Below are 43,177 nucleotides of genomic sequence, written 5' to 3'. Positions count from 1 at the left end.
TATGCACTTTATCAACAGTAATTAACGAGCGCAAGCAGTTAGTTATATGCTATTTACCGATTGGCTATAAACTATCCAACTCTATCAGCACGATTGCAAATCGATATTCGTTCTATGCTACTCACGGTTTACTTAGCGTGCAGTCACTTTTACCTACATTTATTTCTCGGTGAGAGTATTTGACGAAATACGGTCTGAATATGACGAAAGTGATGTGTTGCGGGGAAACGGTCGTGATTGTGCTGCAGATAGGGTAGATAAAATAAGTTATGACATATTGAATCAACACATAGCCGCGCGGCTAATCAAACACAATTAGCCGCGCTCATATTATTGATTATACAGCCTACGGCCTTCCCGCATGACTTGGATTAACTCTGGTGCGCTCATCTTCTTGTTCAAGCGGTTTTTATACTCTAAATCGTAAATACGGTATTTTCCAAAGCGGTCAAGCACAGTGATTTCCGATTTTTGATAAATCGCAAAACGTCTGCTGTCACCAATATACACCCAGGTTTCGCTGTTGGGCTCAAGCAAGCTGCGTCCAGAGCTGTAATCAGTACTTGGGTTGGTGCAACCTAATACTTGGCTGAGCAAAGTGGGGGCAATACCGTAATGGCTGGTGCGATAATTAATTTTGTTTCCGTGCCCATCTGGCCAATGAATAATCAGCGGCACTTTAACATTACCTGGCGATAAATCGTTACGGGCATCGCTGGTGTTGCTGGTAAAGACTTGACCATAGGTGCCGGTGATCAAGACGATAGTGTCATCACTGACGTTATCAAGCAAAATGGCGAGTTGCTGGTCGATAAAATTAAGCGATTGACGGTATTGATTAAACAACACTTTTTGCGCTGGCTTTAATTCCATGTGTGGTTTGATGGTTTGTACACCTAAAAAGCCAATTGGCGTGTCATAATCTTCTGGGGCAGTTAGGTTAACCAGTGCAAACCAGGGCTGTGTTTGGCTCGATTGCCAAGCATTAACGGCATTGATGGTATTGATATCAGCATCTGCACTGCCATTGTACCCTGCACTGGTGTGAATTTGCATGCCTTTAAACATGGCAATATTGTTGATGTCGTCATAAATTTGGGGGGCAAAAAATGCTTGTTGATAACCTTGTTTACTGAGTTCATTGGTCAACAACGGTGAGGTGCTGGCAAATTCTTTGCGATCGCTATAATTGCCTTGTAATCCGTACATTAAGGTAAACATGCTGGTGTCAAAGTCAGTGCCGCCGCTAAAATGGTTACTAAAGCGCTGATTTTTATTTCGGTACTGAGTTAAATAAGGCATGGTAACGCTGTCGACCATGTCTGTACGTAAGCTGTCTATGGTGATGAATAAAATGTTGGGTTGGCTATCCGCGCTGCATTGCAGTGGATAGATTGGATAGCTTAATTTACGTGATGTTGACGAGCGAGCCTCTGCCGGTTGCATACTGCTGTCAATACCGTGATTTTCCATAAATGAGCGTGCTGTCGCGGGATAAGACACTGGATAAGCGTCGTCGAAACGGGTGACTTCAGTCATGTTGGTGGCGTCGGCCCAAATATGGAATAAGTGGCTGCTGACAAAACAGACGCCAACAAATAGCACAACACGATTTCCCCATTGTTTTTTCTGAATTTTGTCGATGCGTTTCCACAAAAAGTTAGCCACTGTTAGTTCTACAAGTACGATAGCGATAGGGGTGACAATGTATGAGGAACTGTGCAGTAATGCGTTGAGATCTTGCCAGGCTAAATCGAACGCAAAAGGACTTAAGTGAATGCCATAGTCATCATAAATGATGGTGTCATAAAGCAAGGTATAAAGCCCGAGTGACGCAATAAAGGCGGCAAAGCCTCGCAAAATTTTAGAGTAGGGTAGGAGTAAAGTAATCGGGAAAATGAATATTAGGTAACCAATAAAGGCTAAAAAAGTAAAATGTCCTATGGTGCTGATGGTCAAGTAGGCCCAGCCGATAACCGTTTCAGGGTATCCCACACTGCCAATATATCGAGCGCCAATTAGCATCGCCAATATGCCATTAAAAAAGGCAAACCAGTGACCCCAATTAACTAAGCGTGACACCTTGTCACGTGTCATTTGCTGCTTTTTGCGCTCGATCATGTTTACTTGTATTCCTACGTTATTATCACAAACTAATTCAGTGTAACTGATTGTTAGTGTGGTGATAAATTTTATTTAGTCGATTACTTAATCGACTGTGTTAACGCTTTGGCAAATTGCTCTGCAACTTGTTGACGAGACTCATTAGGGACTTTTTTGTCAAGCAGATGGGTCACGCAGTTACCTAATACCATTAGGCTTAAATCGGTAGGAGCTTGGTGCTTAGCTAATACAGCAAGCAGCTCGCTGATAAGTGCTTCAACTTGGGTGTTAGTGTATTTAGATTGAATTGCCATAGTCAGAAAACTTCAATAAAGAATGAATTAGCTGCACATAATAACGGATTTAGCCGTTAATCGCCTCAAGTTTTATTCGAGCTATGTGAGGAATATAGCAAACCCTTGTTCGATTTATACGGCGGGTCTGATATCATTCTTTTCAACATTATTTTCAGCGACACAATAGGTTAACAAGGCTTATGGCGATTAGTATTGAGCAAGCAATTATTCACGAAATTTCTCAAGACGGTCAGGGACAAATGCGCTGTCGCCTACGTCCGCAACCGTTATTGAATACCAACGCTGTTGAAACCATGCTAGAAGAGTTACACCAGACTTACTCAGGCAAAGCGGGTAAAGGTTTTGGCTTTTTTGGTACTCACGGTGATGATGGCGAAGCCAATGATGAATTTGCAAATGCGTTAACGAGTTATCGCAGTGGCGATTTAGGTTTTGTGGAGTTTAGTGGCCAAGCCAGCCAGTTATTACAGCAAGAGTTAGCTAAATATGACTTTAGCCAGGGTGGCTTTTTGTTGATGTCTTGCTATACCAGTATGACGAGCGACTATTTGTTTGTGGCATTATTAAGTGCTAAGTCATCGATGACGGTATTAGATGATATGGAGTTGTCACAAAACAATCATTTAGATTTAAGCAATATTCAACTCGCTGCGCGTATTGATTTAACTGAGTGGCAAGCGGATAAAAGCTCTCGTAAGTATATTTCGTTTATTCGTGGACGTGCGGGCCGTAAAGTTGCTGATTTCTTTTTAGATTTTATGGGCTGTGTTGAAGGCGTTAACATTAAAGCTCAAAACAAAACGTTAATTCATGCCGTTGAAGATTTTGTTGCTGGCAGCGAATTGACTAAAGATGAACGTCAAGAGTGTCGTAATAAAGTGTTTGAATATTGTGCCGAGCGCGCAGATTCAGGTGACGTGATTGAGGTTAAAGATTTAGCCGATGAATTAGCTGATTCTGGCATGGATTCATTTTATGACTTTGCCTGTGGTGGCAGCTATGAGCTTGATGAAGAGTTTCCAGCGGATAAAGCCAGTTTGCGCAGCTTAAAGAAATTTTCAGGTACTGGTGGCGGTGTGACCTTAAGTTTTGATGGCGGCCATTTAGGTGAGCGCGTTATTTACGACCCAGTGTCAGATACCATTTTAATTAAAGGTGTGCCGGCCAATTTAAAAGATCAGCTAGATCGACGTTTAAAAGGCGAGTAATAATCGATTGGCGGTTGTTTTATGCTCAATTTAGCGTCCTCATAAGGGCGCTTTTTTATATTGAAGATTCGTTTTTTTACGCTAACTGGTATGATTATTCATTGCAGATCAGTTTTTTGCTTTTCATTACGTTTTAGTTGAGTAAACTAGCGCCAAATTTTGCACATTTTATGTTGTTAAGTTGAGTTGACTTAACACACTTTGGGGGAGCGATGATCACAGCATACGCCTATCAAAATAGACAACTTGTGACCACTGAATTAAAAGTGGGTGACAATGTGCCAGAATCGACTTTGTGGTTAGATTTATTAAAACCTGATGATAAAGAGCGAGATTGGTTGAGTTCGTTTTCTGCTGAAGAAGTGCCAGACGAAGAAGATATTAAAGAAATTGAAGCTTCAGCTCGTTTTTATCAAAACCAAGATGGTTTACACATTAACTCGTTATTTCCCCAGCGAGTGAGCTCAGATGTTCGTGCGGTAAACGTGTCATTTAACCTACGTAAAGCATTTTTACTGACCATTCGTGAGGAAGATGTTGGTTTGATCCGGTTGTTACGTAACTATTTACGTTTAGGCCGTTTAGACATCACCACGCCGCAGGGCTTGTTGCTAGAGCTGTTTAATTTAAAAGTGGATTATCTATCTGACTTAATCGAAGACGTGTATAGCGTGTTAGAAAATGTCGGTGAGCAGGTATTTAACGACGAAGAGCTCGATGATGTGTTTAAGCTTATAACACTTCAAGAAGACTCTAACGGTAAAATTCGTTTAAGTTTGCTCGATACCCAACGCTCGTTACGATACATGCAACGTTATTATCGTGAAAGTTTGTCGGATGAAAATTTAAAAGATATTCGTGAGATGTTGTCTGACATTGAATCTTTGATGCCTCATAGCCAATTTATTTTCGATAAGTTACAGTTTTTACTTGATGCGGCGATGGGTTTTAGTGGTTTACAACAAAACAAGATTATTAAGATCTTTTCAGTATCTGCGGTGGTATTTTTACCACCGACCTTAATCGCCAGTAGCTATGGGATGAACTTTCATATTATGCCAGAGCTTGACTGGCGATTGGGTTATCCTATGGCGGTGGGGCTCATGTTAGCCAGTGCTGCCGGAACCTACTTTTTCTTTAAACGTAAAGGTTGGTTGTAAAGCCTCATTTACCGTTCAGGTTTAACAAAAAGCCAGCTATTTAAATAGCTGGCTTTTTGTTATTACTTTTGTCCAACATCAACCCGGTTAATTAGCGCCTATACCGAAGCTGATTTTATCTCTTGGACTAAGATAAGCATGAATCTTTTTAGGTAATGCCGCAGCGGGTAAGCTACGAACTATGCTCATATTATGATTTTGTAAGCTGACAATGGGGGCTTGGTCTTTAGGCACGAGTTGATCGTAAACAATCACGTTAGGGTAGAGTAATTGCTGTAAATTGACAGACATGACCATAGCAAATTGACCACTAGACAATTCGATAATGCTCCCAGGTGGGTAAATACCTAACATTTTAATCAGCTTACTTACGTATTCGTTATTGAGTTTGTTATTGTAATTTTTGTATAGCATTCCCAGAGCGACACTCGGTGGCTTGGCTTTAACTTGGTTGGTGCCATTACACAATATGTCGTACTCGTTCACTACTGCAATTAATTGCGACATTTTGTCAAGTTTGTCAGCCTTAAGCCCTTGTGGGAATCCACTGCCATCTAAAAATTCATGATGATTGGCAATTAATGGTTTGGCTGCTTCTGGGAAGCTGTCGGCTAATTTTAGGAAGTTAATACTCATCAATGGGTGTTGTTTGATAAAGTTTTCTTCTGGCGCAGATAATGGCACACGTTTATTGAGGATCGTGCTTGGCACTTTGAGTTTACCAATGTCGTGAAATAATGCACCGATACCAATGGTTTCAACTTCTTCGCGGCTCCAACCAAGCTCCTTAGCCATTAGCATGCAAAGCATCGCCACATTCAGTGAATGATGATAAATATGCTCTTCATTTTTCGCATCGCTCATTAAATGCAAGGCAAGGTTGTCACTATTTAGTAGCATATTGGTGAGGTTGCTGATGAGATCTTTTGCTTCACTCACTGCATTGAGTGGCCGGCTACTGACTTTAGACACCATAGAGCGCATCATGGAGACTGAGCGGTCAAATTGTTGTTCGGTTTTCTTTAAGTCGCGTTTGAGTTTTTGTTGCTCGTTTATTTTTGCTGACTTGTCGCTGAGCATTTGCTCTTTAAGGGCATTTAGTTCTTCTTCGGTGGGAACTTGTTCTGGTTTATCTGAGGTAACGGGCTCTATATCGCTTTTTTCGGGGTCAATAAATACATCTTTGAGGCCTAACCCTTTGATGAGCTCAATTTGAGCGGTATTTTTGATTTTAAAGCTGCTAAACAAAAATGGATGATCTTTCCAAGAAATGGGAAGGCGAATGAAGGTACCGACTTCAAGTTGTTCGACAGTGACTTTTTGGTTTTTTTTCATATTTTAATGGATTGTTAACCTACAGAACAACAAACGGTGTGCAGCTTTAGCCTTTACAGATGCTTTGCTGGCATGGCAGCATAATACTATAAACTCACATGGAATAGTTATCTTAACGATGGATTTTATTGAAGTGTATCCCAATGCTATAAGCGATGATCTGTGCGACCGCTTGATTGCTGCATTTAATGCGCACCCAAATGTAGGCCCTGGCCAAACTGGTTTTGGAGTTGATAATGATAAAAAACGCAGCCGAGATTTAATGTTAGATGCTTTTGCTGATTTAGCGGAATTAAAAAATGAGCTTTTGGCGGCGACGTTTTCACAGGTAACGGATTATTTTACTCGATATTCATTGGCATTAATGGGGGCTGTGTCAGTACAAGTCACCGACGAGCAGGGCAAAGCGCAAACCTTAACCCCAGATAATTTCGAGTTGTTGGGTAAACCGCGTGCGTCGACATTGACGAAATATTTATACCGCAGTGGTACGATAAATATTCAACATTACCAACAAGGAGTTGGCGGTTATCCACATTGGCACTCTGAACAGTTTCCGCAAAATGGCCATAATGAAGCCTTGCATCGTGTCGTGTTATATATGTTTTACCTTAATGATGTACATGAAGGCGGTGAAACAGAGTTTTACTATCAACAACGTAAAATCAGGCCTAAAAAAGGTACCATGGTGATTGCACCTGCAGGGTTTACTCATAGCCATCGGGGTAATGTGCCAATTAGTAATGATAAATATATTGCAACTTCATGGGCGATGTTTAATCGTGCTGAACAGTTATACGCGCCACTTCGCTAGCTTTTATGGTGAGACGCCGGAAGCTGAATGACAAATGCCGCTCCTCCGAGTGAGCTGGTGTTTATTGCCATGGTGCCGCCGTAGCTACTGATAAGTTCGTGGCAAACGGCCAGCCCAATGCCTTGTCCAGGTGATTGGGTGTCTGCTCGTATACCGCGTTGAATGATTTTTTGTTTGATATCGTCAGCTATCCCGGGGCCATCGTCTTCTACACAGATTTGTATTTGATTATCATTGACGCGTTGTACTTTGACACTAATCTGATTTATACAAAAACGACACGCATTTTCGAGTAGATTTCCAAATAGCTCCATGACATCGCCTTTACTGAGCGGTAATTCGATATCGTCGGTAATATTAATCAATATGTTGATGTTTTTGTGCTGGTATATTTTTTCGAGCATTTGAGTCAACGACTTTACAATGGGTAAAGGTTGAGTTTGCTGTAAGTGCAACCCTTGTTGACCTAACATGGCGCGTTTGAGCTGATATTTTACTAAATGGTCCATATCATTAATTTGCTCTAGGATTTTTGTGTTTTGTTGCTGCGGATTTATGTTTGGGTCGTCAATGATTGCGATGCTTGCAGCGAGTCGAGTTTTAAGGCTGTGAGCAAGATCGTTCATCGCATTTTGATAACGAGTTTGCCGCGCATCAGATTGGTTAAGTAATTGGTTTAGCGCTTTAGTGATTCCTTGTAATTCAACGGGGTAATCTTGAGATAGACTGTTTTTTTGTCCTCGCTGTAATAACGTTAACTCTTGTTGTAATTGTGCTAGCGGTCGCATTCCCCAGTAAGCTGCACTGATCAGTAACAACAATGCAATCAGCAACACAATTGCCAGCCTAAAATAAGTAAGCCGGTTAAATTGGCTCAGTTCAGCTTTTAGGGCACTGGCGTCTTGTAAAATGAGCAAGTGGTACATGTCGGCTTCAACATCAATACTCAGCAGATAGGCTAGATAGCTTTGGTTGCCAAAGCTGAGATAAAACGGCGGTAAGTCATCTTTAATCGATTGGTATTGTTCGCATATTTTGTTCAAATTAAGGCTCATTGCGTAGTCAGAGCGCCAGAGGCTTTCGTAATGACTATTGCAGGTTGCCATGATGTATTGAGTATCTACATCATCACCTTCTCGAGCCTGGGTGATTGGAATTAAATTATTTTCTCGAAATTCTGCGGCAATGATCGGTAGTTTAGCAATTAATGCGCTGGTGGTTTGACTGTAACGGTTTTGTGCATGCAACAAGTTAATTAACCATGCAAGACCAAAGCCTACAAGGGTAATGATGCACAAGGAGGTGACAAACATCCGAGTGAGTAAGCGTTTTTGAGGTCGTACTGTTAGTCGCATGGGTGGTTAAATTTATATCCTTGGCCGCGAATAGTGGTGATGGGATCATTCATTCCGCCATGATTGAGTTTTTTACGTAGACGGCTAATCATGACTTCTATGGTATTAGGATCACCTTCTTTGTCGGCATAAATCACATCGAGCAAACGTTGCTTGGCGACGACTTCATGACAGTGGCGCATGAGGTATTCTAAAATTTGATATTCAAATGCGGTTATTTCTAACGGTATTTGCTGCAGACTGACTTGCTTAGCGGCCAGATCGACTTGTAGTGGTCCACTGGTGATTAATGAGCGAACAAACCCGCCGCTGCGACGTACTATGGCATCGAGCCTTGCGATTAGTTCTTCTTTTTGAAATGGCTTAACGAGGTAATCATCTGCGCCAGCGTTGAGGCCTTCAACTTTATCTTGCCAAGTTAACCGTGCAGTCAAAATCAGTAATGGTGTTTTTATCTCAGCTTGGCGTAAAGATTTGATTAAGCTGATGCCGTCTAGGTCGGGTAAACCAATATCGATTATGGCCACATCAATTGGGTAATTTGTGGCCTGATAAAACCCTTCTTTTGCCGTTGTGGCTACTTGTACCTGATTGCCATCCTCGGAGAGTTGCACCTGTAAATGATGTGACAATATAGGGTCGTCTTCAATAACAAGTATACGCATGATTTATCCTTAACTGAGCAGAAGCGCTCGGTACTAACTTATCTATTATTGAGATTAAATGCTAACCGTAATGATGTTGTGCAGGCTAGTTTTTGTTTCTCTGTGCGTTATTGTCTCGAGAAGGGCTGCAGATTGAATCATTCATAAGCTTTGGTTTTGGGTAACCGGTTTCAATAAATATCCTGCAGTATTCCCGGTTTGCCCTAGGTTAAGTTGTGGCGCGTAAGTTAGAATAGTTCAATTAACAGAAAACTTAAGGATTAAGATGAAACTAACCGGATTGTTATTAGCAGGCGTTTTAAGTTTGTTTTCAACCGTTGCACTCAGCGAAACATTCACCTTTACCGCTATTCCTGATGAAGATGAGAGCCAATTACGTACCCGTTTTGATAAGGTTGCGGTGTACTTATCTGAGCAATTGGATGTAGAGGTTAAGTATGTGCCTGTTAAGTCTTATTCTGCAGCGGTTACGGCGTTTCGTAATAATCAGGTGCAACTTGCTTGGTTTGGTGGTTTATCTGGAGTACAAGCTCGTCGTTTAGTGCCTGGGTCTGAGGCTATTGCACAAGGTTTTGAAGATCAATTTTTCAAAAGCTATATTATTGCGCATCATTCAACTGAATTAGCTGCCAGTGATCGTTTTCCGGTATTGAAAGGTTACACCTTTACATTTGGCTCTAAAGATTCAACGTCTGGGCGCTTAATGCCACAGTATTTTATTGAAGATAATTTAGGAAAGCCGGTTGAGGAAACCTTTAAACGTATTGGTTTTTCTGGTGATCACAGCCGTACAATTAGTCAGGTTGAAGCGGGTGTGTATCAAGTGGGTGCGGTAAATTATAAAGTGTGGGACACTGCGGTCGAAAAAGGTGAAGTCGACACCACAAAAGTGAGCGTGATTTGGCAAAGCCCGACTTACCCAGATTACCAGTGGACTGTACACTCTGGTGTCGACACTGTTTATGGGACTGGCTTTAAAGAGAAGTTAACACGTGCGTTGCTTAACATGAAAGACAAAAACTTACTGGATAGTTTTCCTCGTGAATCGTTTGTACCCGCGCAAAACAGTGACTATGACCCGATTGAACGTGTGGCAAAAGCCATTGGAATGTTAGATTAATGCTTGCGGTTGTTGATACCGATTTAGGCTATGGGCAACACATTGTGTTGCCCAAGGTAAATGTCACTCTTCATGAACGTGAACATGTTGCCATTTTAGGTCCGTCAGGGGTGGGGAAAACCACCTTGTTGCATTATCTGTATCAACAACTGGCAAAACAAAGCTGCTTGTGTTCACAAGCGCAAGGCTTAGTCGACAATCTGTCTATTTTTCATAATGTGTTTATCGGTGGATTAGCACGTCAGTCTCGTTGGTATAATATGGCTAATTTGTTGTTGCCGTTTACACAGCCACAGCAACAAATTAATGCTATTTGCCAACAACTTGAATTAACGATTCCTTTGCAAAAAAAAGTCAGTGAGCTATCAGGTGGACAACGTCAACGTGTTGCATTGGCTCGAGCCTTGTTTCAACAACAACCGATATTTATGGGCGATGAACCGTTTTCGGCGTTAGATCCGCTTATGGGTGTCAGGTTACTCAATGTTGTTAAGCAATCACATCAAAGCGTTATTTGTGTGTTGCATGATGCCGATTTAGCATTGGCACATTTTGATCGCATTATTGTGATTAGTGCAGGCAAAGTGACGCTTGATGCTAAAGCTAATCAACTTACTTTGGCGCATTTGTCTCAGCATTATGTTGTGGCAGATGAAGTACCTCGTAGTGCGTATTAACCCTGACAAGATGGCACAGGCTTTTGCGATACGTGTTTTTCTTTTTATTGGCCATTGGCAAAAGCTCACTTTAGGGTTATTTGCGCTAGTGCTTATGTGCTGGTATTTTGCCGACACAGAAGTGATTGCATTAGAACCTTGGGCAGAGCTTGGGCGGATGTTTACGGGGTTTATTACGCCTGATTTTAATGCCACTGAATATTTACTCGATGCCTTATGGCAAACCATCAGTTTTGCATTATTAGGTATTTGTCTGGGATTATTGCTCGGATTTCCATTAACACTGGTCTATCAACACCCCTGGGTTGCTGCAATGTGTGCCTTTATTCGGGCAATTCATGAAATTTTTTGGGCACTGATTTTTTTACAAATTTTTGGGTTATCTCCGCTCACCGGTATTTTAGCAATTGGCCTGCCATATGCAGCAACGTTTGCTCGCGTATTTGCCGACATTTTACAACAATCACCTATTCATACGTTATTAGGTTTACCACATGGCACCGATAAGTTATCAGCGCTGTTATATGGGCGTTGGATGCATGTTTATCCGCAAATCGTGGCTTATATTCGATATCGATTTGAGTGTGCGCTTCGAAGTAGTGCGGTGCTTGGATTTATCGGTATGCCAACGTTAGGTTTTTATTTAGAGTCCGCGTTTCGCCAAGGTCATTATCAACAGGGTGGGGCGCTATTGATTTTGTTTATCACGTTGATAGGCACTATCCGTTTTTGGGCGAAGCCTGTGATGTTATGGGTTTACTTACCGTTAGCGGTGTATTTTTTGCCTGATTTACCGGTGTTGCAACCGCAACTGATTTGGCGTTTTGTCTCTATTGATATTTTACCACCAATGTTACAGGGTCAGTCTCTGGCAACATGGTTTGCTGTTGACACCATTAAAGACGTGTTTGAATGGGCGTTAGAATTAATAAGCGAGCAAGTGTTGCCAGGCATTGTAGCCACGCTTGTACTAGCCTGTTGTGCGTTAGGCTTAACCCATGTCTTCACCTTATTAATGCTACCGCTGAACACTCGATTAATGATGCCTAAATGGGTCACAATATTGATGCGAGCGGTGAATTTAATCTTACGTTCTTTACCTGAGTACCTGCTTGCTTTCGTATTTATGCTTTTACTTGGTCCTTCAATGCTGCCAGCGATAATTGCGCTGGCATTGCATAATAGTGGCTTAATGGTGTTTTTAATGGTTCGTCAGTCTGATGAGGTAGCCGTGCCATTAACCTATCGCCGACGCATAGATGATTATTGCTTTACCGTATTGCCAACAATTTATCCGAACTTTATGGCGCTGCTGTTTTATCGCTTCGAGGTTATCATTCGTGAGACTGCCATTTTAGGTATGCTAGGTGTGATGACATTAGGGTTTTATGTAGACAGCAATTTTGCTGAAATTCGTTTCAGTGGTGCACTGTTGTTATTACTCTTTACTGCAGGACTCAATGTGTTAGTTGATTATTTGGCCCGCAAGTTGATTCAAGTGCCTCGAAACCGTTTGCAGGCGTGTTAGTTATTTTATGACTACATATTGCTGATAATATTACTGGCAATCGTGACGGCGACAGTTATAAAAATGATCCCAACGAGTAAATCAATGATGCTATTTGCAGCTAATAATTTTTGTTGAATACGCGGTTTAGATAAGACTAATGCTAACAAGCCAAACCAGACAAAAGATAAGCTAAACAGTAATACTGCCGCCGCTATTTTTGTGCTATTACCAACTTGCGGAGTAATGAGTACTGTGAATAAGGTGATAAAAAAGATTAAAGCTTTGGGATTGAGTAAGTTGGTATATAACCCTATTTTAAACCCTTTAAAAGATGACATTTTCGCTACATTGTCACACTGCGTCGTGACAACCTGAGCGGGTTGACGCTTTAACTTTATGGTATTAATCGCTGACATTAACGCGCCAAAGCCCATCCAAGCCAAATAACCACTACCAATAAGTTGAACCACAACATAAGCCAAAGGCGATTGTTGGATCATCACGCTAATCCCCATTAACGATAACAGGGTGTGCACGAGTATGGCAACGGCAATACCTAGCGCACAATACATTGCGGTTAAGCGTGTTTGCTGCGCGGCCATTTTGACCACAATCGCAAAGTCCGGTCCAGGGCTCATTAAGGCAACTAAATGAATAACCGCTAAACTGGCTAATAATGTGATGTCCATATTCACTCTGCTCTGATATTGATTGTATTTTATGGATTAAGCTAATGATAATGAAACCGTTATACCATTTTCGTCAATAAGTAATGACTCAGAGAAAGGTTAAAAGGGCTTCTGAGTGGTCACTTATTAATGTGGATTGGTATAATACAAAATAAGATAATGAAAAAGCGCTATATTAGCGCTTTTTCATATTTGAGCTTATTAGGCCTGCTTATTTACTATTGAGTACTTGCTCTTCAAAGCTTTTTGCTGCTTTACCTGCTTGAGAATTATTAAAGGTATCTTGATTAAACTCACCTTCAGATTTAGCAATAATCACTGTACCCACAGCGTCGCCTGTCACGTTAACCGCGGTGCGGATCATATCGAGCATTCTGTCTACACCAATAATTAATGCAATGCCTTCAACCGGTAAACCCACTTGGTTAAGCACCATGGCCAGCATAATTAATCCCACTCCAGGGACACCGGCTGTACCAATTGAGGCTAGAGTCGCGGTCACAACCACTGTCGCATAATCCATAATGCTTAATTCAATGCCAAAGACTTGGGCAATAAATACTGTGGCGACACCTTGCATAATGGCGGTACCATCCATGTTAAGCGTGGCGCCAAGTGGCAATGTAAATGAAGCGATTTTGTTGTCTACACCCATACGGTGTTCACAGGTTTCAATGGTCACAGGTAAAGTCGCATTAGAGCTTGCCGTACTAAAAGCAAACAGTTGTACGTCGCGAATTTTACGTAAGAACATTAATGGACTCAGGCCTGAGAACAGTTTTAATAGTGTTGGATATACCACTAAACCTTGAATCAGTAACACGGCAACAACGAGGAAGAAGTATTTAACCACACTGCCAAAGGTTTCAAGACCTAGGGTTAAACTTAACTTTGCCATTAACGCAAACACACCATAAGGCGCGAGCTGCATGATAAGTGTGACTACGCGCATGATCACTTCGTTAAGATCATTGAAAAATGAGGCGACTCGGGTGCCGCGTTCGCCAATGTGCGAAATCGCAAAACCAAAAATAACTGCAAATAGGATGATCTGCAGCATATTGCCTTCACTCATTGCTTGCATCGGGTTTGTCGGTACGATATTAATGAGTACTTCAGACAGGCTAGGTGCATCTTTTACTGAATATTCAAGCGCATTGCCAGCAAGACTTGCATTGCCTGGATGAACGATTACTGCGGCTAAAATGGCGACGGTAAGTGCAATCGCGGTAGTAAAAAGATAGAACGAAATGGTTTTTCCTCCTAGGCGTCCCAGTTTTGATGGGTCACTGAGAGAACTAGTGCCACAGACAAGTGAGATAAATACCAAAGGCACGACGAGCATTTTTAAACTGGAAATAAAGATGGTACCGATGACATGTAAGAATCCATCTGTGATGTATTCTTGGATAAACTGGCTGTCTGGGAGCATGTTTCTTAACATAAGGCCAAAAACAATGCCTAATCCCATACCAATTAAAATTTTGCTCGTGAGTCCGAGCTTGCGTTGTTTACTCACGGAGTAGTCCTTATCATCATATTATTTTAAATTTTGTTGAATGGGCTAAAGACTAGCAGGAATCAATCTTTTAGGAAATGGCAGAAAGTGAAAGTTTTAACGGATAAATAACACAGAAAACAATAGAGTTATGCTAAAGTTACAAGATATTTGCGTATTGTTAATCTATAAGTAACTATAATAACCATTTAGTTTAAACTTAATGCAACAGGGAGCCTGACAATGAGGTCAGCATATAAAGTATGTTTTGCACTTTTATGTTCGTTTTTTCTCTTCGCTTGTGGCGGTGGGGGAAGTATTACAGATGATGACTCGGGAGATAGTACAGATACAACGACAACAATAACCTTAACTATCGACAACACTCAAATCTCCGTTGCCGAGCCTGCAATTCTTACCGCAACCGTTAAAGATTCCAATGGTGATGCGGTCAGTACCCTTGTTACCTTTGCGCTTAATAACGATTCTTACGGTACATTCACGCCAAGTACCGGTGAGGTAGTAACAAATGCTAATGGTGTTGCGACGATTCGGTTAGATACGGCTGAAATTAATTCCGGTGCTACCGTTACTGCAACAACTTCTGATGGCGATTCTGCGACTGTTTATGTGACCATGGCCGGTGATGGCGGCGCTGCAGATGGCGGTGCTCAAGTGTCATTGGTGTTAACTGACGCTTCGGGTAATAGCATTGATTCAATCAGCACTTTATCCCCAGGTAAATTAACAGCGACTGTGTCTGGTATCAGCAAAACCTCAATTGTAACGTTTGCCAGTTCAATTGGTGATTTACCAGTGACCACTGCAGTGACTGACTCTTCAGGTAAAGCAACGGTTGATATATACGCAGGCAGCACGCTCGGTGCTGGTGAGGCCACAGCAACGTTATCCACCAATGAAACCGGCTCAACCATTGTTGTCGTGGGTGCGACAAACGTGGTGATGGGCAGCGGCGATCCTTTTGAAGAAGGCGTGGCATCGATTAGTGTTACTGACTTATCTGCTGGCGGTACAACAACCATTTCTGTATTGATTCAAGATGATGAAGGCAACCCTTACACAGAACCCGTCGATGTTAACTTCTCATCAACCTGTGCAAATAAAAGCCCAGCTCAAGCGGTGATAAGTTCTCCTGTTTCTTCAAGCAATGGCGTCGCAACAACAACTTATCGTGCTGAAGGTTGTGTGGGTGAAGACCAAATTAATGTTACAGCGAGTGCTGGTGGCATTAGTTTGTCTGCAGTAGGTACGCTGAATGTATTGCAATCTGATGTGGGCAGCATTGTGTTTGTATCCGCCACACCTGAAAATATTAGTATTTTGGGTACTGGCGGTACTGAATCATCGGTTGTTCAATTTAAAGTATTAGATAAAAACAACAACGTGGTTGCTAACCAAAATGTGTTGTTTTCGTTAAATACTAGTGTGGGTGGTGTGGCTATTGATCCTATCGAAGCGACAACAGATAGCGATGGTTTAGTCCAGACAGTGGTAAATACAGGTACAGTTGCAACGTCTTTGCGTGTTACTGCAACGGTTGATAATGATTCGGTGCCAGCGATTTCGAGCCAATCAAGTCAACTTATTGTATCAACAGGTATTCCTGACCAAGACAGCTTTTCTGTTTCGGCAGAAACACTCAATCCTGAAGGCTGGGATCTTGACGGTACTGAAGTGACGATTACCGCACGTATGGCTGATGCCTTTAACAACCCAGTCCCAGATGGAACGACAGTGTCTTTTACCACTGAAGGTGGTTCTATTGAAGATGCCTGTCAAACGCTTGATGGTGCTTGTTCTGTTACGTGGACCAGCCAATTACCGCGACCTGAAGGGCAGACTATTTTAAATGCTGCAGGACAAATGATACGTAATCCTGATGCTACCTTAGGTTATGACTCGACATTAGATCTTTACGGCAACATTTACGGTCAAAAATACGGTGGCCGTGCGACGATTACAGCGACTGCTATTGGTGAAGAGTCATTTCCTGACTTAAATGGTAATGGCCGTTTTGATGCTTCTGAAGCAGCAGAGTTTACCTCTGGCACAGATGTGACTGGGCAATCGTTTGATTTAAATGATGCGTATAATGATTATAACGAAGATGGTTTCTTTAACCCGCAACAAACCGGTGGACAGACTGGTGGTTCATTAGAAGAGTTAGTTGATTTTAATGCTAACGGCGTGTTTGACCTCAAAGACGGTAAATACAACGGTGTGCTGTGTTCAGACCCTGTGCATAGCGCTTGTGCTGATGGTGTCACTGAATCTAAATCATTGTTCGTCCGTCGTAGTGTTACCTTAGTGATGTCTGGCAGTACAGCGTTTGCAACTGCTCCAGCCGATATTATTGTTGTGGATAGTACGGGGACTCACTCGGGCGAAAGCAGCATGACGATTGTGGGTAAAGGTTCTGCAACAGCAACATTTACCATCTCTGATTTACACAATCAGCAAATGCCTGCCGGTTCAATCGTCAGGTTTACCACTTCAGCGGGTTCAGTTGTGAGCACCAGTGAATACACATGGCCTAGCTCTAATTACAATGGTGGACGCCAATTTACCGCGACTATTAAAGGTGAAGATGAGCCTAACTCGGGTGTATTCATTGTTGAAGTTGAATCGCCTAATGGCCTGGCAACTCAGGTGGTATCAATTGGTGTAACGATCCTCTAATGGATAAGCTCGTAATATAAAGAAAGGCGCATTATTGACTCTTTACTCCAAAGGGCGCCTTTTTGTTTTTAGATTAGATTCACCATAAATAAAAAAGCCAGTGATGAAAGTCACTGGCTTTTTTGTTGATGTTTTTAAGAGATTATTTTTGGAACTGATATACGCTGCCAAGCTTTAAGATTTGTGTTAACTCATCTAAGGCGGTGCGCGATTCAATAATCAATTGTGGGTCAGCCAGATCGCTTACCGTGAGTTGGTCGCGGTAATGTTTATCTACCCAGATATTTAAGCGAGTAAATAGGGCGTTATTCATCAAGGTGTTTTGGTTTACGGCGGCGACTTCTTGCTCGTTCATTGCTACCCGTAAACGTAAACAGGCAGGGCCACCACCATTTTGCATACTTTGTTTTACATCGTAGTAGCGCACTTGCTTAATCGGTGTGCCGAGTGTGACCAATTCATTTAAGTAAGCAAATACCGCTGGGTTTTCTTGGCAATTGGTGGGCGCAATAATGGCCATCTCACCAGACGGCAAAGTAATAATTTGTGTATTAAACAAATAGCTACGTACCGCATCATCAATTGATACCTGACTGGTGGCAACTTTAACAAAATGCATCTCTGCGTTCATTTTACGACGGATTTCATCAAATTTTGCATCGGCATTTAAAAACGCTTGTTCATGGTAAAACAATACGTTTTGATTACCGACAGAAATCACGTCATTATGAAATACACCTTGATCGATCACATCAGGATTTTGCTGTATAAAGACACAACTTTCATCTTCAAGTTGATGTAAACGAGCCACTGCTTGTGATGCTTCTAATGTTTGGCGTGCCGGATACTTTTTCGGTTTTACTGCATTTGGATTTGTTGCTTCTTGACCATAGACAAATAATTCAACCCCAGCGTGACCATATTCGCTGCATAATCGCGTATGGTTTGCTGCGCCTTCATCACCAAAGCTTGTGTGTTCAGGAAGGTGTTGATGATGTTTAAAGTGGCGACTATTGTTAAATGTTGCTTGTAAAATATGACCTGTAGTGATGGGTTCGATACTGCGGTGCAACTTATCGACTAAATTGGCCGGAGTAAAATGTACTTTTCCGTCACGGGTGTCGGCACTGGGTGAAACAGTGGCTGCATTTGCGGTCCACATACTTGATGCGCTGCAACAAGCATTAAGCAATGCAGGAGCTTGTTGAGCCGCTTTTTGTAAAACTTCAGCATCTGACCCTGAAAAACCAATTCGACGTAATGTGTATAGGTCAGGGCGCTCCTGAGGTGCTAATACGCCTTGTACCATACCTAAATCTGCTAATGACTTGGCTTTTTGCAAACCTTGTTTAGCTGCTGCTTTAGGGTTTGAGGTGAGCGTCGCATTATTCAACGAGGCGACATTACCAAACGATAGTCCAGCATAGTTATGGGTTGGTCCAACCAAGCCATCAAAGTTTGCTTCAAAATGCTTCATTCGTGATCCTTGAGAAATTTTGTGAATAATTATTATTGTAGTTACACTTTTTTGTGTTACTTATAAAAAAGGAAACGTGATTACTCATGTCAGTTAACGCTAATTTAACCTCAGTATACTGAAGCTATAGGGGTTAACAAGGTGTGCTAAATTCACATAAACACGCTTAAATGACTAAAAATGCACTGAAGATGCTCCGAAGTATCATTAAGTGAAAAATTACGTTTAAAAAACGCATATTATTTTTTACATTTTTTATTATTGTTTAAAAAATGACTTAATAACCTATATAAAAGAGGGATTAACTTGAAACTATTGTCTCAACCCTCTATATATGGAACCAATTTTCTATATTCTGAGACTTTTTGGCGCAAATAAAACTATGGGTAAATCGCTAGTTATTGTCGAATCGCCGGCCAAAGCCAAGACAATTAATAAATATCTTGGTAAAGATTTCATCGTGAAGTCGAGCGTAGGTCACATCCGTGACTTACCCACTTCGTCAACTTCTGACGGCACAACCGCGACTAAAACCGCTGCTGAAGTCAGAAAAATGTCACCTGAAGAAAAAGCGAAGTACAAGCTAATCAGAGACAAACAAGCACTTGTGGCGCGTATGGGCGTCAACCCAGATAAAGGCTGGGCTGCTAAGTACCAAATTTTACCGGGTAAAGAGAAAGTCGTTAAAGAGCTCAAAACCTTAGCTGAGTCAGCTGACCAAATCTATCTCGCAACGGATTTGGACCGTGAAGGGGAAGCCATTGCCTGGCATTTACAGGAAATCATTGGTGGCGACGCTTCGCGGTATCAACGTGTGGTATTTAACGAAATCACCAAAACCGCAATTCAAGATGCTTTTAGCAAACCGTCGGTTCTCGATACCAATATGGTTAATGCTCAACAAGCGCGACGCTTTTTAGACCGCGTCGTTGGCTTTATGGTGTCACCATTATTATGGAAAAAGGTTGCCCGTGGGTTATCTGCCGGTCGTGTGCAATCGGTTGCTGTACGCTTAGTTGTTGAGCGTGAAAGTGAAATTAAAGCCTTTGTACCTGTAGAATTTTGGGATATCCATGCCGATTTAAATACTAATCAGGCTCAAAATTTAAAAATGCAGGTGATGAAATATCAATCTGCTGCATTTGAACCGATAAATGAAGCCCAAGCCCAAGTGGCTGTCGATGCTTTACGTAATGAAACCTTTGTCGTTTCAGCGCGTGAAGATAAAGCCACTTCTAGCAAACCTTCAGCGCCTTTCATTACTTCTACGCTGCAACAGGCGGCGAGCACTCGTTTAGGTTTTGGCGTGAAGAAAACCATGATGATGGCGCAACGTTTGTATGAAGCTGGGCATATTACTTATATGCGTACAGACTCAACAAACTTAAGCCAAGAGGCGGTCGAAAATGTCCGTGAGATGATTGGATCTGAATTTGGCGCTAAATACTTGCCTGCCGATCCTATTCGTTATGGTAGCAAAGAGGGTGCGCAAGAGGCGCATGAAGCGATTAGACCGTCAAATGTTGGAGTGCAGTCTGCATCATTGACCGATATGGAGCGTGACGCTCAGCGCCTGTATGAGCTGATTTGGCGTCAGTTTGTTGCCTGTCAAATGACACCGGCACAATACGATGCGACTCGATTAACGGTTACTGCTGGCGATTATGAATTAAAAGCCAGTGGCCGTACGTTACGTTTTGATGGTTGGACCCGCGTTCAGCCACCAATGGGTAAGAAAAACGATGAAGATAACACCTTGCCGGTGGTTGAAAAGGGTGACAAGCTCACACTTGATAAACTATTGCCAAAGCAACACTTTACCAAACCGCCCGCACGTTACAGCGAAGCATCATTAGTTAAAGAGCTTGAAAAGCGTGGAATTGGGCGTCCATCAACTTACGCTACAATTATCTCGACCATTCAAGACCGTGGTTATGTGAAAGTGGATAACCGTCGCTTCTTTGCTGAAAAAATGGGCGAGATTGTTAGCGAACGTTTAGTTGATAGCTTTAAAGATTTAATGAGTTATGACTTTACCGCCAGTATGGAGCAAACATTAGATGATGTTGCTCAAGGCAAGTTGGATTGGAAAAAAGTCCTCGACGGTTTTTACGGAGACTTTACCAAACAACTTTTATTGGCTGAGTTAGATCCTAGTGAAGGCGGTATGCGCCCGAATGAGATGGTACTAACAGAAGACATTAAATGCCCAACATGTGGCCGTCCAATGGGGATCCGTACAGGCTCTACAGGGGTTTTCTTAGGGTGTTCTGGTTATGCATTACCGCCTAAAGAGCGTTGTAAAACCACGCTTAATTTAACCCCTGGTGAAGAAGCTGTTAGCGATAACGAAGATGCAGAAACCGATGCATTACGCGCTAAACATCGTTGTGGCAAGTGTGGTACAGCTATGGACAGTTACCTTATTGACGAATCACGTAAACTGCATGTGTGTGGTAATAACCCATCATGTGACGGTTACGAAGTGGAAGCGGGCCAGTTTAAGATTAAAGGCTATGAAGGCCCCATTATTGAGTGTGATCGTTGTGGCAATGACATGGAACTTAAAAATGGCCGTTTTGGTAAGTATTTTGGTTGCACTAATACTGAGTGTAAGAATACTCGTAAACTGCTTAAAAACGGTGAAGCTGCGCCACCAAAAGAAGATCCGATTTACCTGCCAGAATTAAAATGTACTAAATCAGATGCCCATTTTGTTTTAAGAGATGGTGCCGCGGGTATATTTTTAGCGGCAAGCACCTTTCCTAAATCACGTGAAACACGCGCGCCTTTAGTAGAAGAGTTGGTTAAGTATCGCGAACTGTTATGGCCTAAGTATGCCTATCTTGCTGATGCTCCTGTTGAAGATGATGACGGCAACAAAGCCGCTGTTAAATTTAGCCGTAAAACTAAAGAGCAATACGTTGCGACAGAAGTTGACGGCAAAGCGACAGGTTGGTCTTCTAAGTTTGTTAACGGCAAATGGGTGAGTGAAACGACCAAGAAAAAAACGAAGAAGTAATTTTTACTTCAATCAAAATAGCGTTACCTTCGGGTAGCGCTTTTTTATGGCAGCTATTTAATCAATTTACTCACAACGAATGATCGGAATATGGCGCCAATCGGTGGTGTACTGAGGCGTTAAAAAATCGCGATGCATCGCCCATTTTTGTTGTGTTCCTTGTGCACCTAAAAATAGGGTGTCGTTGCCATAGCGGTGATTGATGTTATCGAGTACCTGCATCAATTGTGGTTTAGCTTTACTTACATTAAATAGATCGAGTTGTTGATGTTGACTGCTGACTAAATCAAGTAGGCCGACGCCCACTTTGTAATAATGTACACCTGGGCGGTACAGCTGTTGAATGACATTTGATGCTGCATGGGTCATTTCAACGCTACAATGGGTGGCACAGGTAAAGTTCACGTTGACTTTAAAGCTTTGTGGGTAACTGTCGTGGGGTGAGTTATGAGCAAACAACATCATCACCTTACATAGTGATTGTTGTTTTCTGGCTTTGGCAGCTGCGATAGAGATATGCATGCAAAAGGCTTGATGCAAACTGTCAATATCGGTAATTCGCTCGCCGACGCTGCGGGTTGAAAATATTTGTTGTTTGTCAGCTTTGGCTTGTTCCCATTGCTTACACATCACGCCATTAAGCTCACGAATTGTACGCTCAATTTCAATGCTAAATTGTTTGCGCATCATAGTAGGCGAGGTGTTTGCGAGCTCCCAGGCGGTATGAATGTTCATTAGGGCTAACTTGGCAGCTGTTTTACGGCCAATTCCCCATACATCGCTTACAGGCAGAGAGGTTAATGTTGCCTGGCGCACGACTTCATTATCGATAACACAGACACCACCCGATGATGCGGATAATTTAGCGGCTTTATTGGCCACTTTTGCGAGCGTGAGCGTTGACCCTATACCGACACAAACAGGCAGCCGTGTATATTGCCAAACTGTTTGTCGAATGCGTCTTGCATGAGTCGCTAAGCAGGGAATTGTCTGTTGGCAATGTTTAAAAGATAAAAAAGACTCATCGATACTATAAATATGTTGCTCTGGAGCAAAACGCCCAATCACTTGCATCATTTTAGTGGATAAGTCAGCATACAATTCATAGTTGCTTGATAACACTACGACTTGGTGTTGACGGCAAAGATCGGCAATTTCGAAGTAAGGCTTAAATTTGGGCACTCCTAATTCAATTGCGAGGCGATTTGCGGCCACAACGCAACCATCATTGTTAGACAATACAATCACCGGACGATGACGCCATTCAGGTCTAAATACTTGTTCTGCACTGCAATAATATGAGGTTGCATCGACTAGCGCGAACATAATTTAATCGCCTCGTTATGACATCGTATAGAATAAATTACGCACCCTTCGATACTAAAATCATCATATTGATTAATCACAACATCAGGATAAGTCTCGTTCGAAGATAACAATAATCTCCGTTTAAGATCGATCATTTTACACACGAATTCACCATTAAGATTGGCCACAATCACTTGGCCATTTTTAACGGAGCAACTACGATCAACAATCACTAAGTCGCCATCAAAAATACCAATACCTGTCATCGAATCGCCTTGGACTTTACCAATAAACGTTGCACTCGGGTGCGTAATCAGTAGTTCATCTAGGCTTAATGGCCGCTGTTGGTACTCTGCCGCTGGTGACTCAAAACCGCTAATGCCGCCAGCAATGTATATCGGGATCACTTTCATATCTGCACCAAGATATCATACATAGATACTGTATAAATAAACAGTATTCTAGCAGTCAAATAGAAATGATCAAATAATGATTATGAAAGATTGTTGTTCAGGGGGGATGAAAGCGGAACAGTGGATACAAAAAAGCCTCTTAACGAGGCTCTTTGTGATCAACAGATTAAGCGAGCAGTACTACCATTTCTTTTTAGGTTGAAACAGCATGTCGATGTCATCACCTTCTTTTTTCGGTGCTGGTGTACTTGGCTCTGTACGACGTTGCGCCCCCATAATTTCATCGAGCAATTGTTTGGCTTCATCGACCTTACGCGCAATAAATGGGTCATTTGGCGTTTGTGCTTTAATGGTGTGTAAGGTATTTAATGCTTTGGTAACCATTTGTTTACTCGAACCATATTGCTTCATAAAACTCGCTGCACGAGCACGGCTTATCATCGACTCAACGTTAATTCGTAATTGCAAGTTGTCGATGCGCATTTCTTCTTCAGCAAAAACAGTAGGGTCAACTTTTCCTTTATTATGTTCCGCGCGCAATATCGCTTTGAGCTTTTTAAGGGTTTTGACCAACTCAAGAATTTGTCTGTCATTATCTGGTAGGCGAAAATTTTCAACTGCAGGGACTTGGCTTGGCGAGTTTGATACTGTAGTAATTTGCGCTTTAATATCGCCCAGACGACGTTCATAGTCTGATTTTAATTGGCCACTTGCATGGTTTAGTGATTGTTCTAGTGCGTCTTGAATTCGGCGGTAAAGCACTAGCATGATGTGGCTGGAGCAAGGTGCCATTCCCGTGTTAGACAGTACAGCGTCAGTTTCGTCAATAATGGCACGTTGACGAGCGACTTCAATGCGGCGCTCAGCTTCTGCACGCTCTTTTTGTTGTTGGACAATACTAAAACCAATGATGAGTAATAGCAGTGCACCAATAAGAATTAATACTACAATTAAGGACATAAAGGTTCCATTTTATCTAGGGCTTGTTGATCTTTACTGATTGAGTTTTGTTCGAGTTAAAAACGTTTTTAGCCGACCTCTTCGGGCGGCGTTTGTTGACTATTTTTACTGCGTTATCGACTTTATGTAGAATAAATACACCTCAAAGTCTCTGCCTTGCAGTTATATATGTTAGTCATGGTCAACAACTGCTGCAAAAACAACCTTAAAAGAACAATTTGCCCTAACATTTAGCAAGGGAAAAGCAGCCAAAATAGTTGGCTCAAAAGTACTTTATATCTTAGCGTATGTTATTGCGGCTGTCGTTGAATAATAAGTCGTTTTGGTGATAAATCATTAAACAGATCAATTAAACCTTTTGTCTAATATCGCTATCGCATTTTTGCGGGGCTTTTTACTTGCTCGTTATTACTTTTTATATTATATTTCTTGTTAAATATAATTTTTCGTCATAGTTGAGCGATAGTTCTACTTTGATGAACTCCGAGCGATAGCGTCGTTATTCAGATATTGCGTGAATAACTAACGGTCAATCAAGGATAAAATCATGAAGCTGCAGCAGCTAAGATATATTGCAGAAGTCGTCAAACATAATCTTAATGTATCTACGACCGCTGAAAACCTTTATACCTCACAACCTGGTATTAGTAAGCAAGTGCGTATGCTGGAAGATGAACTTGGGATCCAGATATTTGGTCGAAGCGGTAAACATTTGACCCATGTCACACCTGCTGGACAGCAAGTTATTGATATTGCAAATGATATACTAAGCAAAGTCGATAGCATTAAAAAAGTATCTGAAGAATACACCAAGCCAAATCAAGGCGAGTTGAATATTGCGACTACAGATACGCAGGCGCGTTATGCATTGCCGCAAATCATACGTGAATTTATTAAACGTTACCCCAAAGTAAACTTACATATGCATCAAGGTACGCCATCGCAGATCAGCGAACAAGCAGCAAGAGGTGATGCCGACTTTGCAATTGCGACAGAAGCCATGCACCTGTATACCGATTTGATTATGTTGCCTTGTTATCACTGGAATCGCTCAATTGTTGTAACCCGTGAGCATCCGCTCGCAAGTAGAACAACGATTAGCATAGAAGACTTAGCTGAGTATCCACTAGTCACGTATGTATTTGGTTTTGACAAAGCTTCTGAAATTGAAAAATCATTTAATCGTGCGAACCTCGATCCTCGAGTGGTGTTTAGTGCTACCAGCGCAGATGTGCTTAAAACCTATGTTAGACTTGGACTCGGGGTTGGGGTGATAGCTTCAATGGCGATCGATCCTGCCGTAGATACCGATTTAGTTACCATTGATGCCAGTCATTTATTTGCCCACAGTACGACTAAGATTGGCTTTAGGCGTGGCAGTTTTTTGCGGGGTTATATGTATGACTTTATGTTGCATTTTGCACCTCATTTAACCCGTGATGTGGTAGAAAAGGCGGTCGCATTGCGTGATCAACAGTTAATTGATGAGATGTTCGCCGATATGAGTTTACCTGTACGTTAATCCTGACCTAATAAAAAACCTCGCCGTGGCGAGGTTTTTTATGTCTTAGCCGTGCAGGTTAATCAACGCTAATCAGGTGCAAAGCCTGAGGGACCAATTAACTCGCCATCTAAAAACGCGTTGCCATTCGACATTGTTAATCTACCTAAGCTGAACCACTTTACCACGAGTGGGTAGATAGCGTGTTCTTGCTCGTGTACACGTTCAGCTAATACTGAAGCATCTTCACCAGGGTAAACAGGGACTTTAGCCTGTAAAATCACAGGGCCAGAGTCGAGTTCTGGGATCACAAAATGCACACTGGCACCGTGTTCGCTATCACCAGCATCAATGGCACGCTGATGGGTATTTAACCCAGTATATTTAGGTAATAATGATGGGTGGATATTGATCATCTTGCCTAAAAAGCGGCTAACAAACTCATCAGTCAAAATGCGCATAAACCCAGCGAGTACAATTAAATCTGGCTGGTATTTGTTTATTGCTGCCAACAATCGAGCATCGTATTCACTGCGAGACTCATTTTTGTAAGCGATAACGCAACTGGTATCAATTTCGCTATGGTGAGCGCGGATTAAACCATAAGCATCTGGTTTGTTGCTAATGACTCCAACAACTTCGGCATGTAAATTATCATCGCAACCATCAATGATGGCCTGAAGATTACTGCCACTGCCAGAAATCAGTACAACAACACGACAGCTTGGGCTCATTAGATGATCTCCACTTGCTCTTCGTCATCTTGACGAGTTGCAATTTCACCAATTAACCATGCGTTTTCACCTTCGGCTTTTAGCAGTGCTAAAGCCGCATCAACTTTGTCAGCAGGGAGCGCGATAACCATACCAACACCACAGTTAAAGGTGAGGTACATTTCGTGTTGAGCGATGTTACCGTTTTGCATTAACCAATCAAATACCACAGGCCACTGCCAAGAATCACCTTTGACGACGGCTTTGCAATTTTCAGGTAAAACGCGAGGGATGTTTTCCCAAAAACCACCACCAGTGATGTGAGCCATTGCATGTATTTCTGATTGTTCAATCAGTTTCAATAACGGTTTAACATAAATTTTTGTTGGTTCGAGTAAATGGTCAATTAATGGCTTACCGGCAAGATCTTGTTTAGGATCAGCTTGGCTGACTTCTAACACTTTACGAATTAACGAGTAACCGTTTGAGTGAGGACCACTTGAGCCTAATGCAATTAAGGCATCACCAGCATTAACTTTGGTACCGTCAATGATGTCTTCTTTTTCAACTACACCGACACAGAAGCCTGCAAGATCGTAATCTTCGCCTTCATACATGCCTGGCATTTCAGCGGTTTCGCCACCAATTAAGGCACAGCCAGACTGGAAACAACCTTCAGCGATACCATTAACCACAGAGGTTGCCGTTTCAACGTCAAGTTTTCCGGTGGCGTAGTAGTCAAGGAAGAACAATGGTTCTGCACCAGATACGATAAGGTCATTAACGCACATAGCAACTAAATCGACACCAACAGTGTCGTGCTTTTTGTAATCAATGGCTAAACGTAACTTAGTACCAACACCATCAGTACCAGAAACGAGTACAGGGTGTTTGTATTTAGTCGGTAATTCGCAGAGTGCGCCAAAACCGCCTAAATTGCCCATAACTTCTGGACGGCGTGTGCGTTTTACCGCAGATTTAATGTTGTTTACTAACGCATTACCTGCATCGATATCAACGCCGGCGTCTTTGTAACTTAGGGGGGTAGGAGTGCTCACGGAGGATCCTCTAGGGTACATCGTTTTAGGAATTTTATGCGGCAGTATTCTACCAGTTTGTCTCATTAGTCGAAAGCCATGTTTTTACTTTATCCTCAAAAGAAAACGATGAATTGTCGATTTTTTATTGGTTTAGCTCACGATTTACTGCAATTTTGAAACTTTATGTTTTATAGATGGGATAAATCGACTAACATTTGTCAAATTTGCCTGAAAAGTCGGAAATCTAGGAGAAAGAAATGAAAGTCGTTGAAGTTAAGCATCCACTGGTTCGTCATAAAGTCGGTTTGATGCGTGAAGCGGATATCAGTACCAAACGATTTCGTGAATTGGCCACAGAAGTGGGCAGTTTATTAACCTATGAAGCAACAGCTGATTTTGAAACTGAAACCGTCACTATCGATGGATGGAATGGTCCAGTCAGTATTGAGCAATTAAAAGGTAAAAAAGTCACTGTCGTGCCCATTTTACGTGCGGGTCTAGGCATGATGGACGGTGTATTAGAGCATATTCCTAGTGCACGTATTTCTGTTGTAGGTATTTACCGTGACGAAGAAACGCTACAACCTGTACCTTATTTTGAAAAAATCGTCAGTAATGTAGAAGAGCGTATTGCGTTAGTAGTTGACCCAATGCTGGCCACAGGCGGCTCGATGATTGCGACCATCGATTTGCTGAAAAAACGGGGTTGTACTTCAATTAAAGCCTTAGTGCTTGTCGCTGCACCAGAAGGGATAAAAGCGTTAGAAGAAGCACATCCTGATATTGAGCTTTACACTGCAGCAATCGATCAATGCCTGAATGAACAAGGTTATATTTTGCCTGGTTTAGGTGATGCAGGTGACAAGATTTTTGGTACTAAATAATTCCAGTATTGACACACAAAATATGGGAGCCAGTTGGCTCCCATTTTTTATGTGTTCTTTTTTACTTTTGAGTTACAAGATCATTGTATTTACAGCACCATTGCAGCTATCCAACCAAATACGAGCAACGGAATGTTGTAATGCACAAATGTTGGGATAACACTGTCGCGAATATGATCATGTTGGCCATCGGCATTAAGACCCGCAGTCGGCCCTAAGGTCGAGTCTGATGCTGGCGATCCTGCGTCACCCAGTGCTGCAGCCGTTCCAACTAAAGCAATTGTCGCAGCAACAGAAAACCCAAAGTTCAGTGCTAATGGTACATAAATGGTGGCAATAATCGGAATGGTTGAAAACGAAGAACCAATGCCCATAGTGATCAGTAAACCCACAATCAACATTAGCAGTGCAGCTAACGCTTTGTTGTCGCCAATAATGTCTCCTAATGATGTTACCAGGGTGCTGACTTCACCGGTTGATTTAACTACGGCAGCAAAACCTGCAGCTGCAATCATAATAAAGCCAATGCTAGCCATCATATGAACGCCTTGATTGAACAAGTCTTTACTGATGTCTTGCTTAATAATGCCTGAAAAACGAAAGATGATAAATCCGCTTAAGGCACCAAAAATCATTGAGTCGGTTTGCAGTTGGACAACCAAAGTAACAATAATGGCTGATATTGAAATGATGATACTTTTGCGCTTTATAACCGGCGTTTCTGTGTCACTCTCCACCGGTTGCTCAATCATGTACTTTCTTGGTTTACGGTAGCTAATAAATATGGCCATTAATAAACCACACACCATGCCTAAAGCTGGTAGCAACATGGCTTGAGGGATCTGTGCGTTGACCGCATCTAAACCATTAGTATTTAAGTTTGCCAACAAAATATCGTTTAAGAAAATGCCACCAAAACCTATCGGTAAAATCATGTAAGTAGTGACCAAACCGAAGGTTAAAATACACGCAATCAGACGACGGTCGATATTAAGTTTAGACATAACGTGCAGTAACGGTGGAATAAGGATAGGTATAAAGGCGATATGGATCGGTAAAATATTTTGCGAAGATACGGCCATCGCTAAAATTGCCACTAATAATAACCAGCGTACCATTTGGGTATTGTTGTTATTAGGCTCTTTACCCAGTTTTTTAATAATAGAATGAGAAATTAACGTCGTTAAACCTGAGTGTGATAGCGCGGCAGCAAAGGCGCCTAATAATGCGTAACTTAACGCAATTTGAGCTCCCCCCCCTAAACCATCATTAAAAGCTGTAATGGTTTGATGGATATCTAATCCACCGACTAAACCCGCAACAACCGCACTGATGGTTAATGCCACCACCACATTAATGCGAATAAAGCTTAAAAAAAGCATTAAGCAAACCGCGATAACAACCGCATTCATAATCGTAATTCTTTAAAGTAAATGAGACGGCTATTTTTGACTGCTAGATCGTATTTGTCCAGCGCAGATGAAATTTTTAATCATTGGTGCAGGTTTTAAAGGAATGACTGAATGTTTTTAATACAAATGAGTCAGCAATCAATGATGAGTATTGGGCGTAATCAGTAAACTGTCGCATTAATAGGGGGCGGTTTAATTTAAAGCGCTTGATAATGATTTTGTCACACGGCACTATTACATTAGTGACTCTGCATGTTTCATTTTTCAGCAGGTAAACTATTTTCAGATGAAATAGCTTATAAGTCTGTGAAATTAACTGTATGGTATATGACTGAATAAGTACCAAAGGTATGAATGTTCGAGTAATGGATGACTATGAAAGAATTTTTGTGCCTTTGTAGCATGTAAAAAGCCATTAAATGGAGATTGATAATGAGCGTATTAGTAGGCCGTCCAGCCCCAGATTTTACAGCCGCAGCCGTTCTTGGTTCTGGTGAAATTGTTGACACATTTAACCTAGCTACCGCAATTAAAGGTAAGCCAGCGGTTATTTTCTTCTATCCACTTGATTTTACTTTTGTGTGTCCATCAGAGCTTATTGCTTTTGATCACCGCATGGAAGAGTTCACTAAGCGTGGCGTAGAAGTTATTGGTGTTTCTATTGACTCACAGTTTACTCATAACGCATGGCGTAACACCCCAGTAGATAAAGGTGGTATTGGCCAAGTTAAGTACACCCTAGTTGCTGACGTTAAGCACGAGATTTGTAAAGCATATGATGTTGAGCATCCAGAAGCGGGTGTTGCTTTCCGTGGTTCTTTCTTAGTAGATAAAGAAGGCCAAGTACGTCACCAAGTGGTTAACGATTTACCATTAGGCCGTAATGTTGATGAAATGATCCGTATGATCGACGCACTTCAATTCCATGAAGAACATGGTGAAGTTTGCCCAGCGGGCTGGTCAAAAGGCGAAAAAGGTATGACTGCTAGCACAGAAGGTGTGGCTGCATATTTAAAAGATAACTCTGCAAAGCTTTAATGCTAAGAGTTTGAACTAATAAAAAAGCTGCTTCGGCAGCTTTTTTATTAGGCGTGTATTTCTACGTTGTTCATCAGAAAACGTATATAAATACTGGCAGATTATTAAAATAGGTTGGTGTGGTTACTCTGTATCGGCATCTTCAGCATTGACAAGGGGCCAGCCACCAAGCGCTTTCCAACGGTTAACAATATGACAAAATAACTCTGCAGTACGTTCAGTGTCATATAGCGCGGAGTGGGCTTCTTTACTATCAAAATCAATCCCTGCCATCTTACAGGCTTTAGCCAGTACGGTATGGCCTATGGCCAGTCCTGCTAATGTTGCAGTATCAAAGCTTGCAAATGGATGAAACGGTGAGCGTTTTAAATTATTACGTTCAATTGCTTGATTTACAAAACCCAAATCAAATGCAGCGTTGTGAGCCACAATAATGCAACGATGGCAATCAGCGGCTTTTTGTGCTTTTTTGACTTCTTTAAATATCTCTAAAAAAGCGACTTTCTCATCAACGGCCCCCCGAAGCGGGTTCGTGGGATCAATGCCATTGAACGCTAAAGCTTCGGGCTCTAGGTTAGCACCGTCAAAAGGTTCAATATGAAAATGTAAGGTTTTGTCGAGTTCAATGACTCCATCACTGTTCATTTTTAACATTGTGACGGCAATTTCAAGCAACGCATCGGTTTTGGCATTAAAGCCCGCGGTTTCAACATCAATCACTACAGGGAAGTAACCACGAAAGCGGTGTTTAAACTTGTTAGCGTCGCAAATATCAGTCATTACAGTCTTTATCCTCAATTGATACCATTTTCAGAGCAAATGATATAAGCCGAGTATTATGCGCAAACTGACGCGCACTGTCATGTTTGATTGTGTTTTTTATCGGCGATTAAACATGAATGTTTGCTAAAGAAACCCCTAAACAGGCCGATAGTTACTATGTAATCGGTATAAAGGGTGTTTTTATGTGGCGAAAACTGATGGTTATCACAAGTTTGTGTCTTTGCTCAACGGCTCATGCCGATTTGAGACATTATGTTGCGTCTCTTGAAAACTCAGCATGGCGTGTCGGTGAGAACAATCCAATCGAATGTCGTTTAGAGCACGACATTCCTGATTACGGCCGCGCCATCTTTACCAGTATTGCTGGTAAAGAGCTCAACTTACAATTTACTTTAGACATGTGGTTAAAACCAGACTCGGTGACCAATGCAACGCTAATCAGCCGAGCGCCTAGTTGGCGACCTGGGCATAATTCTAAAGAGATCACTCAATTAGCTTACCAAAAGCAATTTAATGGCGAAGTGCCTAAAAAGGCGGCGTGGTCAATGCTGACAGAGTTAAGCCAAGGTATGGAACCAACATTTTATTATGCCGATTGGTATAACCCTGATTCTAAAATTGCGGTGGGCTTGTCATCGGCCAACTTTGGAGGCAAATATCGTGAGTTTCGTTCTTGTTTAGCAAACTTATTACCCTACAGTTTTGATGATATTGCGTTTACCGTATTAAATTACCAAGAGGGTGGTCTAGAGTTAACTCGTTTTTCAAAAATGCAATTACAAAAAGTACAACGTTACTTATCATTCGACCCTGAAGTTGAATTGGTTTTGATTGATGCTTATACCGACAGTTATGGTGGCCGTTCGGTAAACCAAAGGGTGTCTGACAAGCGTGCAGATTCTGTTAAAGACATTCTTATTGCGAGTGGTATTCCTCAAGACCGTATTCATACAGAAGGTCACGGTGAGAAACGTCATGTAGCTGCCAATGATCTAGAGCAGGAGCGCCAAATAAACCGCCGTGTAGTGATTAAGATAACCAAACCGATATAACCATATTTAAAACCCTAAGCGATATACATAAACCCAAACCGCCTCTGTTTGGGTTTTATTTTGCCTCTTGTCCAAGTTATTAAAAATTAATCGGTAAAAAAAAGACAAAAAAAACCCACTTAATCCAAGTGGGCTGAATAATTTGCAATCAACAAATTTAAGGAAGGAAGTCAAGCATAAGAACCAGGGTAAACTGAGGTATTGGGTTACATCAGTTTGGTGTTCTTGGTTTTCAACATCTGAATCGGATGTGTCCTGAAAACAAGGCTATATTAGAATGAAAAAAGAGATTCAACAAACTAGAAAAATTACGCTTTAGCATTAGTAAAACTAATGAATTTGATGGAGTGGTATTTTAGTGAATCATGCTTAATCGCCTGGTATAGTGGTTTGTTAGATTCTTATACATATCTTGTGCATAATTATTCGGATTAATAAATTGGGGTTAGCGATAATATTTAACAATTGATGGTTGAGCGATTTGTCGATTCAGTATTTTATGTAGAATACATGCTAAAAGCCGATATGTTTGCTGTATTGCCTTATAAAAAATGGAGAATAACATTGGTTAATTCCTCACTGATATATTTTAGCTGTTATTAAGGTTGGTATATCGATTGTTAAGGGGGGAAGTGTCGCGATACGATTAGCCGAGGTTTATCGTCATAACACGATAAAGGAAATGAAGAATGCAAGAGAATATTGCCTATTGTTCAGCCCAATGCATTGTTTTAAAACACCTCAGCTTAGCCTCTAAAAACTGATGATAACAATGGTAACAACACCTAAATATCGTAACTGAGTCATTGGGTGTAACATGAGGTTTAATCGTACTTTTTTGTGTAAACTTTTGTTAATGATTTGGGTAAATACATTAATAAAGCTTCATCTATTACAGTTCCTGAGGTTTTTCGTGTGTTTTAGCTCATTTTGAGCAAAATAAAGTCCTTTTTTCCCCTTAGGCATTATTCACAAGCGTGCTGCTACTCGGTATAGTAAGCCAACTTTTGTCTGTTAAGAATTCGTGTTCTGATTATGTTTGTTTGGCCCATATCAATTTACTATGAAGATACCGATGCCGGTGGTGTTGTGTACCATTCAAACTACTTGAACTTTTTTGAAAGGGCACGGACACAATGGTTAAAAGCGATGGGTGTTCGCCAAGCGCAATTGCTGGCGAAAGATATTGCTTTTGTCGTTAAACATGCTGATATCGATTTTCGTAAAGCAGCAAAATTTGAGCAAGACTTATTGGTTGAATCCAAAGTCGTAGAATTAAAAAAAGCGTCTTTGGTGTTTCACCAACGCTTAGTTGATCATCAAGGTGATTGCTATTGTGAAGCGACAGTCGTTGTCGCGTGTATATCTTTGTCACGAATGCGTCCCCGCGCAATTCCCCTAAATATTGTTCAGGAGTTTGACAGTGCACGCTGAAATTTCATTTATTGGCTTGTTTTTAGAAGCCAGTGTGTTGGTAAAATTGGTCATGTTGACCTTGTTGGCATTATCGATTGCCTCTTGGGCGGTGATTCTTCAACGTAACAAATTGCTCAGTTCAGCAAGAGTCAAGGCATTGCGCTTTGAAGATACCTTTTGGTCTGGTGTTGATTTAAACCGTCTTTATAAAGAGCTTATTGCCCGTGGTAATACAATATCAGGCTTAGAAGCAATGTTTGTTGCTGGGTTTAAAGAATATACCCGTTTGAGTAAAGTAAACAGTAAATCACCAGAAGCGGTGATGGACGGTACTTCGCGTGCTATGCGTGTGAGTTTGTCGCGTGAGATGGAAAAATTAGAACATCATTTACCTTTATTGGCCACCATTGGTTCGACTAGTCCATATATTGGTTTATTTGGGACGGTATGGGGGATTATGAATTCGTTTATCGCATTAGGTGCCGTTGAAAATGCCACATTAGCAATGGTTGCTCCAGGTATCGCAGAGGCTCTGATTGCAACGGCAATGGGGTTATTTGCGGCAATTCCTGCCGTCATTGGTTACAACAGATTCTCGACTCAAGTTGAAAAGCTTGAGGGTTCATATGCCAACTTTATGGAAGAATTCTCAAACATATTGCAACGTCAAGCGTATAGCGAGAAGGAAGCTGTTTAATGTATCAGCGTAAACGTCGTCGTCCGGTTGCAGAAATCAACGTGGTGCCTTATATCGACGTGATGTTAGTGTTGTTAATTATTTTTATGGTTACAGCGCCAATCGTATCGCAAGGTGTCAAAGTGGAGTTACCGCAAGGCAATGCAGAAACCCTGCCTCCAGACAGTAAGCCACCCATTGTTGCCTCTATTGACGCAGCCGGTGAGTACTTTTTAAATGTGGGCAGTAGCTCAAACTCTGCCGCGATGGATTTAGAGCAGGTGTCTACCGAAGTTGGTGCACTTATTGCGCTTGAGCCGCTGAGACCTGTGGTGGTAAAAGCGGATCGTTCTATTCCATATGAAAGTGTGATCCAATTAATGATAAGTCTGCAAAGTGCTGGTGTACCCGCTGTTGGACTTATGACCGATTCACCGAAGGAGAAATAGGTGGCTGGAAAATCAGATTTAACCGTACCTGTTTCTATTTCTGCAGGTATACATATTGGTGTTATTGTCATTCTTGCCTTAGGCATTAGTTTTGATGATAAGCCCAAACAAATGCAAACGGCAGCGAGTGCACCTGCCGTTCAAGCTATTGTGATTGATCAACAGAAAGTGAATGAACGCGTTGAGCAATTAAAGAAGCAAAAGCAAGATGCGCTGCAACAAGAAAAAAACCGTCAGGCAGAACTCGAACGCAAAGCCTTAGAAGCAAAGCGTGAACGTGAGCGTGAGCAAGAGAAGATCAAAACATTAGAGATCCAGCGCAAACAGAAAGAAGCTGAAACTCAAAAAGCGAATGATGCCGCAAAAGCCGCCAAGATTAAGCAGCAACAAGAGAAAGAACGTGCTTTAAAAGCTGAAGAAGTTCGTAAGCAAAAAGAGCAAGAACAAAAAGCATCTGAAGAAGCAGCGAAGCAAGCAGCTGAAAAGCGTAAGCAAGAAGAAGCTGCGGCTAAAAAAGCACAAGAAGAGCGCCAACGTGCTGAAGATGAGCGTAAACGTAAAGAGGAAGCCGAACGTAAACTGCGTGAAGAAGCTGAGAAAAAACGTCAAGCCGCTGAAACTAAAGCACGTCAAGAGCGTGAAATGGCTGAAGCAATGGCAGCAGAGCAAGATTCACTTTCTAAAACACGCAACAAACAAGTGCTGTCTGAAGTTGATAAATATAAAGCAATGATAATAGCCACGATCCAACGTAACTTAGTGGTTGATGAATCAATGCGTGGTAAAAGTTGTCGCGTCTTTATTCGCTTAGCATCAGATGGGTTTGTGACCACTGCACAAACTCTCGAAGGTGACCAGGTTGTTTGCCGCGCGGCAAAAGTGGCGATAAACAAAGCTGGGCGTTTACCTGTTTCGCCAGAACCAGCTGTTTATCAACAATTAAAAGAAATAAATTTAACGGTTTCACCGGAATTTAATTAATATCAAACGTAAATAAGTGATGGAATTGAGTAAAAGGAGTCGCATGAAGAATTTGGCTAAATGGTTAACACTGTTACTTGTTGTGTTAACGACACCTGCTCGCGCAGCGTTAGATATTGTGATTACCGAAGGTGTGGATGCTGCAAGACCTATTGCTGTAGTGCCCTTTGTTTGGCAAGGACAAGGTCCTGCTCCTGCATCTATCTCTGATGTCGTAACATCTGATCTTGCTCGCAGTGGTACTTTTAAGTCATTAGACGTAAGAGCATTACCACAAACAACCTTGTCATCGGTTAATGGTTTTGCTGCGCAAAACTGGGCCAACGTAGAAGCGGAAGCGGTTGTAGTGGGGTCTGTTAAGCCATATGGCACAGATCAGTATTTGGTAAGCTTTGAACTGATTGATTTAGTAAGAGCGCAAAACGTGATGAGTAAAGGCCCTGTTAACAACAGTGAGTTACTACTTGAAAGCCGTGAAACGGTCATTAGCGCTAATCAATTTAGACAGTACGGTCACCGCATTAGTGATATTGTTTACGAAAAACTTACCGGTATTAGAGGTGCGTTTTTAACTCGTATTGCTTATGTTGTTGTTAAACAAGGCCAAAAAGCACCTTATCATCTGATGATTGCTGATTATGACGGTTACAATGAACAAATGTTATTGCGCTCGCCTGAGCCATTAATGTCACCAACGTGGTCACCAGATGGACGTCGTTTAGCATATGTTAGTTTTGAGAACCGAAAAGCTGAAATTTTTGTACAAGACATCTATAGCCAAACGCGTACTATGGTGAGTAGTTTCAATGGGATTAACGGTGCACCATCGTTTTCACCTGACGGCAAAAAGTTAGCCATCACCTTGTCTAAGGATGGTCAGCCGGAAATTTATGTGGTCGATATTGCGACTAAAAGTTCGCAACGCATTACCGACCATTACGCAATTGATACTGAGCCTTCTTGGTTTCCTGACGGTAAATCATTGTTATTTACCTCGGAGCGTGGTGGCAGACCACAGTTATATCGCGTAAGTTTAGATACAAATAAAGTCTCTCGTATGACATTTGAAGGGGAATGGAACCTCGGTGGTTCAATTACTCCTGACGGTCGTAGTATGATTTTTGTAAACCGTACTAATGGTAAGTTCCACATTGCTAGAATGGATTTAGCGACACGCTTTATGCAGGTGCTTTCATCAACTCAGCTTGATGAGTCACCAAGTGTTGCCCCTAATGGCACTATGGTTATCTACGGTACAACCCATCAAGGTAAACAAGTATTAGCTGCTGTTTCTATGGATGGCAGATTTAAAGCAAGATTGCCTGTCGGCCAGGGCGAGGTGAAGTCACCAGCATGGTCTCCGTTTCTCTAAATAGATATTGATAAGGATTTAAAATGGATCTGAATAAGTTGTTTAAAGCTATGTTGGTTGCAGTTCCGCTTATGGCACTGGGTGCCTGTAGCTCAACTTCAGACTCTGAAACAGACGCTAACGGTTCTATGAGTGGCACTGGTAGTGAATATGGTACTAGTGGTATTGAAACTGGTGGTGCTGGTGCAGTGTTAAGCCCGGCTGAACAGCAGCGTTTAAAAGAGCAAGAACTACGTCGTCAAAACATCATTTACTTCGATTTTGACCGCAGTGAAGTTCAAAGCGAAAACGCTGAAATCCTTCAAGCACACGGTAACTATTTAGTCGAAAATCCAAATGTTCGCGTATTGATTGAAGGTCATGCTGACGAACGTGGTACGCCAGAGTACAACATCGCACTAGGCGAACGTCGTGCTAAAGCGATTGCTAAGTATTTACAAGGTATGGGTGTACAACCTAACCAAATGAGTATCGTAAGCTATGGTGAAGAAAAACCATTAGATTACTCTCGTACAGACACTGGCTTCGGTTTAAACCGTCGTGGTGTATTAGTTTACTAAGTGTAAAAAATGTAAGGCCAATCGTTCGCGGTTGGCCTTTTTTAGGAGTGGACAAAATGAAACGAGCCATTTTAGTTGCGGCTATGCTATTCACTACCGCAAGTGCTTTTTCAGCCCCTGCACCAGTTTCAGATGTGTCTGGTGGTTCAAATGATGATCGAATTTCAAAATTAGAACGTATCATCAAAGCCAAACAACAGGTTGAGTTTGACATGCAACGCCGTATGGATGCATTACAAAATGAAGTGTTGGATTTACGTGGCATTACTGAGCAACAAAATTATCAAATGAATCAAATGTTGCAGCGTCAGCGCCAACTGTATGAGGAAATTGCTAATCTTACTGCTAAGTCATCGACGCCTGCTGTGCCAACTGAAGCTCAAGCTGATCCAACCACAGTTGCAGCCGCAAGTTCAACGTTAGGTGAAACTGGCAGCTACGAAGCCGCGGTCAATCTCGTGCTGAAAGAACGCAAATATGACGATGCAATACCTGCATTTCGTGACTTCATCACTCAATACCCAGATTCTAGCTATGCTGCCAATGCTAACTATTGGTTAGGACAACTGTTGTACAATAAGGGTGATAATACTGGCGCAAAGCAAGCCTTTAGCACTGTTGTCAGTAAGTTTGCAGATTCTAATAAGCGTGGTGATAGTTTGGTTAAACTTGGCATGATAGCTGAGAAAGAAAATGATTTTGCAGGTGCGAGAGCGCTTTATAACAAAGTACTAAAAGAATATGCCGACAGTGCCTCCGCGCGCCTTGCACAACAGCAATTATCAGCATTGAAAGGCTAATTAAGCCAAAAAACAGCCTCTTAGTCTGTTTTTCATGCAAACAACAAGAAATTATAAATTTGCGCTTGCATGAGAAATTGAAAAAGGTATTATAGGCGCCCTCAGAACGGCACAGCGTTCTGAGGGGGTTAAAGCGTTAATCACCTCAATGTAGTTTCTGCATCACAAGCGATTAAAGTTTATCAAACCAAGATGGGGCGTTAGCTCAGCCGGTCTTGAAACATAGACAGTTGGCTTTTGTTCCAGTAAGCGATGAAGCTTATAAAACCAAAATGGGTCGTTAGCTCAGTCGGTAGAGCAGTTGGCTTTTAACCAATTGGTCGAAGGTTCGAATCCTTCACGACCCACCACTTTTTTAAATCGTGGCTAAAGAATTTAAACGTTTTATCAGATGGGTCGTTAGCTCATTCGGTCTTGAAACATAGACAGTTGGCTTTTGTTCCAGTAAGSGATGAMGCTTATAAAACCAAAATGGGTCGTTAGCTCAGTCGGTCTTGAAACATAGACAGTTGGCTTTTGTTCCAGTAAGTGATGAAGCTTATAAAACCAAAATGGGTCGTTAGCTCAGTCGGTAGAGCAGTTGGCTTTTAACCAATTGGTCGAAGGTTCGAATCCTTCACGACCCACCACTTTCTAAATCGTGGCTAAAGAATTTAAACGTTTTATCAGATGGGTCGTTAGCTCATTCGGTCTTGAAACATAGACAGTTGGCTTTTGTTCCAGTAAGCGATGACGCTTATAAAACCAAAATGGGTCGTTAGCTCAGTCGGTCTTGAAACATAGACAGTTGGCTTTTGTTCCAGTAAGTGATGAAGCTTATAAAACCAAAATGGGTCGTTAGCTCAGTCGGTAGAGCAGTTGGCTTTTAACCAATTGGTCGAAGGTTCGAATCCTTCACGACCCACCACTTTTTNAAATYGTGGTTAAAGAATTTAAACGTTTTATCAGATGGGTCGTTAGCTCAGTCGGTCTTGAAACATAGACAGTTGGCTTTTGTTCCAGTAAGCGATGAAGCTTATAAAACCAAAATGGGTCGTTAGCTCAGTCGGTCTTGAAACATAGACAGTTGGCTTTTGTTCCAGTAAGTGATGAAGCTTATAAAACCAAAATGGGTCGTTAGCTCAGTCGGTAGAGCAGTTGGCTTTTAACCAATTGGTCGAAGGTTCGAATCCTTCACGACCCACCACTTTTTTAAATTGTGGTTAAAGAATTTAAACGTTTTATCAGATGGGTCGTTAGCTCAGTCGGTCTTGAAACATAGACAGTTGGCTTTTGTTCCAGTAAGCGATGAAGCTTATAAAACCAAAATGGGTCGTTAGCTCAGTCGGTCTTGAAACATAGACAGTTGGCTTTTGTTCCAGTAAGTGATRAAGCTTATAAAACCAAAATGGGTCGTTAGCTCAGTCGGTAGAGCAGTTGGCTTTTAACCAATTGGTCGAAGGTTCGAATCCTTCACGACCCACCACTTTTTAAATCGTGGTTAAAGAATTTAAACGTTTTATCAGATGGGTCGTTAGCTCAGTCGGTCTTGAAACACAGACAGTTGGCTTTTGTTCCAGTAAGCGATGACGCTTATAAAACCAAAATGGGTCGTTAGCTCAGTTGGTCTTGAAACATAGACAGTTGGCTTTTGTTCCAGTAAGCGATGAAGCTTATAAAACCAGAATGGGTCGTTAGCTCAGTCGGTAGAGCAGTTGGCTTTTAACCAATTGGTCGAAGGTTCGAATCCTTCACGACCCACCACCTCTTGATTTTTTCTGTTTAATCTCTGCTTGATAATTCAAAGTAAATCAATTTTATACTCAATTAGCTCATCTTCTATTAAATTCTTTTTCGTTATAATATTCAGCTTTGGATTAGTACWGGAAACCAAGATGGGYCGTTAGCTCAGTCACTTAGGTTCAAATCAACTACTGCAGTTGGCTTTTAACCCATTGGTCGAAGGTTCGAATCCTTCACGACCCACCACCTCTTGATTTTTTCTSTTTAATCTCTGCTTGATAATTCAAAGTAAATCAATTTTATACTCAATTAGCTCATCTTCTATTAAATTCTTTTTCGTTATAATATTCAGCTTTGGATTAGTACWGGAAACCAAGATGGGYCGTTAGCTCAGTCACTTAGGTTCAAATCAACTACTGCAGTTGGCTTTTAACCCATTGGTCGAAGGTTCGAATCCTTCACGACCCACCACCTCTTGATTTTTTCTGTTTAATCTCTGCTTGATAATTCAAAGTAAATCAATTTTATACTCAATTAGCTCATCTTCTATTAAATTCTTGTTCGTTATAATATTCAGCTTTGGATTAGTACTGGAAACCAAGATGGGTCGTTAGCTCAGTCACTTAGGTTCAAATCAACTACTGCAGTTGGCTTTTAACCCATTGGTCGAAGGTTCGAATCCTTCACGACCCACCACCTCTTGATTTTTTCTGTTTAATCTCTGCTTGATAATTCAAAGTAAATCAATTTTATACTCAATTAGCTCATCTTCTATTAAATTCTTTTTCGTTATAATATTCAGCTTTGGATTAGTACTGGAAACCAAGATGGGTCGTTAGCTCAGTCACTTGGGTTCAAATCAACTATTGCGGTTGGCTTTTAACCCATTGGTCGAAGGTTCGAACCTTAGTCGCTTCATGGTTTGGCTACGTTATCTTCACTGATACATGTGGTATGTCTTTATTTCTATTCTTGTCCTTCTCTTTAATGGCGATTTATTTATGCTTCTTTTCTATTTCAACTTGCACTTAGCAATGTATGAACCAAGTATTAGCATTTGCTTGTCTACTTTTGTCTCATAGACTTATTGCTAATGTTACTTGAATGTTAATTGTTCGATATTGCATAGGATTAGAAAAAAAATGATAAGGGAGAAAGCAATGAAACAAGCAAAATTAAGTTTATATGTTGCAGGTGCGATATTAGCGATGAGTGGGGGAGCTCATGCTGCAACGGACATGACATTTGGTGGTTACATTAAAGCCGATGTCATGTTTAGTGATTATGGTAATGGCGCACCAGATTCTGGAGCGCTTTCAAGACAGTTCTATGTGCCTGGTACTATTTACGGCACAGAGGGTAATGGTGAACAAGTTGTTGATTTTCAAGCGAGAGAATCTCGCTTTAATTTTAAAACTGTCACTGATTTAGATGGCCATACATTAACCGGATTCATTGAGTTAGACTTTATGACTCATGCTGATGGTAATGAGCGTGTCTCTAATAGCTACTCACCCCGTATTCGCCATGCGTTTGTAAGCTATGATGAATGGACCATAGGTCAAACGTGGACAACGTTTCAAAACCCGGGTGCATTACCTGAGAATCTAGATTTTGTTGGCGCAGCAGAAGGCACGCCTTTTGTGAGACAGGCACAAATTCGGTATAGCACAGGCAATTGGCAATTTTCGATAGAAAACCCTGAAACCACAGTGACGCCTTATGGTGGTGGTTCACGGATAACCAGTGGTAGCGGTGTGGTGCCTGATTTTGTTGGTCGCTATAACTTTAAAACCTCAAATGGCTCGTCGTTTTCTGCTGCGGCCATTGTACGACAGCTCAATGTTGAGCAAAACATTGGCGGTACTGCTTATGACACCTCAGAGATGGGTTACGGCGCAAGTTTTGCGGGTGTGATCCCTGTCGGTAATGATGACTTTAAATTTACCGCGACTTATGGTGAAGGTCTGGGGCGTTACATGGCATTAAATTATGCCAATGCAGGTGTTATTGATGCTAATGGCGATATTGAAGCGATTAAATCATTTGGCGGCTTTGTGTCATATCGTCATTGGTGGACTGAGCAGTGGCGTTCAAGTGTGACTTTCTCTGGATTTTCAGCTGACAACGAAGTCGCGTTGACAGGGGAGGCGGTGAACAAGTCTGCTTATTCAGCTTACGTTAATTTATTGTACTCACCATCAAAACCGGTCACTTTTGGTGTTGAATTTATGCATGCATTAAATGAGCTTGAAAATGGTTTTGAAGGCGATTTAAATCGGGTGATTTTTTCCGCCAAATATGTACTTTAGTTTGCTGTAGTAAAACAAAAGGCAACCATCTGGTTGCCTTTTTTATAAGCATCAAACTTAGCAAATTACTTTAATAAATTGTTTTGACGAATATAAGCTTCAAATTCAGTACAACCACCAATTGGTTGTTCATCA

At 41.6% G+C, this 43,177-nt stretch carries 36 protein-coding genes and 7 tRNA genes (1 of these 43 running past the window's edge); 27 read left to right on the top strand and 16 right to left on the bottom strand.

Annotated features, from left to right (window positions below; genetic code table 11):
• Nucleotides 1-330: 330 nt before the first annotated feature.
• Together PQR79_RS11355 and PQR79_RS11350 are read right to left on the bottom strand one after the other, a co-directional pair.
• Nucleotides 331-2,121, bottom strand: a complete 1,791-nt coding sequence (locus PQR79_RS11355) for a DUF3413 domain-containing protein (RefSeq protein WP_238103245.1) — start codon at nt 2,119-2,121, stop codon at nt 331-333.
• An 83-nt stretch (nt 2,122-2,204) separates the two neighbouring features.
• Nucleotides 2,205-2,417 carry a YejL family protein gene (locus PQR79_RS11350; RefSeq protein ID WP_238103244.1) on the bottom strand — a complete coding sequence of 71 codons (213 nt, stop codon included), beginning with the start codon at nt 2,415-2,417 and terminating at the stop codon, nt 2,205-2,207.
• A gap of 182 nt (nt 2,418-2,599) precedes the next feature.
• Here PQR79_RS11350 and yejK point away from each other — a divergent pair, with 182 nt between their 5' ends.
• Nucleotides 2,600-3,628: a nucleoid-associated protein YejK gene (gene yejK, locus PQR79_RS11345; RefSeq protein WP_238103243.1), complete on the top strand. Its 1,029-nt coding sequence runs from the start codon at nt 2,600-2,602 to the stop codon at nt 3,626-3,628.
• Nucleotides 3,629-3,840: 212 nt separating this feature from the next.
• Nucleotides 3,841-4,788: a magnesium/cobalt transporter CorA gene (gene corA, locus PQR79_RS11340; RefSeq protein ID WP_238103242.1), complete on the top strand. Its 948-nt coding sequence runs from the start codon at nt 3,841-3,843 to the stop codon at nt 4,786-4,788.
• An 87-nt stretch (nt 4,789-4,875) separates the two neighbouring features.
• On the opposite strand, the gene PQR79_RS11335 is transcribed toward corA, so the two are convergent.
• The gene (locus PQR79_RS11335) at nt 4,876-6,123 is read right to left on the bottom strand and encodes a cyclic di-GMP phosphodiesterase (protein ID WP_238103241.1); all 1,248 of its coding nucleotides are present in this window, start codon (nt 6,121-6,123) and stop codon (nt 4,876-4,878) included.
• 118 nt (nt 6,124-6,241) lie between these two features.
• On the opposite strand from PQR79_RS11335, the gene PQR79_RS11330 reads away from it, so the two are divergent.
• The gene (locus PQR79_RS11330) at nt 6,242-6,937 is read left to right on the top strand and encodes a 2OG-Fe(II) oxygenase (protein WP_238103240.1); all 696 of its coding nucleotides are present in this window, start codon (nt 6,242-6,244) and stop codon (nt 6,935-6,937) included.
• Here PQR79_RS11330 and PQR79_RS11325 read toward each other — a convergent pair.
• Both PQR79_RS11325 and PQR79_RS11320 read right to left on the bottom strand, forming a co-directional pair.
• Entirely contained in the window at nt 6,934-8,292 is a 1,359-nt protein-coding gene (locus PQR79_RS11325; protein ID WP_238103239.1) for an ATP-binding protein, read from the bottom strand. The two genes, PQR79_RS11330 and PQR79_RS11325, sit on opposite strands and share 4 nt — an antisense overlap.
• On the bottom strand, nt 8,283-8,957 hold the full coding sequence (locus PQR79_RS11320; RefSeq protein WP_238103238.1) for a response regulator: 675 nt from the start codon (nt 8,955-8,957) through the stop codon (nt 8,283-8,285). Before PQR79_RS11320 ends, PQR79_RS11325 begins: the two co-directional genes overlap by 10 nt.
• 265 nt (nt 8,958-9,222) lie before the next feature.
• Here PQR79_RS11320 and PQR79_RS11315 point away from each other — a divergent pair, with 265 nt between their 5' ends.
• The 3 genes from PQR79_RS11315 to PQR79_RS11305 are packed head-to-tail and all read left to right on the top strand — an operon-like array spanning nt 9,223 to nt 12,282.
• On the top strand, nt 9,223-10,077 hold the full coding sequence (locus PQR79_RS11315; protein WP_238103237.1) for a putative selenate ABC transporter substrate-binding protein: 855 nt from the start codon (nt 9,223-9,225) through the stop codon (nt 10,075-10,077).
• The gene (locus PQR79_RS11310) at nt 10,077-10,754 is read left to right on the top strand and encodes an ATP-binding cassette domain-containing protein (RefSeq protein WP_238103236.1); all 678 of its coding nucleotides are present in this window, start codon (nt 10,077-10,079) and stop codon (nt 10,752-10,754) included. The genes PQR79_RS11315 and PQR79_RS11310 overlap by 1 nt, the downstream gene beginning before the upstream one ends.
• A gap of 10 nt (nt 10,755-10,764) precedes the next feature.
• Nucleotides 10,765-12,282 (top strand): PhnE/PtxC family ABC transporter permease, encoded by a 1,518-nt coding sequence (locus PQR79_RS11305; RefSeq protein WP_238103353.1) that lies wholly within the window; start codon nt 10,765-10,767, stop codon nt 12,280-12,282.
• Between the two features lie 11 nt (nt 12,283-12,293).
• On the opposite strand, the gene PQR79_RS11300 is transcribed toward PQR79_RS11305, so the two are convergent.
• Both PQR79_RS11300 and PQR79_RS11295 read right to left on the bottom strand, forming a co-directional pair.
• The gene (locus PQR79_RS11300) at nt 12,294-12,953 is read right to left on the bottom strand and encodes a LysE family translocator (protein WP_238103235.1); all 660 of its coding nucleotides are present in this window, start codon (nt 12,951-12,953) and stop codon (nt 12,294-12,296) included.
• Nucleotides 12,954-13,164: 211 nt separating this feature from the next.
• Nucleotides 13,165-14,472 carry a dicarboxylate/amino acid:cation symporter gene (locus PQR79_RS11295; protein WP_274408496.1) on the bottom strand — a complete coding sequence of 436 codons (1,308 nt, stop codon included), beginning with the start codon at nt 14,470-14,472 and terminating at the stop codon, nt 13,165-13,167.
• Between the two features lie 222 nt (nt 14,473-14,694).
• On the opposite strand from PQR79_RS11295, the gene PQR79_RS11290 reads away from it, so the two are divergent.
• A complete protein-coding gene (locus PQR79_RS11290; protein WP_238103234.1) occupies nt 14,695-17,151 on the top strand; it encodes an Ig-like domain-containing protein in 2,457 nt (818 codons plus the stop codon).
• A gap of 142 nt (nt 17,152-17,293) precedes the next feature.
• Here PQR79_RS11290 and astB read toward each other — a convergent pair whose 3' ends face one another.
• A complete protein-coding gene (astB, locus tag PQR79_RS11285; protein ID WP_238103233.1) occupies nt 17,294-18,628 on the bottom strand; it encodes an N-succinylarginine dihydrolase in 1,335 nt (444 codons plus the stop codon).
• A gap of 382 nt (nt 18,629-19,010) precedes the next feature.
• Between astB and topA the strand changes: the two genes are divergently transcribed.
• Nucleotides 19,011-21,650 carry a type I DNA topoisomerase gene (topA, locus tag PQR79_RS11280; protein WP_238103351.1) on the top strand — a complete coding sequence of 880 codons (2,640 nt, stop codon included), beginning with the start codon at nt 19,011-19,013 and terminating at the stop codon, nt 21,648-21,650.
• A 66-nt stretch (nt 21,651-21,716) separates the two neighbouring features.
• Here topA and PQR79_RS11275 read toward each other — a convergent pair whose 3' ends face one another.
• From PQR79_RS11275 to PQR79_RS11265, 3 genes are all read right to left on the bottom strand, one after another.
• Nucleotides 21,717-22,976 (bottom strand): Y-family DNA polymerase, encoded by a 1,260-nt coding sequence (locus PQR79_RS11275; protein WP_238103232.1) that lies wholly within the window; start codon nt 22,974-22,976, stop codon nt 21,717-21,719.
• Nucleotides 22,964-23,371, bottom strand: a complete 408-nt coding sequence (locus PQR79_RS11270; protein WP_238103231.1) for a LexA family protein — start codon at nt 23,369-23,371, stop codon at nt 22,964-22,966. Before PQR79_RS11270 ends, PQR79_RS11275 begins: the two co-directional genes overlap by 13 nt.
• 180 nt (nt 23,372-23,551) lie before the next feature.
• Nucleotides 23,552-24,331, bottom strand: coding sequence for a hypothetical protein (locus PQR79_RS11265; protein WP_238103230.1), 780 nt, complete (start codon nt 24,329-24,331; stop codon nt 23,552-23,554).
• Between the two features lie 547 nt (nt 24,332-24,878).
• On the opposite strand from PQR79_RS11265, the gene cysB reads away from it, so the two are divergent.
• Nucleotides 24,879-25,853, top strand: a complete 975-nt coding sequence (cysB, locus tag PQR79_RS11260; protein WP_238103229.1) for an HTH-type transcriptional regulator CysB — start codon at nt 24,879-24,881, stop codon at nt 25,851-25,853.
• 68 nt (nt 25,854-25,921) lie between these two features.
• On the opposite strand, the gene purN is transcribed toward cysB, so the two are convergent.
• Together purN and purM are read right to left on the bottom strand one after the other, a co-directional pair.
• Nucleotides 25,922-26,566: a phosphoribosylglycinamide formyltransferase gene (purN, locus tag PQR79_RS11255; RefSeq protein WP_238103228.1), complete on the bottom strand. Its 645-nt coding sequence runs from the start codon at nt 26,564-26,566 to the stop codon at nt 25,922-25,924.
• Nucleotides 26,566-27,603 carry a phosphoribosylformylglycinamidine cyclo-ligase gene (purM, locus tag PQR79_RS11250; protein WP_238103227.1) on the bottom strand — a complete coding sequence of 346 codons (1,038 nt, stop codon included), beginning with the start codon at nt 27,601-27,603 and terminating at the stop codon, nt 26,566-26,568. The genes purN and purM overlap by 1 nt, the downstream gene beginning before the upstream one ends.
• A 239-nt stretch (nt 27,604-27,842) precedes the next feature.
• Between purM and upp the strand changes: the two genes are divergently transcribed.
• Nucleotides 27,843-28,469: a uracil phosphoribosyltransferase gene (gene upp, locus PQR79_RS11245; protein ID WP_238103226.1), complete on the top strand. Its 627-nt coding sequence runs from the start codon at nt 27,843-27,845 to the stop codon at nt 28,467-28,469.
• 89 nt (nt 28,470-28,558) lie between these two features.
• On the opposite strand, the gene PQR79_RS11240 is transcribed toward upp, so the two are convergent.
• On the bottom strand, nt 28,559-29,881 hold the full coding sequence (locus PQR79_RS11240; protein ID WP_238103225.1) for a Na+/H+ antiporter family protein: 1,323 nt from the start codon (nt 29,879-29,881) through the stop codon (nt 28,559-28,561).
• A 432-nt stretch (nt 29,882-30,313) separates the two neighbouring features.
• Between PQR79_RS11240 and PQR79_RS11235 the strand changes: the two genes are divergently transcribed.
• The gene (locus PQR79_RS11235; protein WP_137226743.1) at nt 30,314-30,919 is read left to right on the top strand and encodes a peroxiredoxin; all 606 of its coding nucleotides are present in this window, start codon (nt 30,314-30,316) and stop codon (nt 30,917-30,919) included.
• A gap of 123 nt (nt 30,920-31,042) precedes the next feature.
• Here PQR79_RS11235 and rnt read toward each other — a convergent pair whose 3' ends face one another.
• Nucleotides 31,043-31,699 (bottom strand): ribonuclease T, encoded by a 657-nt coding sequence (gene rnt, locus PQR79_RS11230; protein WP_238103224.1) that lies wholly within the window; start codon nt 31,697-31,699, stop codon nt 31,043-31,045.
• Nucleotides 31,700-31,884: 185 nt separating this feature from the next.
• On the opposite strand from rnt, the gene PQR79_RS11225 reads away from it, so the two are divergent.
• The 16 genes from PQR79_RS11225 to PQR79_RS11150 all read left to right on the top strand — a co-directional run bounded on the left by PQR79_RS11225 (nt 31,885) and on the right by PQR79_RS11150 (nt 43,042).
• Nucleotides 31,885-32,754 (top strand): flagellar protein MotY, encoded by an 870-nt coding sequence (locus PQR79_RS11225; protein WP_238103350.1) that lies wholly within the window; start codon nt 31,885-31,887, stop codon nt 32,752-32,754.
• A gap of 1,032 nt (nt 32,755-33,786) precedes the next feature.
• Nucleotides 33,787-34,188 (top strand): tol-pal system-associated acyl-CoA thioesterase, encoded by a 402-nt coding sequence (ybgC, locus tag PQR79_RS11220; RefSeq protein ID WP_238103349.1) that lies wholly within the window; start codon nt 33,787-33,789, stop codon nt 34,186-34,188.
• Nucleotides 34,178-34,867 carry a protein TolQ gene (gene tolQ / locus PQR79_RS11215; protein WP_238103223.1) on the top strand — a complete coding sequence of 230 codons (690 nt, stop codon included), beginning with the start codon at nt 34,178-34,180 and terminating at the stop codon, nt 34,865-34,867. Before ybgC ends, tolQ begins: the two co-directional genes overlap by 11 nt.
• Entirely contained in the window at nt 34,867-35,295 is a 429-nt protein-coding gene (gene tolR, locus PQR79_RS11210; RefSeq protein WP_238103221.1) for a protein TolR, read from the top strand. The genes tolQ and tolR overlap by 1 nt, the downstream gene beginning before the upstream one ends.
• Complete coding sequence (gene tolA / locus PQR79_RS11205; protein WP_238103220.1) at nt 35,296-36,276, top strand: cell envelope integrity protein TolA; 981 nt, start codon at nt 35,296-35,298, stop codon at nt 36,274-36,276.
• Nucleotides 36,277-36,319: 43 nt separating this feature from the next.
• Nucleotides 36,320-37,648, top strand: a complete 1,329-nt coding sequence (tolB, locus tag PQR79_RS11200) for a Tol-Pal system beta propeller repeat protein TolB (protein WP_238103219.1) — start codon at nt 36,320-36,322, stop codon at nt 37,646-37,648.
• Nucleotides 37,649-37,671: 23 nt separating this feature from the next.
• Complete coding sequence (gene pal / locus PQR79_RS11195) at nt 37,672-38,208, top strand: peptidoglycan-associated lipoprotein Pal (RefSeq protein ID WP_238103218.1); 537 nt, start codon at nt 37,672-37,674, stop codon at nt 38,206-38,208.
• Nucleotides 38,209-38,264: 56 nt separating this feature from the next.
• Nucleotides 38,265-39,008 (top strand): tol-pal system protein YbgF, encoded by a 744-nt coding sequence (ybgF, locus tag PQR79_RS11190; protein ID WP_238103217.1) that lies wholly within the window; start codon nt 38,265-38,267, stop codon nt 39,006-39,008.
• 274 nt (nt 39,009-39,282) lie between these two features.
• Nucleotides 39,283-39,358, top strand: a tRNA-Lys gene (locus PQR79_RS11185).
• A gap of 203 nt (nt 39,359-39,561) precedes the next feature.
• Nucleotides 39,562-39,637 (top strand) — tRNA-Lys (locus tag PQR79_RS11180).
• Nucleotides 39,638-39,839: 202 nt separating this feature from the next.
• Nucleotides 39,840-39,915, top strand: a tRNA-Lys gene (locus tag PQR79_RS11175).
• Nucleotides 39,916-40,118: 203 nt separating this feature from the next.
• A tRNA-Lys gene (locus tag PQR79_RS11170) sits at nt 40,119-40,194 on the top strand.
• 203 nt (nt 40,195-40,397) lie between these two features.
• Nucleotides 40,398-40,473: transfer RNA gene (locus tag PQR79_RS11165), tRNA-Lys, on the top strand.
• A 202-nt stretch (nt 40,474-40,675) separates the two neighbouring features.
• Nucleotides 40,676-40,751, top strand: a tRNA-Lys gene (locus tag PQR79_RS11160).
• Nucleotides 40,752-41,334: 583 nt separating this feature from the next.
• Nucleotides 41,335-41,426, top strand: a tRNA-Lys gene (locus PQR79_RS11155).
• Between the two features lie 464 nt (nt 41,427-41,890).
• Nucleotides 41,891-43,042 carry a DcaP family trimeric outer membrane transporter gene (locus PQR79_RS11150; RefSeq protein WP_238104425.1) on the top strand — a complete coding sequence of 384 codons (1,152 nt, stop codon included), beginning with the start codon at nt 41,891-41,893 and terminating at the stop codon, nt 43,040-43,042.
• Nucleotides 43,043-43,107: 65 nt separating this feature from the next.
• Here PQR79_RS11150 and PQR79_RS11145 read toward each other — a convergent pair whose 3' ends face one another.
• A protein-coding gene (locus PQR79_RS11145; protein WP_238104192.1) for a GrxA family glutaredoxin crosses the window boundary here: on the bottom strand, nt 43,108-43,177 show its end. The gene runs 191 nt beyond the window's last position; the window shows 70 of its 261 coding nt (coding positions 192-261); its start codon lies beyond the right edge, outside the window; its stop codon occupies nt 43,108-43,110.

It is taken from the genome of Shewanella metallivivens, from assembly GCF_028750675.1.
GTDB lineage: Bacteria > Pseudomonadota > Gammaproteobacteria > Enterobacterales > Shewanellaceae > Shewanella > Shewanella metallivivens.
The sequence above is the reverse complement of the archived record's forward strand: the minus strand, read 5'-3'. Positions and strand labels throughout refer to the sequence as shown.

What these genes read in the sequence shown, in the direction of transcription:
- PQR79_RS11275 (WP_238103232.1), bottom strand. Translation starts at nt 22,976, where the DNA reads ATGTTCGCGCTAGTCGATGCAACCTCATATTATTGCAGTGCAGAACAA.
- PQR79_RS11350 (WP_238103244.1), bottom strand. Translation starts at nt 2,417, where the DNA reads ATGGCAATTCAATCTAAATACACTAACACCCAAGTTGAAGCACTTATC.
- ybgF (WP_238103217.1), top strand. Translation starts at nt 38,265, where the DNA reads ATGAAACGAGCCATTTTAGTTGCGGCTATGCTATTCACTACCGCAAGT.
- PQR79_RS11335 (WP_238103241.1), bottom strand. Translation starts at nt 6,123, where the DNA reads ATGAAAAAAAACCAAAAAGTCACTGTCGAACAACTTGAAGTCGGTACC.
- upp (WP_238103226.1), top strand. Translation starts at nt 27,843, where the DNA reads ATGAAAGTCGTTGAAGTTAAGCATCCACTGGTTCGTCATAAAGTCGGT.
- corA (WP_238103242.1), top strand. Translation starts at nt 3,841, where the DNA reads ATGATCACAGCATACGCCTATCAAAATAGACAACTTGTGACCACTGAA.
- PQR79_RS11300 (WP_238103235.1), bottom strand. Translation starts at nt 12,953, where the DNA reads ATGGACATCACATTATTAGCCAGTTTAGCGGTTATTCATTTAGTTGCC.
- tolR (WP_238103221.1), top strand. Translation starts at nt 34,867, where the DNA reads ATGTATCAGCGTAAACGTCGTCGTCCGGTTGCAGAAATCAACGTGGTG.
- PQR79_RS11290 (WP_238103234.1), top strand. Translation starts at nt 14,695, where the DNA reads ATGAGGTCAGCATATAAAGTATGTTTTGCACTTTTATGTTCGTTTTTT.
- PQR79_RS11320 (WP_238103238.1), bottom strand. Translation starts at nt 8,957, where the DNA reads ATGCGTATACTTGTTATTGAAGACGACCCTATATTGTCACATCATTTA.
- PQR79_RS11305 (WP_238103353.1), top strand. Translation starts at nt 10,765, where the DNA reads ATGGCACAGGCTTTTGCGATACGTGTTTTTCTTTTTATTGGCCATTGG.
- topA (WP_238103351.1), top strand. Translation starts at nt 19,011, where the DNA reads ATGGGTAAATCGCTAGTTATTGTCGAATCGCCGGCCAAAGCCAAGACA.
- rnt (WP_238103224.1), bottom strand. Translation starts at nt 31,699, where the DNA reads ATGACTGATATTTGCGACGCTAACAAGTTTAAACACCGCTTTCGTGGT.
- yejK (WP_238103243.1), top strand. Translation starts at nt 2,600, where the DNA reads ATGGCGATTAGTATTGAGCAAGCAATTATTCACGAAATTTCTCAAGAC.
- PQR79_RS11270 (WP_238103231.1), bottom strand. Translation starts at nt 23,371, where the DNA reads ATGAAAGTGATCCCGATATACATTGCTGGCGGCATTAGCGGTTTTGAG.
- tolB (WP_238103219.1), top strand. Translation starts at nt 36,320, where the DNA reads ATGAAGAATTTGGCTAAATGGTTAACACTGTTACTTGTTGTGTTAACG.
- pal (WP_238103218.1), top strand. Translation starts at nt 37,672, where the DNA reads ATGGATCTGAATAAGTTGTTTAAAGCTATGTTGGTTGCAGTTCCGCTT.
- PQR79_RS11310 (WP_238103236.1), top strand. Translation starts at nt 10,077, where the DNA reads ATGCTTGCGGTTGTTGATACCGATTTAGGCTATGGGCAACACATTGTG.
- PQR79_RS11355 (WP_238103245.1), bottom strand. Translation starts at nt 2,121, where the DNA reads ATGATCGAGCGCAAAAAGCAGCAAATGACACGTGACAAGGTGTCACGC.
- PQR79_RS11225 (WP_238103350.1), top strand. Translation starts at nt 31,885, where the DNA reads ATGTGGCGAAAACTGATGGTTATCACAAGTTTGTGTCTTTGCTCAACG.
- PQR79_RS11150 (WP_238104425.1), top strand. Translation starts at nt 41,891, where the DNA reads ATGAAACAAGCAAAATTAAGTTTATATGTTGCAGGTGCGATATTAGCG.
- PQR79_RS11240 (WP_238103225.1), bottom strand. Translation starts at nt 29,881, where the DNA reads ATGAATGCGGTTGTTATCGCGGTTTGCTTAATGCTTTTTTTAAGCTTT.
- cysB (WP_238103229.1), top strand. Translation starts at nt 24,879, where the DNA reads ATGAAGCTGCAGCAGCTAAGATATATTGCAGAAGTCGTCAAACATAAT.
- PQR79_RS11235 (WP_137226743.1), top strand. Translation starts at nt 30,314, where the DNA reads ATGAGCGTATTAGTAGGCCGTCCAGCCCCAGATTTTACAGCCGCAGCC.
- PQR79_RS11315 (WP_238103237.1), top strand. Translation starts at nt 9,223, where the DNA reads ATGAAACTAACCGGATTGTTATTAGCAGGCGTTTTAAGTTTGTTTTCA.
- PQR79_RS11330 (WP_238103240.1), top strand. Translation starts at nt 6,242, where the DNA reads ATGGATTTTATTGAAGTGTATCCCAATGCTATAAGCGATGATCTGTGC.
- purN (WP_238103228.1), bottom strand. Translation starts at nt 26,566, where the DNA reads ATGAGCCCAAGCTGTCGTGTTGTTGTACTGATTTCTGGCAGTGGCAGT.
- astB (WP_238103233.1), bottom strand. Translation starts at nt 18,628, where the DNA reads ATGAAGCATTTTGAAGCAAACTTTGATGGCTTGGTTGGACCAACCCAT.
- PQR79_RS11325 (WP_238103239.1), bottom strand. Translation starts at nt 8,292, where the DNA reads ATGCGACTAACAGTACGACCTCAAAAACGCTTACTCACTCGGATGTTT.
- PQR79_RS11265 (WP_238103230.1), bottom strand. Translation starts at nt 24,331, where the DNA reads ATGTCCTTAATTGTAGTATTAATTCTTATTGGTGCACTGCTATTACTC.